A 57,671-nucleotide genomic window follows, 5' to 3' on the forward strand; every position below is an offset into this window, starting at 1 on the left:
TAATCGAGGTTATGCCCCTTTACAAAAGGGATGGTAGTCTTTAGTGATTTCCGCGCTTCTGTGCGATGTTTCACCACTGTTTCTTGTCCCTGTCGTTCAATAGCAAGGTTCTCGTTTACCTTTACATCGGGTGATGCCCACAGTACAAGGCCTACAATAAGGCCGATACTAAGCTGTCCTATGATTTTATATTTTCCTTTTAAGCCTTCTTTATTTCTGCGGAAAATCTTGATAAAATCGTCCATACCGCCGAGAAATCCCAGCCATATGGTTGTAATAATCATCAATATAAGGTAGATATTGCGTAGTCTTCCGAGCAATAGCACCGGTATGAGGATGGCTACAATGATGATGATACCTCCCATTGAAGGTACACCTATTTTATTTACACCGAACGGATCGATGCTTGCATCGCGTTGTGTTTCGGTTATCTGTTTACTCTTCAGATATTTTATAAAGTGCTCTCCGAACCACGCAGATATGGTAAGAGCCAAGATCAGTGCCAGTAATGCGCGGAAAGAAATGTACCCCCATAGGTGAGAACCGCTGATACCATACTGCTCCAAGAACCTGAAAAGATAGTATAACATGCCTGTATATTTTTAATTACCGAAAATGTTGTTTAATATTTCCTTATCATCAAAGTGGTATTTTACCCCTTTGATTTCCTGATAGGTTTCGTGCCCTTTTCCGGCAACGAGTATTACATCGCCTTTTTGGGCCATCATACATGCCGTGCGGATGGCCTCTTTACGGTCTACGATGCTGATAACTTTCTTGAGTTGTTGTGCGTTTAAGCCATCGAGCATATCGTTAATTATGTCTTGTGGTTCTTCAAAACGAGGGTTATCGCTGGTTATAATGACCTTATCACTTTGTTTAACCGCTTCCTGTGCCATCAGCGGGCGTTTGCCTTTATCCCTATTTCCACCGGCCCCACATACAGTGATTAGCTTCCCCTTACCGTTCAATACTTCGTGGATAGCTTTAAGCACATTCTCAAGTGCATCCGGCGTATGAGCATAATCAACGATTGCTGTATAGCCTTCAGGACTATGTATCGGTTCAAGTCTACCGCTTACACTGTGCAGCGTACTCATTACAAGAAGGATATCTTCAGGCTGTTTTCCGAGCATTCGGGCGGCACCATATACGGTGAGCAAGTTACTTACATTGAACTTGCCTATAAACTGTACTCCTACTTCATGGCCGTCTATGTCCAAATACATACCTTCGAAATGGCATTCCAATATACGTGCTTTGAAATCGGCAGCACTTCTTGTGGAATATGTTTTAACGGTGGCCTTGGTATTCTGTACCATTATCATACCGTTCTTATCATCGGCATTCGTGATTGCAAAGGCCCCTTTAGGCAATTCATCGAAGAATGCTTTCTTGGCATTACGATAGTTTTCGAACGTTTTGTGGTAGTCCAAGTGGTCACGGGTGAGGTTGGTAAATAAGCCACCTGTAAATTTCAAGCCGCTAATACGTTTCTGTGCAATGGCATGTGAAGAGCATTCCATGAATGCATACTCACAACCTGTGTTGACCATCCTGCCGAGCAGCTCGTTCAATTCTATGGGGTCAGGGGTGGTATGATCGGCAGGTATGGCTTCATCTTCTATATAATTACATACTGTAGATAGCAATCCGCACTTATATCCCATCTTTCGAAACATATTATATAATAAGGTGGCGACCGTCGTTTTACCGTTAGTTCCCGTTACCCCTACGAGTTTAAGTTTCTTAGAAGGATCACCGTAAAAGAGAGTTGCCACCTTGCCGGCGGCATCTTCTGTAGATTCTACTTTAACATATGTTACGCCTTCAACCTTCATTTCGGGCATATCTTCGCATAATATGGCTTTGGCGCCCTGTTCGATGGCTTTCGGTATGAACCGATGACCGTCTACCTGCGTTCCTTTCATGGCAATGAAAAGATGTCCTTCTGCTATCTTTCGGGAATCGATATTCACTCCTTTTATGTCAATACTCTGTTCGCCGATAACGGCAACAGGTTTGATATTTTTCAACAACTCATTTAGTTTCATATTCTTTGTTGTTTTATTATTCCAATATAATTTGGCACTTTTCGCCTCTTATTATCCTATGCCCGGGCTCGAGACTTTGCTTTACAACCTTGCCTCTTCCCGTGATTCTCACTTTCAGTTTATGACTCTCAAGCATAAAAACGGCATCTCTTGCTCCCATACCGATAACATTCGGCACATATCTGCTACCATAGTTCTTGCTGCGTTTTAGCAATAATGTTTTGTTGTTGCGCCTTTCTACCCGTCCCCAAACAGGATTACCGTCGGCATACGAACCGTTCCAGTCGGCATTGGAGTTAATGCCTAAGTGGTTGAGAACATAGTCTGCTGCAAGTATATTGCCGTTTTTTACTTCCGGAACGAGTATCGATGATGAGTCGCGAGCATCTTTCACATCGAGTTTCAAGTCTTGTGCCATGATACCTTCAGCAATATGATGAAATACTACACCGCTCATTCCACCTCCCGAAGCTGGGAGTCCTGATTTCTGTATACATACGATGCAACTGTAACGGGGAGCGTTTGCAGGGAAAAAACCGGCAAAGCTGAGAAGGTAATTCGTCTGTCCTATTTTGTATCCGCCAACCCCCTGTGATATTTGTGCCGTACCTGTTTTTCCGGCAACCTTGAATGATGGAGAGCCTGCTTTCTTGCCCAATCCCTGACTAACCACATGTTCTAAGATGGTTTGCATTTCGTGTACGGTCTTATCTTTACAGATGTGAGCGCGCATTACCTGCGGAGGAAAATTCATAATCACCTCTCCGTTTTTTATTACTTCTTTTACAAAGCGCGGGCGCATCATTCGTCCGTTATTGGCAATGGCATTGTAGAAAGTAAGTGTAGATAGCGGCGGAACCTGTGTTTCATACCCTATACTCATCCAAGGCAGGGCGGTTTTGCTCCAATTTACGTATTGTCCTCGTGCATTCTTCTTAGGCATACGTATGTGAGCAGGGGAAGATCCTACCAACGGAATACGCAGATTGTCGGCAAGACCGGTACGGTAAATGCCACGAACGAACCTTTCCGGATCGTTTCGATAGTGGTCGTCTATGATGCGGCTTATACCTACATTCGAACTATACATCAGTGTTTGTGGCAGCGTAAGCAGTCCGTATCCGCCACGTCTCCAATTATGATCTTTCATGTCTCTGCCGTACATCGGCCATACTCCGCTGCCTGTCTCCACACGATAGGTGGTATCGACTACACCATCATCTAAAGCCACCATGATCGAAGCGGTTTTGAAAACCGATCCGGGTTCAAGCAAATCGCTGATAGCATGGTTCTTTATTTCGCGATATTCGCCATCTAAGCACTTTTCCATGTTGACGATAGCTTTTACATCGCCCGTAGATACTTCCATTACAATGGCCACGCCGACATTTCCGTTGATCTCTCTAAGTTCGTTAAGAAGTGAACGTTCCGCAAGATCTTGCATGCTCACGTCGATGGTTGTTACTATATCAGCACCGTCGATAGGTGGTGTATCCATGATGTTAAGGTACTTGTTGAGCGTTTTGCGACGGTGTACGATGCCGTTCTTTCCGCGCAGTATGGAATCGTATGACAGCTCAAGACCGCAACGTGCCGTATCTTTTGCACCGAACATCTCGCCTACCGTGCGCCCTGCCAGTGAGCCGTATGGGCGTTGGCGAGCATTATATTCTTCCACATGGAAGCCGCTTTTATAAGGTGCCAAGTTAAAAACGGGCAGTTTTTTAACCTCCGTATAGGTGTTATAATCTACGCGTTTATCCCATATAGCCCAATGACGGCTCATCTTGCGGTGCCCTTCTTCGAGTTTAGACTTGAAAGCCGATACCGACCTATCAGGGAAAATCTGGTGCAAGCATAGGCATATAGAGTCTATTTTCGTACTCCATAGCGAATCGTTCTCGGCGTTATGTAAGGCTTGAAAGTCCATAAACATCTTGAATTCAGGTAAAGAGCTTGCCATTAGCTGCCCGTCGCAGCTCAGAATATTGCCTCGTGTAGGTTTCACGCTCACACTGTCTTTCTTCACGCGATTGGCCACCTGCAGCCAGTAAGAGCGCTTGGCAGTCATCACATAAGCAGCTTTTACTACCACGGCAACGGCAATCAGCGTCATCATAATGGCGATGGCACTGTAGCGAGGCATTATTTTTTTATGATCGAACTTGCTCATTTATCAGGTACGTTTATGATGTATGGCGGCTGATTGGCTATTTTAAGTACACTGTCTTTGTTGCTTTTGAGCAATTCAAGTACATGGCTTTCGCGGCTTTTTTCCGTCAGTTGACTATTACTCGACAAAGCTCTATATTTGGCATCTTGCAGTTCTTTCTGCAGATTGTCTATCTCTATCAGGTCTTGCTGACAGCTGTAACGGTTCGAAATATAAACAATCATAAAGAATGTAATCAGCATGAACACCCATATTTGGCGGCGTATGGTAGAGGTAGTCAGTATATCTCCGCCCAATATCTTGCGCAAAGTGAAGTTCTTCGACAGCGGAAGTTCGTCTTCAGTGGCCTGTTCTCTGATGATTTCTTTTAGTGTCGGCGCCTCTTCTTCGGGCTTTCTTTGTTCCGTAGTTTCTGCCTCTTGCTCGGTTCTTTCGGCATCCGGAGCATTCTCGATGGTTAGTTTGGGCCGGTTGTTTTCTATATCTTTATCTTTACTCATTTCTTTTCGGCAATTCTAAGTTTGGCACTTCGGCTTCGTGGATTTTGTTCCTGTTCCTCGTGAGAAGGAGTGATAACCTTGCTGTTAATAAGAACGAACGGTGTTTCTATGTGCCCATAGAAGTCTTGATGCAGTTTTCCTTCAACGTTACCTGTCCTCATCATGTTCTTTACCATACGGTCTTCGAGCGAATGATAAGTAATGATAGACAGCCTGCCACCCGTTCCGAGGCATTTGGATGCGCCTTCCAGCATTTCTTTAAGTGCCCTCATCTCGTGATTTACCTCTATTCTGAGAGCCTGAAACAGCTTTGCCATGTCTTTTTTTTCGCGTTCTCGTTTGAATAGAGGCTCTATGGCATCGATAAATGCGCGGGTGGTACCTATTTCATACGTGGCTCTTGCTTTTACGATAGCGGCTGCAATGCGGCGCGAGTTTTTCAGTTCACCGTAAAGATAGAATACGTTTGCAAGCGTTTCTTCGTCGTATTTGTTCACGATATCGGCAGCTGTGGTGCCGGCACGTTTATTCATTCGCATGTCTAAAGGGGCATTGAAACGGAACGAGAACCCACGGCTTTCGTCGTCGAAGTGATGACTTGACACTCCTAAATCGGCAAGTAACCCGTCTATATGGTCTATTTTGTAGTAACGCATCCAGTTTTTCAGGTAACGGAAGTTGCTTCTTACAAACGTAAAACGACTGTCGGCCACTATATTTTGTTCTGCATCGGCATCTTGATCGAAGCTATATAGCCGTCCGTTTTTACCTAATCTGCGTAATATCTCGCGCGAATGTCCGCCGCCACCGAATGTTACGTCTACGTAAACGCCTTCGGGTTGTATGTTCAGACCGTCAATACTCTCTTTCAAAAGTACGGGTATGTGGTAGGTATCTATAACTTTTATCATCGGCATTCGGTCTTGTTGGGGATATCGCTGCTCGGTGTGTTCATGATATCCTGTAGGGCTTTACCGAACACATCGGGTTCCATAAAGGGTTCGTCGCCCTTGTCGTTACTCCATATTTCGATGGTATCGCCCATACCTATCAGTTTGATTGCTTGCGAGATGTGCGCCATCTTCATATAACGCTTGGGTATAAGAAAGCGCCCGTTACCGTCTAAAGTGAGCAATTCTACATCTGAAACGAATTGGCGGAATATCTGCTGGTGGTCGGCGTTCCATCTTGAAAGGCGAGAGCGTAGGTTATCCATCTGTACATTCCATACATTTTCGGGATAGATGACCAAACAGGGCTGGAATACATCCTTTCTCATAACAAGACTTTCTTCGCCCGATGCTTGTAGAACCTTGCGGAAAGCCGCCGGAAGGAATACTCTTCCTTTCGTATCTGCCTTGGCTTCTATGTGTCCGAGAAATCTCATACGTACATCTTTAATAATGTTATTGATGCCAAAATTACATAATTTTCTCCACATTCCCCCACTTTTCTCCACAAAAATGCGCTATGTATCTCTTTTTTGTTATTTTTAACCTATAAACAGGAGTTCCGAATAGAGGAGACGCAAGTATTTTCTGGAGGTGCAAAGAGCAGGATAAAAGTGGTGCAAAGTATAGCAGAAATGGCCAAAGAAAGTTGCCTTATGGCCGTTGGAAATATTGTAAAATTACCGATGAAATGGCCTGTTTTTGAACTATATATACCATCTGAGCATTATATTTGTACTGTCTGTTGGCGATAGATGCCATATCTATCTCTGTTATATGTCGTGCCTGTTTCCGATGAAGAGCGCAACTTGCGTAATAAAGCTATTCTGTAAAAGCCACTGTCAGTATTGCTTGTCGGTAGCCAAATCGTTATCTATGGTCCGGAAAATATGCCAAATGCATCTTTATTTTATTCATTTTTGAACATTTTTTTATAAAAACGTAGCCGTTTCCAAAAAGTTATGTTATTTTTGCATACTGTTAGTATTATATCAACCATGATTGGTAGAGAAGAGAAAACGATCGATATAGATAAAATATTGCAAAGCAAGATGGGGAATAAGGCGCGTTTCGTGCTCCGTTTTCTTATATCTTGGCTGAAGAAAATCATACATGAAGACGAGGTTAACCTGTATCTTTGGGAGTCTCGTAACAAGACCGGAACGGAATGGCTTGAGGAATGTGTGCGCTATTTGGATATGACCTTACAGGTGGAGGGCATGGAAAATCTTCCCGCAAAGGATGATGGCAAGCTCTATACTTTTGTTTCCAACCATCCTTTGGGAGGTGCAGACGGGGTGGCGCTCGGTTCGATTATCGGGCGTCGTTATGATGGCCGGTTTCGCTATTTGGTCAATGATCTGCTGATGAACCTGCCGGGTTTGGCTCCTGTTTGTATCCCTATTAACAAGACGGGCAAGCAAGGACGCGACTTTCCCGCTATGGTTGAGGCCGGTTTTCGGAGCAATAATCACATGTTGATGTTCCCTGCAGGCTTGTGTAGCCGTAAAATCAATGGCGAAATACACGATATACCTTGGAAGAAAACCTTTATAACGAAAAGCGTAGAGTTTCGGCGTGATGTGGTTCCCATCCATTTCGGAGGGCAGAACTCCGATAGGTTTTACCGTATTGCCAACATGTGCAAGGCGCTTAACCTAAAGTTCAATTTGGCGATGATCTTCCTTGTAGACGAGATGTATCGAAATGTACACAAGACATTCAGGGTGTCTATCGGTAAACCAATACCGTGGCAAACGTTCGACAAGAGTAAAACATCGATGGAATGGGCGAAATTTGTCGAAGACGAGGTGTATAAACTGTAGTTTCCGAAGGTGTTTCGATGAAAAGTAAAGTAAACAAATAATTGAGAGAATATACGGTTTCAGTGAAATTCAGTCCCGTAATCAGTCGAATTTCATCTGATAAATTTTCAGATTAAGAATGGAACAAGAGATTATTCAACCGATAAATAAGGAGTTGCTTAAGAGTGAGCTGACTCCGGAAAAGCAATTGCGTATGACGAACAAAAGTCATAACGAGATTTATATTATTACGGGTAATGACTCTCCAAACGTAATGAAAGAGATCGGTAGATTGCGCGAAATTGCTTTCCGGAATGCCGGTGGAGGAACAGGAAAGGCCATGGATATCGACGAATTCGATGCAGGCGATAATTGCTATAAGCAGCTTATCGTGTGGAATCCCGAGGCAAAAGAGATTATCGGGGGGTATCGCTATATGCTCGGAAGCGACTGGAAACTCGACGAGAAAGGGCAGCCTATGCTCGCTACGAGCCACATGTTTCATTTTTCTAACAAGTTCTTAAAGGAGTATATGCCCTATACAGCGGAGTTAGGCCGTTCGTTTGTTTCGCTCGAATACCAGAACGTGCGCAAGAACAGTAAAAGCATATTTGCTTTGGATAACCTTTGGGACGGCTTGGGAGCACTGACTGTGATCAATCCCGATATCAAATATTTCTTCGGAAAGGTAACTATGTATCCGTCGTATATCCGTCGGGGGCGCGATATGATACTGTATTTTCTCAAGAAACACTTCGATGATAAGGACAATCTGATAGTTCCGATGAAACCGTTAGTAATAGATGCCGATCCTAAAGAGTTGGAAGAGCTTTTTTGTAAGGACGATTTTAAGGAAGATTACCGTATATTGAATGCCGAAATAAGGAAGTTGGGCTACAATATACCGCCCCTTGTAAACGCTTATATGGGCCTTAGTCCGACGATGAAACTCTTCGGTACCGCCATCAACTATGGTTTCGGAGATGTAGAAGAGACGGGTATATTGATAGCAGTAGATGAAATTCTCGAAGAAAAACGGGTGCGGCATATAGACAGTTTTATAGATGAACACCCCGAAGCACTGCATATCACCAGCGGTGTAAATAATGTAATCTACAAGGAAAAGTAAGCACTTGCGGTGCTGCAGATTGCAAATGGGGGGAACGGAACGCCGCTTTCCGCTTGAAACATATAGACTATTAAACTAATAACCAACATAAGAATTATATGGAAAAAGTAAAATTATCTTTGTTATCTGTGTGTTTATCATTGGCTTTTGCCCAGTATTTAAATGCACAGACACCGCGTGAAGAGTATCCGCGTCCGCAGTTTGAGCGTGCTGAATGGGTAAACTTGAACGGAAAGTGGTCGTATTCGTTCGATTTCGGGCGTACCGGAAAGGAGAAAGGATGGCCGAACGCGGCCGGTTTCGATGGCAGCATAACAGTGCCATTCTGTCCGGAGAGCTCCCTTTCGGGGGTGAAAAATACCGATTTCATCAATACGATATGGTATCAACGCAAGCTGGATATCCCTGCCGGATGGAGAAATAAGAGTATTATGCTTAACTTCGGTGCCGTTGATTATGAGGCTCATATTTACATAGACGGTAAAGACGTGGGGACTCATTACGGTAGCGGTTCGTCGTTCAGTTGCGATATAACTAAGTTCGTAGTACCGGGTAAGTCGCATAACCTTGTGGTTTGTGTGAACGATAACTTGAGAGACGGCAAACAGACAGGCGGTAAACAAGCCAAAGAACTTAACTCTAACGGCTGTATGTACACCCGTGTGACGGGTATTTGGCAGACTGTATGGATGGAAGCCGTAACTCCTGAGGGCCTTAAATCGGTTTATGCCGTGCCTGACATAGATCAGAAGCAGCTCGTTATCCATCCTCTGTTCTATCAAGAAAATGCAGGTAACAAGCTCGTCGTAACACTCTACGACGGAAAGAAAGCCGTTGCAAGTGCTTCGGTTCCCTGCAGCAATAACGGTGTGGTGGTGCTTCCGGTGAAGAATATGAAGCTTTGGAGTCCGGAATCTCCATTCCTTTACGATATTACATATAAGGTAATGAAGGGCGGGAAGGCCATCGACGAGGTGAAATCTTATGCCGGAATGCGCAAAGTTCATGTTGCCAACGGTTATTTTTATCTGAACAATAAGCCTTATTACCAGCGTCTTGTTCTCGATCAGGGCTATTATCCCGACGGTATTTGGACTGCCCCGACCGACGAGGCATTAAGAAAAGACATAGAACTTGCTAAGGCTGTCGGCTTTAATGGGGCACGTTTGCACCAGAAGGTGTTCGAAGAGCGCTATTACTATTGGGCTGATAAGCTGGGATACCTAACATGGGGCGAGTCTGCAAGCTGGGGATTGAATGTGAATAATGAGGAGGCAGTGCGCAATTTCATATCGGAATGGGCCGATATAGTGGTGCGCGATCGCAATCACCCATCACTTGTAACTTGGACACCTGTCAATGAAACGTGGGACGCAAACGCTTCTGGCGTATATGTACGTATGATGAACGATGTGTACAATATTACTAAAGCGATAGACGGCACACGACCTGTGAACGACGCAAGCGGCGATTCGCACGTGAAAACCGATATATGGAGCGTGCATAACTATGAGCGCGATCCGCATAAACTGATGGAACAGCTCACATTCGAGCATGGTAAAGAGCCTTATCGCAATATACGCGACAGGCATTTCCTTGCGAACTATGAGGGACAGCCCTATATGGTAGATGAGTTCGGCGGGCTTCCTTGGATCAAAGAATCGGAGCGCAACAGCTCGTGGGGATATGGTGGCAATATCGATAACATGGAGGAATTTTACAAGATATTGCAGGATGAAGTGGACGCATTGAAAGCAAGCAAGCACGTTACAGGTTTCTGCTATACACAGCTTACAGACGTGGAACAGGAGAAGAACGGCATCTATTATTATGACAGAACGCCGAAGTTCGATACGAAGCGTATCAAGGCAATCTTCGAACGTATCCCTTCTTATATAAAAAAGACGGAAGATTTAAGCTATTGAAAAAATAGTTTGTTCCATCAATAAAAGGCGTGTCTTTAAGATACGCCTTTTTGTATGTTTGCTTTCAGGATATATCCTTTCCCGATAACCGTTTCGATGATGACCGACGTATCGCTTTTCAGGGCCCTGCGAAGGTAGGTAATCTGCACGTTGAGTGCCAAGGAATTTGAATAAGAGTCGTCTCCCCAGACCTCTTCCAATATACTCTTTCGAGCCACCATGTTGTTGGCATTATCGACAAGCATGCGCAGTATTTCCGCTTGTCGGCTGGTGATGATCACCGTTTCATGCCCATGAAGCAGCTCGTTTTGCGAATAAAAGAAAGTTATGTTACCGATGTATACCGCGTTGTTCGTTCTCTCATCTTCCGGTAACGGTTGTTTCATTTCGAATATCATATTTTTCATGAACTGACGACGTATCTTGTCGATGCGCTGTTGTATCATGATCGTCTTGATTTGATATACCAAACAGAAAGCGAGAATGAATATGAAAAGAATGCTCAGTGCCAGTTGTGAGGCCATACTTTTGATAATGGAATTGATTGGAACGGTAACTCTGAACTCAATATTTTCATACTTTATAGGGTTAGAGGAATAGCTTACAAGGACTGTTTTTTGCTGGCCTCCCGCAACCAAATAATATGGATTTTTGTAAAAGTGCTTACTTTTAATTACCTTAAAATCATTGATTCCATCATATCCTTTTATTTTAAACAACGAATCTATGATATGTGCTTGGAACGATTTATATTTGCTTATGTTATATAGGTTGGCAATTGTAACTCCGTCTTCGGGCCGTAATCCGGGGATATCGATAATACGCGGTTTTCTCATACCGGTTTCCACAAACTTGAAAGTACATCGTGCAGTTCCTTTCATTGTATTGGAGTCGGTGCTTATTTTTATCGTATTCGAAATGCGTATCAGGCTATCAACCCTTTTCCCGTATTTTTTTGTAAGCTTTCTAACGTCCGTTTTCGCCGGCTTTTGATGATGTTTGTAGCTTCCATCCTGCCGTATTTTTTGTTCTTGTTCTATAATGTCTTCGCAGTCTTTGTACAGACTGTTCAGTTTGTCAGCATAGCTTAATTGATATTGACTGTAAAGCCAATATGCTTGTCCGCATGTGATAAACAGCATGGTGAGTATGCTTAGCGCCCATACTGTTTTAATTCGTTTATCCATGATGATGTATCTTTTTTGTACAGATGTAGCATATTTAAACGCAAAGGTAATTATTTTTCGATGTCCCGGCAGGTTAATAATAAAATAGTAATATAGAATTATGGCTGTTAGAATATTTGTGTAATAGCTTTATAAGTACCGCATAATGCCGATAGGCTATCTTTGTAACAATAATAAACATATAAACTAATTCGATATGAAGAAATCTTTTCTCATTGTGTTGTTAATGTGTATGGCGCTTACTATGCGCGCTCAGTTTACTTTCCGTTCCATAAAAGAACCCGAACAGGGTATGAATTGCGGTAAAATAGCGTTCATGTTCACTTACAATTACCGCTATGTAGAGGATGTGAACCACCGTCCTTATTTCTTTAAAGACGACAAAATGTTGCTCGAAGTGGGCGATCAAAGGTCGCGTTTTTGGAGTTTATCGCAGTTCCAGACCGACTCTATCAATGCCGAACGCAAGAAACAAGGCGAGAACAATTTCCTCGGAAACGGGAAAGTGGTATGGCAATTGTACCGTAACTGCCCTGAGCAAGGCGAATATGTGTATCTCGATGAGCTAGGAATGGATAAGTTTTCGTATGCCGAAAAGGTGGTTTTCCCGCATTGGAATATTGAAGAAGACAGCGTTATCGTATTGCTTGGCTATACTTGTCGTAAGGCAACAACAGATTACTGTGGGCGAAGATGGAGAGCATGGTATACAGACGATATTCCTTTAGATGAGGGGCCGTGGAAATTGAAAGGCCTTCCGGGAATGATATTGAAAGCTTCTGATAGCGAAGGACAGTTCGTTTTTGAGGCAATCGGCATGCAACAAAACGTAACGAAGCGTAATCTTGTTTACATAGGTAACGGATATGAGCGTATCGGAAGGGCCGATTTCTTGAAGACTTGCAGACGTTATTATGCCGATCCCATCGGGTATATTACTACAAAACCTAATGTGAAGGTAACCATAACCGACGGGAATGGCAATCCATTGCCTAATCCTAAGGATCAACCTTATAATCTGTTGGAAAGATGAAACGACTGCTTGTTTTATTTTTTACCTTTATGCAAGTAGGCTCTATGTATGGGCAAGCGGAAATTTACGGTACGGTTGAAGACTCTCTTAGGTACGAACCGCTGGTAGGTGTAACGATTGTATTGTATCGAAATCGTAGGCCTGTTTCTTTTACCTGTTCCGGTGAAATGGGGAATTTTAGATTGCCGGTGCAGATATTGCTGCCTGATGATACGCTTCAGGCATCGTTCCTCGGCTATAAGAAAAAGCGAATGGCGATTGCAGGGACTAAGGATGGGATAAAAATAAAGTTGGCACAAGAGACTTTCTCATTGAAAGAAGTGCAGGTGAATGCCGGGCGTATAACTGGTCTTCAGGATACGATTACATACGACTTGACGCGCTTTGCCGATGCACGTGATAACTCTTTGAAAGACGTTTTGAAGAAATTGCCTGGTGTAGAGGTAAATAAAGAGGGACAGATCAGCTATAATGGAAAGACAATCAGTAGGTTTACCGTTGAAGGACTGGACCTTTCGGGCGGACGATATAATCAGATAAGCGATGCATTACGAGGAAAAGATGTAGAAAAAGCCCAATTCATCGAGCATGATCAGCCCATTAAAGCATTGCAGGGAAAGGTTCTTACAAACGATATTGCCCTGAATATCGGACTTAGAGAGTCTGCTCGAAACAAATTTTTGCCTACCTTGAAGCCTTATCTTTGTATAGGAGAACCCACCGGAATGGGCGGCGAAGCTAATATTTTGCAGATCGGAAAGAAAAAACAGATGATGTATAACCTTGTTTACGACCGTACCGGAGCTGATATTTTTGCACCTGCACGACTGTTGGCTGCATCGAATATCGAAGTTGCGTCTGCCGATTTGCCACAGTGGTTGGCCGTTCCAACGCTCATGGCCCCGATAGATGCGGGGCGTGTTCGGTTCAACACTTCACAGAAATACCAAATAAATAGAACTTCGAAAGTAAGGAATGGGACTGAATGGCGTATCTCTTCAGGATATTATCGCGAAGTTGTAAGGCAGACAACAACGGACTTTTCCAACTATTATTTAGAAGGTGCATCTCCGGTAAAAACCGATGAAATGGAGGATTTATTGCTAAAAACAGACCGTTTGAATGTAGAGTTGGAATATAAAGTGAATACGGATAAGGTTTATGGGAACGATATTTTTCAGGCGAATATGAATAAGTCGGATGCGTTATCATGGCTGCAAAGTATCGTAAACGGTATGTTGCAGCAACACATGAAAGTACCGTCGATCAACGTATCTAATCGGCTTTACCGCATGATTGTTGGCGAAAAAACCTCTCTTTCCATACAATCGGTTTTGGATTATCATCATTCTGTTTCGCGTCTTTTTATTGATGATTTCTCACAGAAATTTAATACGAACTTGTGGCATACGGATAATAATGTCGCTTGGTTATTCAGGCATCGCTTTATTACCCACCGATATATGGCGGGATTTGCGGCAGAGAACCTTTTCGTAGTGGCCAATTATCCCCGATATGCAGTTTATTTTACGCCCTTGTGGCAGTATCGTAGGGAAAACGTTACAGTGTCTTTGCAGTCGCGTATGGCGTATGAAAGTTTGACATGGCAGCGCTATTCCGCCTTTCTTTTCCGTCCCCACCTTTCTTTGAATGTTAAGAAAGGGTATCATGGTGAGTGGTTTATTTCTGCATATTATAATGAAAATATCGATGAAACGGGCAATTTTGCCTTATCGGAATACCGGTCCGACTACCGTACAACATACGGAAACGAGGGTTTTGTTCCTCAAATGCGCCAATTAGGTTCTTATGTTGCCTACTATTACAAGCGTCCTGTGCATGAACTTTTTGGTAATGTAAGTGTGTCGGCATCACGCTCTTGGTGCAATACCTTGACCGATTTGCAAATACGGAACGGCTTCTATCGGTATAATATGTACCGATTGAACAACCGGTTTTCTACATTTAGCGCAAAAGGCGTTATATCCAAAGGGTTCTTCAGATTACATGCGAAAATGAAATTAGGTGTGTCTTACGATTATAGCAGTGGGAACCAATCGTCTTCGAGGGCTTTATTGCGTTATTATTCCCATGTTGTAAGCCTGCAACCCGATATGGAGTTTTCACCAAAATGGTGTGCATTGAGTTATTCGGGTAGCTTTACATGGAGCCGTTCTCAAATAGATAATGCCGATATGTCTGCACTTTTAAATTGTCGTCAAAGCATTGTACTTACGAAAACTTTGTCGAATATCGATATTAGTTTGTCGGCAGTTCATTATTATAACGAGCTGCAAGAGAGTAATAATATAAACACTATGTTGGCCGATGTGTCGGTTGTATGGAGATTGAAGAAAGTAAGATTGTCGATGGAATGGCGGAATATCTTCAATAAAACCCATTATGCAGTTACCTATTACAATGCCGTAAGTTCATCGACGAGCCGGTATGTACTTCGTCCGAGGGAGCTCTTGGCGTCTTGTCAAATTACACTATAGGCAACGAAATGCCATTGATTTTTTGGTAGATGTCGAGTGCGTAGATATCTGTCATGCCACTTATGTAGTCTATAACCGCCATTATGCGGGTTTCCAAGTCATTGCTTATTCATATTTAGAGAATAAAGATATTCTTTAAACAACGGGATTTCTTCGGTAATTTAGTAAATATCTATATGGATATCGCATAATGTTTTTATTAAATATATATAATTTTCCGATAAAAAAGGCTTTAAAAATTGGCAGTATTATTCTTTTTTCTATAATATTCGCAACAAATCTACCAATATGGGAACTAAGTTGTTTATCCAACAAAACAAAGAGTGGAAAGAACTGTTTTGGCCTTTCATGTCATCTGTGTGCTTGTATTTTATATCATTATATATTGAATTATCTAAAATTTTTACCGATAATTTTTACCTTTCAAACTATTATACGGACTCAAAGGAGCAACTTTTATCTCTCATTGAAAGTGAACGTTCTAACGATTGGCTGAATTTTGTCTATGTTCCTATATATGTTATATTATTGGCGGGCGTTATTTCTATTTTATTATATATTCTATTAGTAGTTCTTAATAGACCACAAAAATATCTTGTATGTTTGAAAATCGGATTACTAGCTCAATCTGTGTATGCCGTGAATTATTTTATTACTGTAATATTAAAATGGTTACATTTCTTGTCTTTTGATGCAACAAATGTTAATGATGTATATACATACCAGTCATTACTGGCATTGACTGGCTATCGTAAAATACCGGAGTGGGCATGGTATTTCGTTGCAAAAGGTAATATAACAGAATTAATTTTTTTGATAGTCTTGATTTTACTTATCCACTATATATTAAACCTAACTTGGATGAAATCTATATTTTTATCGACACTTATTCAGGGAATAATCCTATTAGGAGGAGGTCTTATTTATATCTATTCTTTATTTTAAAGCGTATGAAAAATAGATTTTTAGTGCTTTTTTTAAGTTTGTTATGGATTATGCAGATGCATTCACAATATCTTTATCTATTGGATAAAGATACAAAGTCGCCTGTTTCTTATGTTACTATAGAGTTACCAAATGGAGATAGATATTATTCTGATGAAAATGGGAAATTAGGGATACCAAACGGAATAGCATTTTTAAAGTGCTCGCATATTTGCTATAAGGATACTATCATATACATAAAGCAACTCAAAGGCAACAAAGTGTACTTAACACAATATGCACATAAGTTAGGAAACATAACTATTAGTGCCAAGAATAAAAAGATAAAAACTAAGGAATTAGGTTATACGAATGGTAAAAGCCTGCATAGCCATGGAGGAAAAAATGGCTTTATGATGGCTGTTTATATTCCTGCAGATGCCAATAAGAATAAGAACGAGTATATACAGGCTATAACGGCAGATATTGTTTATGACGATAAAATGAAATTAAAGGGAGGAAATGTCTATACCGGAGAAGTGAGATTTGACTTACGCAAGCCAGACACAGCACAAGGCATTATGCCCGGCAACATCTCACTTATTGGTGGTGGAAAGATTTACAATGGTAAAAAGAAGACGGGAAAAAAGATAATAAAGTTAGACTATCCTATCATCTTTCCAAAGGAGGGCTTATTTGTTATTATAGAATGGATTTATCCCTATAAAATGAACGATAAAGACCTACTTGATCCACATATTCGTACAACAGCTTCTTCGAATAAGGACAATACATGGATATTGTGGAAAAGTAATAATTGGAAATGGACACCAGAATGTCAAGATAAAGGTATTCTACATATTAGAAATACTTATTTAAAAGGGAAAATTTTGAATGCAAAACTTGGAGTAATTATTAGTGAATGAAACCTACCATAGTGGTAGCAATATTTAATAAAAATCAACTATTATGAAAAAATTAAGCTTTGAAGAGATGTCACGTATCAGTGGTGGCAAGTTTATTGGTACAAAAGTTAGGCGTGGACCTTGTTTTGAAGGCTCACGATACGTTGAGAGAGAGTTCTATTTCCTCTGGATTAAGTTCCACCAATCATTGCAGACAGAACCTTGTTAAGGATTAATAGGAGGGCTGTTATACACGGCCCTCCTTTTTATTCAAAAATAAAATGGAAAAAAAGTATGCAATTATAATTCTTACCGTATTATCTATTTCTATTTTTATTATAGGAATGATGTTGGTAAAAAGTAAAAAAACGGAAGAGCGTAAAATGTCCGAAATTCTAAAAAGAATATGCCTTTCATATAAAATCGACGATAACATAAAAGACTATTTGTTATTATTCGTAAATCCAGAATGTGAAGAATGTCAAAAAGAAATGGCATTTTTAAGTTTGAATAAGGAAAAAATTATAAACCGATACCATGTATTTATCTTTTCAGATGTATCGGAAAAAGAATTATATAAGTTTTCTGACAAATATCAACTTAATATTTCTGAGTTCAGATTCATTGCAGATGAAAAGCTTGATTTCTACATTCAATTTGATATAATCAAGCAACCTACATGCCTTATTTTCAATAATGAAAGAAGATTTATTCAAAGACTTACAGGTAGATTAATGAATATTAAGCAACTATTTATTAAAAAATGGAAATACATCAAATTAAAAAGATATTTGTTCGTCAACAGGATGAAACAGACTGTGGGGCCGCGTGTCTTTTGATGATTGTAAGATATTTTGGAGGATATTGTAGTATAGATCATATTAGAAGGCGTTGTGGTACTAGTATCTATGGTACAACTTTACTCGGTATATATCAGGCTGCACAAGAATTTGGATTTGATGTAGAAGGACAACAGATAGATATAGAAATATTAAAAAAGAAAAGAAATCCAACAATACTACATGTAAATATTCATTCAGTTGAACACTTTGTCGTCTTTTTCGGTTATGATGGAAATAAATTTATTATAGCAGACCCAGCGATAGGAGTCGACCGCTATTCTTGCTCTGATTTAGAAAAAATATGGAAAACACATACATGTTTAGATGTTAATAAAGGTACTACATACATATTTAATACAAATTTAAATAATCGTCCACTGATTTTCTTTTATAATTTACTTAAAGACGATTTTAGCTTTATTTCTATTGCGGTACTATTAGGATTTCTTATCTCTACACTGAGTATTGCCGTTGCTGTATTTTCACAAAAGCTAATAGATGATATTATTCCAAAATCTGATTTTTCTTTTGCCATACTTGGATTGTCTACTTTCCTATTTATTCTTTTATTTAGGGTTGCTTTTGATTCTATAAGACAATACATTATAACTTTGCAAGGAATAAATTTTTCCAAACGTCTCATAGAAAAATTCTATAATCATTTACTGAAACTTCCTAAAATATTTTACGCCACGAGAAGTATTGGAGATATGACCACGCGGCTAAATGATACATTACGAATACAGTCTGTTATAAAAGAAATTATTAATAATGTTATCAGTGATGTGCTAATAAGTATTGTCGCATTAATTACTTTATTCTATTATTCGAAATTAATAGGTTGGCTTATGCTGGTAATTTTACCGCTTCTCTTTTTCCTCCTTTTAATTTATAAAAAGAAAATTGTAAAGAGACAAAGGAGCGTAATGGTGGAAAGGGCAAACTACAATACTAATTTTATACATAGTTTAACAGGTTTAGATACAATAAAGGTTTTATCTGGAGAAGATCATTTTGCTTCTTTAAACAAACGACTATTCAGTAATTATCAAAAGTCTATTTTATTATTGAATACTGTTCAGATAAAATTATCGGCAAAAATGGGGACGCTCAATTCTTTCATATTCGTTATTCTAATAGGAATTGGAGTAAAACTTATACTAAACGATACATTGAAGATAGGTATGTTATTTGCCATAATGATGCTTATTGAAAATGCAATGCAGTCTACTATAAATCTTGCTATGTATGCAATTCCGATACAAGAAGCTAAAATTGCATTTGAACGTATGTATGAATTTATATCAATAGAAAAAGAGAAAGAGAATAATAAAAATGAACTCTTCTCAATTGAAAATATACATTTTGCCAATGTCTCATTTGCATTTCCGGGAGGACCTGCCATTTTTAAAAAAATATCTATTACTTTCTATAAAGGAAGTTTAAATTACATTACGGGTGATAATGGATGTGGTAAATCAACTTTATGTAGTTTGTTAGCAAAGTTTTATTTTCCAAATTCCGGAGAAATTATAATCAATAATAAAACTGATATAAGAGATATTTCATTGAAAAAATGGAGGGAATGTATAGGAATATTACCACAAGAGTCTTTTATCTTTAACGGAACTTTAATGGATAATCTGTTATTAGGTAATAGTAATATAAAACAAGAAGAAGTTATTACTTTTTGTAAAGATATGAAAGTAAGTGATTTTTTCTATAATTTTCCACAGGGTTTCAATACTTTTGTAGGGGAAGGTGGCATAAAATTATCTGGAGGACAAAAACAATTAGTATCCTTAATACGTCTATTATTGAGGAAAAGTTATGCCTATATATTGGACGAACCTACCTCTGCAATGGATACAAAAATGAAAAATAAAACAATGGAATTTCTTTTACAAATAAAAGAACATAAACTTATAATAGTTATTTCCCATGAACAGAAATATCTTTCTAATTATTTTGATCATTTTTATTTAATACAAAATGGATATATAAAAGAAATTTCTATTTCCGACTTAGAGTTTAGATATAGTAATAATTAGTATTTGGAAATATACATAAAATAAAGAGAATTGCAGTAAATAACACCGTTTTTAAATGGAAAAACATAGAATGTATATTGTTTGTCATTTTGTCATTATTCTTTTAAAAATCAGGTTGTTATTTAAATACAAATTTCTTAGATGTGGTAGTTTGGTATTAATATAATTAAAATTCCATATATCAAGTATTCTGAAAATATTGTTCTTTCTTCATACTATAATGGTATACGCCTTATATATCTAAATTGTATCTTCTATATAAAATATGTTTATGCTAATTAAAGAGTAGGTATAAAGCCGATAGAAATCATGTCTGTGCAATATTACTATCATTCTTTTTGTTTCAATATTTATCATATTGATTCTGTATTCTATAAGATTTCCTTCGTTATCACTATATGAAAGGAGAAAAAAGAATGTATGATAATGTGTACATCCAGAGGAGGTGTTTTTGGCCAATGTGCAATCGTATCGCGATTGAAGAAAGTAAGATTGTCGATGGAATGGTGGAATATCTTCAATACCCCCCCATTATTCGGTGAGTTATTATAGTGCCGTAAGTTCATCGACGAGCCGGTATGTACTTCGTCCGAGGGAGCTCTTAGCGTCTTGTCAAATTACACTATAGGCAACGAAATGCCATTGATTTTTTGGTAGATGTCGAGTGCATAGATGTCTGTCATGCCGCTTATGTAGTCTATAACCGCCATTATGCGGGTTTCTAAGTCATTGCTTTTGATGTCGTATTGACTGCTAAAGCGGTTTATCAACTGTTTGGAGTGAAACCTTTCGGGCATTATAGCTGCCTCGACAAGAGTATCCATCAACGTTTCCATAATCTTGTAACCGCTTAATTCCACATCGAGAACCGGTTTGCTTTGGTAAATCTTTTGTTTTGAGACCTCGATGCAGTGCTTGTAGGCATCGTGCTGTAACGGCGATATATGCTTGATTAGACTGTCTTCGAAGGTGCCGTTAAGAATTTCATTCTCGTGGTTTACGAATACTTTTACGCATTCATTTTCGAGCTTTCCGATAACACAGGCACGCATATATACCACCTTTTCATTTTCGTCACTTACGCCCTCTTCCTTTATTCTCTTAAGGATACCTTCCTTGGTTTGGTCGTCGAAGAAAGCAAGAAGCAAGTCCTCCGTTTCTTGGAACGACAGAATTTTCAGCTTATGCGAGTCTTCTATATCCATGATTTCGTAGCATATATCGTCGGCAGCTTCTACCAAAAAGACCAGCGGGTGGCGGGCATAGCGCAAAGGTTCGTTAGGTTTGGACTTGCAAATTATGCCCAATTCATCGGCTATTTTGCGATATGTGTCTCTTTCTGTGGCAAAGAAGCCGAACTTTCCATGGCTTCCGGCAAGTATGGATTCAAAGGGATATTTGACTATACTGGCAAGAGTGGCGTACGTCATGACAAATCCACCGGTTCTTCTGCCTATGAATTGATGCGTAAGAAGACGGAAAGCGTTGGCATTTCCTTCAAAATGAGTGATGTCGTTCCAAAGGTCTTCGCTCACTTTCTCTTTGAGGTAAGCGCCGCGTCCCTCGCTAAAGTAGGTTTGGATGGCCTTTTCACCGCTGTGACCGAACGGGGGATTTCCCATGTCGTGTGCCAAACATGCTGCGCTGACGATAGTTCCGATCTCCTCGAACCGTGTGTTTTTTAACTCCGGATATTTCGTTTTTATCAGTTTTTGGGCCACATCATTGCCTAAAGACATGCCCACAGAGGCCACCTCAAGGCTATGGGTGAGGCGGTTGTGTACAAAGACTGAGCCCGGAAGAGGGAACACCTGCGTCTTGTTTTGCATTCGTCTGAAAGGCGCAGAGAAGATTAATCGGTCGTAATCCCGTTTGAATTCGGAGCGATCATCGTGCCTTTCAGCGTGACGTATTTCCTGTCCAAGGCGCTTATTCGATATAAGTAACTGCCAATTCATATCGCAAAAGTAATGTAATTTTAGATAAATAGTTTCATTTCTATAGTAAAAATTGAGTTATATGCCGATAATTCGTTATTTTTGCACCATATTTATTTTATTATGGTGAGAATAAAATTGATCAACAAGGGGCACCATCCGCTGCCGGAGTATGCCACCTCTCTGAGTGCCGGAATGGACCTGCGTGCCAATATCGAAGCACCGATAATTCTCCGGCCCATGGAGCGCAGGCTCATTCCGACAGGCCTTTACATGGCTCTTCCCGCAGGTTTCGAGGCTCAAGTGCGGCCTCGTAGCGGTCTTGCCCTTAAGCATGGTATCACCGTTTTGAATACTCCGGGGACGATAGATGCCGATTATCGTGGTGAAATCATGGTACTGCTTATCAATTTTTCGCAGGATGATTTTGTGATAAACGATGGCGAACGTATCGCTCAAATGATTATTTCTCGCCATGAGCAAGCAGACTTAGAAGTAGTAAAAGAACTTGATGAGACAGAACGAGGTGCCGGTGGCTACGGCCATACAGGAGTGAAATAGAAATAAAACCCGATTATAACGTTGAACATTTTTTCCAAATATACTGCATTCTTTACGGTCGCATTTGTGTTAACAATGGCGATTGTTCCTTCTTTTGCTTTTGAGAACGGCAGATATGCCGATAAAAAATCGGATGTAAATCGTCTTTCTCCGAATGACAGGAAACGTTACGATTACTTCTTTCTTGAGGCTATGCGACAACAAAATGCCGGTCATTTCGATGCCGCATACGATCTTCTCAACCATTGTCTTGAGATTGATTCTACTGCAGCCGAGGCATATTATATGCTTGCCATGTATCTTACCGAGCTGAAGAAAGATACTCTTGCCCTGCAGAATATAGAGAGAGCCGCCGCTTTAGACTCGACTAACGAGACTTATCAGGAACGTGTAGCTCAATATTATATCAGTATGGGCGATTACGACCGTGCCATTTTATCTTATGAGAGGCTTTATGCAGCGAACCATGAACGTACCGATGTGCTCAATATCCTTGTACAATTGTATCAACAAAAGAAATCTTATTCGGATATGTTGAATACAATCAATCGGATCGAACAGGCCGAAGGAACCAGCGAGGAGATCACCCTGTCGAAGATGAGAGTGTACGAAATGATGGGTGACAGCAAGGCGGCGTACAAGACTTTGAAGAACTTATCGGACACACATCCTAATGATTTGAACTATAGGATTATGCTTGGTAATTGGCTCATGCAGAATAAAAGGGAGAAAGAGGCTTATAAGATATTTATAAGTGCTTTGAAGGAAGAGCCCGATAACTCGTATGCACAGACATCGCTTTACGATTATTACAACACTGTAGGTACTAAAGAACAAGCACAGACGTTGCGTGATGCCATACTGTTGAGCAAGAAAACTCCTTCTCAAACTAAGATGTTGCTTTTACAGGAGGTTATTAAAAATAACGAGGATCAGACCGTTAGCGATAGTACACAGATACTGAAACTTTTCGATAGGGTAATGGCAGCCGACGTTCACAATGCGGATATCGCAACTTTAAAGGCTGCTTATATGACGTTGAAGAAGATGCCGCAGGCAATGGTCGACAGCGCTTTGCAGCATGTTCTTGATATCTCTCCCGACAATGCCGGTGCCCGAATGCAACTTATCCGTTCGTATTTGGATAAAAAAGATTGGGATAAGATCATCTATCTGTGCAAACCGGGCATGCAATACAATCCGGAAGAGATGGCTTTCTATTACTTCATGGGGTGGTCTTACTTCCAGAAAGGCGACTCAGATGCCGCACTCGATGCATTCAGGCGGGGGGTAAGTGAGATCAATTCGCAGAGTGATCCCGATATAGCCAGTGATTTTTATGCAATGATGGGCGATATCTTGCACCAGAAGGGTAATCGTGTAGAGGCCTTTGCTGCATATGATAGTTGCCTCCAATGGAAATCTGACAACATTTATTGCTTGAACAACTACGCATATTACCTCAGTGAAGAAGGCGAAAACCTACAGAAAGCCGAACAAATGAGTTATAAAACGATTAAGTCGGAGCCTAAGAATTCGACGTTCCTCGATACGTATGCATGGATTCTTTTTATGGAGCAGCGCTACGCCGAAGCCAAAATATACATCGATCAAGCCATACAAAACGATACCGATTCGGTAAAGAACGCGGTTGTGATAGAGCATGCGGGCGACATATATGCTATGAACGGAGATACCCGACAGGCACTACAGTATTGGCAGGAGGCCGTGAAAGCAGGAGGAGACAGTGCTCTTTTGCAGCGTAAAATCAAACTGAAAAAGTATATTCCCGTAGAGAATAAGAAGAAATAGACTAAAAATAATTGAATTATGAGGATGAAGATAACGAAAATATTATTCTTTTCAGTAATTGCATTGCTGATGGTTTCATGCGTTTCAAAGAGAGTGTTGGTCGATCAGACACCTAAGAGCAGCACGCAAAAAAGTATGCCTTCTGCACAGTCTGCTGCTGTTCAACAGCTCACTTTTGTGCAGAAAGTGTCCGATAATCAGATATATGTCAAGAATATCGTAGGCAATATGTCGTTTAATTTGCAGGCTGCAGGCAAAGATATTACCGTGCCCGGTTCTGTTCACATGCGTAAAGACGAGGTAATTCGTTTGCAGTTATTCATACCATTGCTTGGAAGCGAGATCGGAAGATTGGAGTTTACGCCCGATTATGTACTCGTTATCGATCGTTTGCACAAGGAGTATATCAAGGCAGATTATAATCAATTGGACTTTTTGCGCAATAACGGACTTACCTTCTACAGTCTGCAAGCCCTTTTTTGGAACCAGCTGTTATTGCCCGGAAAGCAAAAGGTATCGGAGTCGGACTTAAAGAGTTTCAGTGCTCAATTGGCCTCCTCGGGGGATAATATACCTGTTACATTGCAGAATGGCAATATGAAATATCAATGGAATGCCGATAGGAATACCGGTCGAATTAATGAGACAACGGTAACATACACCAGTGCCGAGCACGGAAATTCTACGCTCAACTGGGCTTATTCCGACTTCCGAAGCGTGGGAGTAAAGCTCTTTCCCGCAAAACAAGTGTTCCAATTCTCTACCGATGCTACTAAAACAACGCAGAAAGCCCGTATAAGTATCTCTATGAGTGATGTGAGTACGGATGCCAAATGGGATGCTCATTCTGCCGTTTCATATAAATATAAAAGGGTTGAGGCAAAGGATGTGCTTGGTAAAATATTGAACATGTAAATGAGAAGAAGTGTAGTTATAGGGACAATATTGTTGTTTACCTTTACTTTGTCTGCCCAGAAAAGGCATACGACAAAGAGAACCGTTGTGCGTAAAACAGCTGTTGTCCGAAAGAAAACAACGCCTAAAAAAACAAAGTCTGCCGCAGTTTACAGCAATGCATCTATCAGAGGATTGCAAAACCAGCGCTTACAAATACAGAAAAAGATAAGACAACAGGAACAAGCATTGCGTGCCAATCAGGCCGATGTGAAGAAAAGACTGCAAAATCTCATGCTGCTTAATACCGAAATCAGTGAGCGACAGAAGAGTATTGAGGGCATTGAAGAAGAAATACACCATATAAACGGTAATATCAACATACTTAAAACTCAACTTAAAACACTCGAACAACAGCTTGAAGAGCGCAAGGCCAATTACGTGAAATCCATGCGCTACATGGCACGTCATCAGCAGGTACAGGATAAACTGATGTTTGTTTTCTCTGCTAAAGACCTTGCCCAAATGTATCGGAGGTTACGTTTTGTGAAAGAATATGCGGCTTATCAGAAGGTACAGGGCGAGATCGTGAAGAATAAACAGGCGCAAATTACCGACAAACACCGACAATTGCAGGCCGTAAAGGGGCAGAAGAATAATCTGCTTTACCAAGGACGAAAAGAACGGACTGCGCTTCAAGGACAGCAAACCGAACAACAAAACGTGGTAAATACGTTGCAGAAGCAGCAGAAGACGATACAGAAAGTTATTGCAGAGCAACGGAAAAAAGATGCTGCCCTTAATGCTCAAATCGATCGGCTGGTGGCTATAGAAGTGGAAAAAGCCCGTGTCCGTGCCATTGCGGAGGCCAAACGTAAGGCCGAAGCTGCCGCCGCTGCCAAGCGTAAAGCCGAAGAATTGGCCCGCCGTAAGGCTGCTGCAGAGGCCGAAGCCCGTGAAAATGCACGGAAAATAGCTGAGGCCAAAGCACGTGAGGCACGGTTGAAAGAGGAAGCACGTGCGGCAAATGAAGCCAATGATAAGGCTCGTCGTGAGCGTACTGCACAAGCTGCAAGAGAAGCGGAGGCCGCACGTATAGCTGTAGAACGTAAGGCCGCGGCAGAAGATAGCCGTAACAAAAAGGAGATAGCTGCGGCCCGTAAAAACGTAGAAGATGCCCGACGGATGAGTTCGGCAGACCGTATGATGAGCGGAGGTTTTGAGGCTAACCGAGGCAGACTGCCCATGCCGATCACCGGAAGCTACCGTATAGTGAGCCATTATGGGCAATATAACGTAGAAGGATTGAAAAACGTAACGCTTGACAATAAGGGAATTAACATCTTGGGAGGCGCCGGATGCCAAGCACGTTCTATATACGATGGCGAAGTTAGTGCCGTTTTCGGCTACAGCGGATCAATGGTAGTCATGGTACGTCATGGTGCTTACATCTCTGTATACTGCAACTTGCGCTCCGTGAGCGTCAGTCGTGGGCAAAAGGTGTCCACCCGACAGGTGCTTGGTGCCGTGGGTGCCGATAACATCTTGCAGTTTCAGTTGCGCAGAGAAACCGCTAAACTGAATCCTGAAGTATGGCTCGGGCGATGAAGAGCTACTTACTTCTTCTGCCGCTCTTATCCTTTAAGGTAATGGAATAGGGGGGCAACAGGCGGAAGCAGTTTCCTTTTCTTTATTTTTTCTTATGCAATATTCGGGCAATAAAGTTTCTTTTGCACTCTTTTTTGTAAGGGGAATAATATTTAAACAGAGAAAACAAAAAGAGAGGTGATAATTTCCGAGATATGAACTATAAGAATTTGGTTTATTTAAATCCTCCTTATAAAATATTTGTTTGGTTTAAAATACTTCGATAGACCTATGGCTTATGCTACGTAGGCCTATAGCTTGTTGGCGTTAGGTGTACTGTTTATCGAAGCCACTCCTTATAAACGCTATGAACGAGTGGACAAAAAGTGAAAGACAGAAGCGGCAGATAGCTTTACAATTCGGCACCGTCGAGTAGTTTTATATACGTGTCTATCGCCGTCGAAATCTCGCTTATTTTGATATATTCGTCAGCTGAATGTGACCTCGACGACTCGCCCGGACCAAGTTTAAACGATGGGAAGGGCATTAAGGCCTGATCACTGAGGGTGGGAGAGCCGAAAGGTTGCATGCCCATAGATACTGCCTTGCGGATAAGCGGATGATGTGTGTCGATGCAAGACGGACTTAAACGGAGCGAACGTGCACTGACTTCGCTCTTCAGATGGCTCTTTATAATCTCGTACACCTCTCGATTGGTATAACATTCGTTGGTTCTAACGTCTACAACCATAGTGCATGTATCGGGTACTACGTTGTGTTGTGTGCCCGCATTGATCATGGTAACGTTCATCTGCGTGAGCCCTAAGAAGTCGCTAACCTTGCTGAAGCGATAACTGTGCAGCCATTCAAGGTCTTCGAGCGCCTCATAGATGGCATTCACTCCTTCGCCCCGTGCTGCATGGCCGCTCTTGCCGCGGGCGATAATATCGAGCACCATCAGTCCTTTTTCGGCAACTGCCGGTTGCATGCCTGTGGGTTCGCCCACCAAGGCAGTACTTATAAGCGGCACGAAAGGCAATACACGGCTGATACCATTAATTCCTGATACTTCTTCTTCGGCCGAAGCAAGGTAAATAACGTTATATCTTTGGGGCTTGGATGTCAAAAATCTGAACGTCTGAAGTAAAGATACCAGCCCTCCCCCGCAGTCGTTGCTGCCCAAACCATACAGCCTGTCGCCTTCGATCGTGGGGACAAACGGCTCTCGAGTCCACGAATTTACCGGTTTCACCGTATCTATATGTGCATTGAGCAGCAGCGTTGGGCGCATTGTATCGAAGTTCGGATCGGTTATCCATACGTTGTTGCCCTCGCGTTTGTGGCTGAAACCGTAACTACGGATAGCTTCCGCCAGCACTTCTGCCGCCTTTTCTTCCTGCCGGCTGACGGACGGAGTGGCTATAAGAGCCTTGAGCAGTGCCACTGCATCGTCTGTATATTCCTGATATTTCATCATGTTACAAAGATAAGTATATAATCCAATTAAAAGAATACAATTCGTTCTATTTTTATAATTTGGGCTTAAAATAGAACAAAAAGATACTTTTATTGCTGTTTTCCCGTTAAATCGGTATGTGCAGGGCCCCCGTCCGTTCTTCTTTATAAATACGTTTATAAACGCAAGAATAGCGAAAAAAAGAAAGCAGTAATTTTGTGTTTCTGCCAAATTAGCTTATCTTTGCATCAATAAAAGGATAAACTTATGCAGACAAAATGTCATCTTTCGGTGCTCATTCATGAACAGGCAAAGAAATATGGTATGCGTGATGCCATCACGTTCAGGAACTTCGGAAGCCTTAAGTGGAAGACTGTGTCGTGGAATCAGTTCTCTCTTCGGGTGAAACAAGTGTCGAATGCCATGCTCAACCTTGGCGTCAAGCCGCAGGAGAATATTGCCGTGTTTTCGCAAAACTGCATACAGTATCTTTATACAGACTTCGGTGCCTACGGTATAAGGGCCGCCTCGGTGCCTTTCTATGCCACAAGTAGCGAGCAACAAATACAATATGTCTTGAATGATGCTAATGTTCGTTTCCTTTTTGTGGGCGAACAAGAACAGTATGATAAGGCACATCGCATATTTGCACTATGCTCCTCGTTGGAACGTATTATTATTTTCGATCCGAGTGTACGTATCAGTACTCACGATCCCAACGCATTGTATTTCGAAGATTTCATTGCTTTAGGCGAGAATTTTCCACGGCAGGCCGAGGTTGAAAACCTCTATCGTCAGGCTAACGATAAAGATATTTGCAACATACTTTATACGAGTGGCACCACCGGAGAGAGCAAAGGAGTGGTTCTCACCTATGGGCAATACCGCGCAGGGCTCGATGCAAACGATAAATGTGTGCCGGTTAGCGAGAAAGATCGGGTAATCAATTTCTTGCCTTTTACCCATATATTCGAACGGGCTTGGTCGTATCTTGCTCTTTCAGAGGGTGCACAGCTCATCGTGAATACCTATCCAAAGGAGATACAACAGTCTATGCGGGAAACACACCCTACAAGTATGTCGAGTGTACCGCGCTTCTGGGAGAAGGTTTATATTGCTGTAAAAGACCGAATGGACCGTTCCGGCAGCGTTCAACAGAAACTTTTCTACCATGCTTTGGCCGTTGGAAAGCGGCATAATATAGACTATTTGAGTAAAGGAAAGCGTCCTCCGTTGCCTTTGATGCTTGAATATAAGGTGTTGAACAGGTCTATTTTGAGCATTGTCCGTAAACAGCTCGGACTCGAAAAGCCCAATATATTCCCGACCGCCGGTGCTACCGTGTCGCCCGAAATCGAAGAATTCGTGCATTCCATCGGGCTGAATATGATCGTAGGCTATGGCCTTACCGAGAGTTTGGCCACAGTGTCGTGCGATCATGCAGGCAAACCGTTTACGGTAGGCTCTGTGGGTAGGATTATTGAAGGTGTTGAAGTGAAGATATCGGATAACGGAGAAATCTTGCTGAAAGGCCCAACCATCACCCCCGGGTATTATCATCGTGATGCCGTTAACCTAAAAGTATTCGATAAAGACGGCTATTTTCATACGGGAGATGCGGGGTATATCAAGAACGGAGAGTTGTTCTTGAAAGATCGTATTAAAGATTTGTTCAAGACGAGTAACGGAAAATACATCGCTCCGCAGCAGGTGGAAGCCATGCTCTTGGTAGATAAGTTTATTGATCAGGTTGCGGTCGTGGCAGATAGACGTAAGTTCGTGTCGGCATTGGTGGTACCTGAATTTCCGTTACTCGAGGAGTTTGCGCGCGAACATCGTATCCCCTTCGAGACACGTGAAGACCTTTGTGCGAACCAACAAGTTTATGATATGATCAAAACCCGTATCGATACGTTGCAACAGCCGTTGGCTTCTTACGAGCAAATCAAACGCTTTACGCTTCTTGCACACCACTTTTCGATGGAATCGGGGGAGCTTACAAATACGCTAAAGCTCAAACGAACGGTCATATATAAAAATTTTAATAAGGAAATAGAGAAAATGTATGAAGAGTAGGCTGCCGCTCTCTCAGGAAAACAGATAAGGAATGATAACAGCAGATCAGCTGAAAGACGTGTTAGAACGTGCAGATGCCCTGCACAGATATCTCGATATAGACCGAAAGATGGTAGAGTTCGAAGAGGAACAGTTGCGAACTCAGGCTCCTGATTTTTGGGAAGATCCGCAACGTGCGCAAGAACAAATGAAACTGGTCAAGGGTATTGAGAAGTGGATCAAGGGCTATAAAGAGGTACGTCAGTATGCTGATGAGCTGCAACTTGCCTTTGATTTCTATCATGATGATATGGTCAGTGAGGAAGAGGTGGATGCTGATTATGCGAAAGCTATTAAAGCTATCGAAGATTTAGAGCTGAAGAACATGCTCCGTCAGCAGGAAGATCCGATGGAATGCGTACTGAAAATCAACAGTGGAGCAGGCGGGACGGAGAGTCAGGACTGGGCTCAAATGCTTATGCGTATGTATATGCGTTGGGCTGAAGCTCACGGCTATAAGGTTTCCATCAGCAATCTGCAGGAGGGAGATGAGGCAGGTATCAAGAGCGTTACTATGGAAATAGAGGGCGGAGAGTATGCCTATGGCTTCCTTAAAAGCGAGAATGGCGTGCATCGTTTGGTACGTGTGTCGCCATTCAATGCGCAAGGTAAGCGCATGACAAGCTTTGCCAGTGTGTTCGTTTCGCCGCTTGTAGACGATTCGATAGAGGTTTTCGTTGATCCGGCCCGTGTGTCTTGGGACACTTTCAGGTCGGGTGGAGCCGGCGGACAGAACGTTAATAAGGTGGAATCCGGTGTGCGTTTGCGCTATATGTATCAGGACCCGGACACGGGGGAGGAAGAAGAAATACTGATAGAGAATACCGAAACCCGCGATCAACCCAAGAACCGTGCCAAGGCAATGTTACTTCTAAAGTCGCAACTTTACGATCGTGCCATGAAAAAACGCTTGGAAGAGCAGGCTAAAATAGAGGCCGGAAAGAAGAAGATTGAATGGGGAAGCCAGATAAGAAGTTATGTTTTTGATGACAGGCGCGTGAAAGATCATCGCACGAATTACCAGACATCGGACGTAGATGGTGTAATGGACGGTAAAATAGACGACTTTATCAAGGCTTATCTTATGGAGTTTCCCGTTAATGACGAGCAATAAATCAATAAAACCTTTATAATTTTAAAATCATAGAGCTATGAGTGAAAAGAGCAAAATCAATCGTGCAGCCCGTCAAGCCAAGCAAGAACGGCAGGCCAAGAAAGTGATTCATTGGATTTTTGGCGTATTGGTAATTCTTGCAGTTGTATTTATGATCTGTTTTATGTTGACGTAAATGAGCGGATGGGAGATAGAGCGAAAGTTCTTGGTGCGTAAGGGCGATGCATATAAATATGCAGCCTTTTCGAGCAGTCATATCCGTCAGGGCTATATAGCTGCCGATGGTGCCACGGTTAGAGTGCGCACGCGTGACGATAAGGCCTATCTGACGATTAAGGGAAAATCCGTAAACGGCGGTATAACGCGTTACGAATTCGAAAAAGAAATTACGCCCGAAGAAGCCTTACACTTATTGGAATTATGTAAAGGAGGCGTCATCGACAAGCGACGTTATTTGGTGAAAAGCGGCGAACATGTATTCGAAGTCGATGAATTTTACGGCGACAACGAGGGACTTGTCATAGCGGAAGTAGAATTAGAGCGTGAGGATGAGTCTTACGAAAAGCCCGATTTCATCGGTAGAGAAGTCACCGGCGACCGACGTTTTTATAATTCTCACCTGCTTCGTTATCCTTTCAATCTTTGGAAAGGTACCTTACCGGAAGAATATCGGTAAGGAAAAACTGCGATTTCGATATCATTTGGTTCTTGTTTAGTACTATAACTGCGTATTTAGTTGTGGTATGTATATAAAATAGAATTATTTTTTATACTTTTGCACCCGATATTCTATTGACATATTATCATGCAAACAGAAAGAGGAAGCTTCGGGACTAAGCTCGGTATCATACTTGCCACGGCGGGTTCGGCAGTAGGTTTAGGCAACGTATGGCGCTTTCCTTACATGACAGGACAGAATGGCGGCGCCGTTTTCATACTCTTATATATAGGCTGCGTGTTGCTTTTGGGCATTCCGTGCATGGTGTCCGAGTTTATTATCGGGCGCCACGGAGCCTCGAACACGGCACGTGCTTACGCTAAATTAGCCAATGGTACGCCGTGGAAATGGGTGGGCTATATGGGCGTGCTTACCGGTTTTCTCATTACAGGCTATTATGCCGTGGTTGCCGGTTGGTGCCTGCAATATATTTATGCTTCGGTAATGGGTGAGCTGAAAGGCAATCCTGATTTCATTACACATTATTTCCAAAGTTTTTCAGAGAACCCTTTACGTCCGATATTTTGGACTGTAGCGATGTTGCTGCTTACTCATTATGTTATTATTCATGGTGTGCGCGGCGGCATAGAGCGGGCTTCGAAGCTGCTGATGCCTACGCTTTTCGTACTTTTATTGGTCATTGTAGTTGCTTCGTGCCTGCTCCCGGAGGCAGAAAAAGGTATCTCTTTCTTGTTTAAACCGCAATTTTCCAAGGTCGACAGTAATGTGTTCCTCGGCGCACTGGGGCAATCGTTCTATTCGCTCAGCATTGGCATGGGCTGTATATGTACTTATGCTTCCTATTACAGCCGACAGACGAATTTGCTGAAGTCGGCTGTTCAGGTTGCTGTCATCGATACCTTGGTGGCCATTCTTGCCGGTCTGATGATATTCCCTGCTGCGTTTTCCGTGGGTATAAATCCGGATAGCGGGCCTTCTCTTATCTTTATCACACTGCCCAACGTATTCAATCAGGCGTTTGCAGGTATGCCTGCCGTTGGTTGGGTGGTTGCCTTGATGTTTTACTCCTTGCTTTCGTTGGCGGCGCTTACCTCTTTGATATCGCTACACGAGGTAAGTACGGCGTTTTTTTATGAGGAATTCCACATCACAAGGAAGAAAGGAGCCCTCTTGGTTACTGTGTTTACCTGCATTATAGGTATTTTCTGTTCCCTTTCTCTCGGCAAACTGAACTGCTTGCAGATAGGAGGAAAACCGCTGTTCGAACTGTTCGACTTTGTTACGGGGCAGATATTTCTTCCCGTTGGCGGACTGCTGACCTGCATATTCCTTGGGTGGTTCGTGCCTAAACAGGTGGTAAAAGACGAGTTCACCAATTGGCAAACGCTTCGAAGCACACTGTTCGGCGTTTATTTGTTTGCCGTGCGCTTTATCTGCCCCATTGCCATTTTGGCGATATTCCTGCATCAGTTCGGGGTTATCTGAGCAGTGTTGCAGGAACAGATGTGTTTGCCATACTGGTTAGATGCTGTCTGCTATCCTCTTACACCTTAATTATATATAGCCATGTTACTAAAAGAATTTTTCTATTTTACCAAGTCCGACCGTAAAGTTATTCTATTCTTGTTGGTATCGGTAACAGTAGTTTCCGGCTTATTCTTTTATGTCGGAGGCGATAACCGTACCACCGAACTCACTTGTGAAGACAGTCTGGCGGTGGCACATCTCCCTCTGTCTTCGGGAGAATATGAGCATGATCACATTACCTATCGTATCGATGGCGGACAGAAGGCAGAACTATTCCCCTTCGATCCCAATACAGCCGACAGTACGGCACTGCTCAAGCTGGGATTAAGACCGTGGCAGGTACGCAATATTTATAAATATCGTGCGGCAGGTGGGGTGTATCGTCGCCCTACAGACTTTGCCCGTCTTTACGGTCTTACGCAAAAACAGTACAAAGCCATGGAGCCTTATATCCATATCGGTGCCGATTATCTGCCTGCTGCATTGCTTGCAGCCAAAGAACGGGTACCGGAACGCGATACCATACAGTATCCCGTAAAGCTGAAGGCCAATGAAAAATTGCCGTTGAACACGGCAGATACCGCTGCTCTTCGCAAGGTTCCGGGCATAGGAAGATACTATGCACGCGAGATAGCATGGTATCGCGACCGGCTCGGAGGCTTCTATCGTGTGGATCAACTGAAAGAGATAGAGGGCTTTCCCGAAGAGGCGTTGGCTTATTTTACAGTGTCTGGCGGCGCTATCCATAAGCTGAATGTGAACAAACTTACGCTTAATCAATTGAAACGTCACCCGTATATCAGTTTTTATCAGGCCAAAGCAATCGCCGATTACCGCCGTTTGAAGGGCCCGCTTACGAGTCTTAACGATCTTAAACTGCTCAAAGATTTCACACAGACAGACATCGAACGCCTATCGCACTATGTGGAGTATTGAGGAAAAGCGTAATTTTACAGTCTTTCTGTGCGGGGAGAAAAAGGTTTGTCGATAAACGGTAATTTTGTAAGTAGGGCGATATAGGATAGACAGGTGTGCCATTTAACCGTGTTAGATAAATCATTTACAGCGGTTAAACAGACGGTTTAAGATAAATACTTGTAATATGCTTGTGACTGATAGGTTATAAATGTCGTGCCGTCGACGTACTCCTATCTTCTTCGAGGCGGGGTTATGAATAGAGTTGTTTGTTTAAATTCTCCTTTTGCCCGATGCTTACAGCAGTTCCGGAAGCTGCGAAAGATGAAGACCGTTGCTGCCTTTAATCAGTATGTAGCAGCCTTTAGGCTTATTGGTTTGTAGGGCTGTTTTCACTTCTTCTATGTTGTGGAACTTTCGGAAGCCAGACTTCGTGTTGTAAAACTCTTCGCCTACGAGCCATACATTGTCGAAATCGGCAGTTTTCAGCTCGTCTGCAATGCGCTGATGTTCCTCTTTGCTTGCGTTACCCAGTTCGCGCATGTCGCCCAAAATGGCTATCTTTGGCGAAACATGCATGGCTTTGAAGTTCTCGATGGCGGCATGCATGCTTGTCGGATTGGCGTTGTAGGCGTCTACAATCAGTTTATTGTCGTTTGTAACGGTCAGTTGCGAACGGTTGTTGCTCGGGGTATATTTGCTTAAAGCCTCATCTATGTCTGCTTCTGATATTCCGAAATGCAGTCCTATACAGGCCGCTGCGAGCATGTTGTCGATATTGTAAGCGCCGATCATACGGGTATGCACCTCGTTCCAATGGCCGGCCTGTGTGTTGTACCAACGGAAGTCGAGGAACGGAGAACAGCCGGTTACCTCGCCTTTTACTGACAGTTCGCAGTCGTCTCTCTTACCATATTTAATTAAAGTGAGCCCTTGCGAGATGTTCATCAGGTAAGGATTGTCGGCATTGATGAAGACCTTATTACCCCCTTGTTTGGCACGTAAATAGTCGTAAAGTTCTCCTTTAGTACGGATAACTCCCTCGAATGAGCCGAATCCCTGCAAGTGTGCCTTGCCCACATTGGTAATGATACCGTAATCAGGTTCTACGATTTCTACCAATGTCTTGATATCCCCCCTGTGACTGGCACCCATTTCAATGACGGCAATCTGATGTTTTTCTGACAGTCGGAACAACGTCTTTGGCACGCCCACATCGTTGTTAAAGTTGCCATCTGTATGGAGTACGCTGTATTTTTTGCCAAGTACGGCCGATACAAGTTCCTTTGTCGTGGTCTTCCCGTTGGTTCCGGTGATGCCGATAATAGGGATGTGGAAGCGTCGCCTGTGTTCCCGTGCAAGTTGCTGATATGTTTTTAGGCAGTTATCTACTAAAATATAGCGGCTGTCATCGGGCTTTTGGTACTTCTGCTCATCCACAATAGCGTATGCACATCCCTTTTCTAATGCCGTTTCGGCAAATTTGTTGCCGTCGAAATTCTCACCTCTCAGTGCGATAAATATGGAGTCTTTGGGACATATACGCGAGTCTGTTGTTATTTGGGGATGCTTCAGATAGAGTTCGTACAACTTGGAAATTTCCATCATTCAGTCTTTTTGTTTTGGTTAAAATATTGACTTATGTGTGCAAAAGTAATCATTTTCCGGATAAACGAAATGAATTTATTTTCTTTTTATACTATAAATTAAATAATGTTGCATCATTTTTAAAGAAACCAAAATATATGTCTTGAGAAGAAAGAATTTAAGTCTTGATAACATAAGCGTAAATCTTATTTTTATTGCATATTTTTATCAAAAATGATACTTATTGTGGAAAAATAATATTAAATTAGAAGATTTTTATACTATTTCTTGCATTTTTGATAAATAATACTTATCTTTGAACCCGTTAAATTTTATGATTTTAAGTGAAAATATTAAGAGAGAGATTTTATGGTAAGGAAATTAACAATGCTTTTTGTCTGCCTCTTTACGTATTTCGGAGCGGTAATGGCGCAAACACAAGTTACAGGTACCGTTGTATCTCAAGAGGATGGAGCGCCCGTTGTAGGGGCTTCAGTTCAAATTGTCGGTACGAAGACCGGTACGGCAACGAATGTCGACGGACGTTTTTCACTCCTTGTTCCGCAAGGAGCCACTAAACTTCGCATTTCTTATTTGGGCATGGTGCCCAAAGAGGTGGCCGTGGCACCAAATCTGAAAGTTGTTCTTAAGCCGGATAATCAGTCGCTGAATGAAGTCGTTGTTACGGCTTTAGGCATCAAACGTTCCGAGAAAGCCATCGGTTATTCGGCCACAACGGTGTCGAGTGATAAGCTTACAGCGGTGCGATCTGCAGATGTTGTCAGCAGTATATCCGGTCAGGTAGCCGGCGTACAGGTAAATGCAGCGGCGGGAGATCCGGGTGCTTCTCAGTCTATAGTAGTGCGTGGTTTCACATCTTTATCGGGTTCTAACCAGCCATTGTTCGTGGTTGATGGCGTTCCTATGGACAACCGATCCGTTACAAGTACGGATGGACTTAACACAGGATACGATTTCGGTAATGGTGCCAGTGCCGTCAATCCTGACGATGTGGCAAGTATGACTATTTTGAAAGGTGCTGCCGCGACAGCTCTTTATGGTAGTCGTGCCGCCAATGGAGTTGTTATGATTACGACTAAGAGCGGACGAAGACACGAAAAGGGGCTTGGTATTGAGTATAACGGTGGTGTACAATGGTCTGTGGTCGGTCGTCTTCCGGAGATGCAGAATGATTTCGGTATGGGTTGGAATGCGGAAAAGACCGAGATAGAGAACGGTTCATGGGGCCCAGCTTTCGATGGATCGCAGCAATTGTATGGACAAATCTATAATAATTCGCAGAAGTTAAAGTCGTATAGGGCTATTAAAAATAATGTACGCGATTTCTTTGATACCGGTGTGCGTTATAACAACAGCCTTTCGCTCAATAATGCAAATGAGATGGGCGAGTATTTTCTCTCTTTATCTCAGACGAGTGAAGACGGCATTCTCCCTACGAATGCAGACATTTATGATAAGTACACGTTTTCTTTCCGTGGTACTCGTAAGGTGAAGGACCTTACTTTCGGAGCTTCGGTCAACTATTCTTCGCAGAATAACAAGTTCTCTACCACCGGTCAGGGATTGAGTATGATTAACGATATTTACCAGTTGCCGCGCGATATAAGTATTGTGGAATTGGCCGATCTGGCCGATCCGTTTAATCAGCCCGGGTATTATTTCACTCCTTATGGCGTGACTAATCCTTATTATGTATTGAAGAATTATCAGTCTACTTATAAAGCTGAGAAGATTTTCGGTAAGTTCCAATTAGATTACGAATTCCTGAAATACTTCAAAGCTACCTATCGTATCGGTCTTGATGCTACCAACAGCGAGCGTCATTATGCCACCCCGAATATGAAAGTTCTATTCTCTGGAACTCCTAATGATGTGTTGGGAGTGTTCAATAAGGCTACAGGCGAGGTGAATGAAACGATTGCCCGTCGCCGCGAGATTAACCAAGATTTTATGGTAAACTATAATCAGAACATTACAAAAGATATCAATCTCACGGCTTTGATAGGTCTTAATTATTCGGAACGCAAGTATCATCACCTCTATTCACAGGTAACTAATCTCACGATACCTACTTGGTATAACCTCAGTAATTCGGCAGATACGCCGACTACAAATACCTATTCAACCCGTCAGCGTAGCTATGGACTTTACGGAGAAGTCGATTTTGCGTGGAAAGATATGGTATTTATTACCGGTATGGCACGTAACGATTGGTCTTCTACATTACCTAAAGCCAACCGATCTTTCTTCTATCCGGGCGTTACAGGCAGCTGGTTATTCTCTCAACTGTTCGATGAAAGTACGAAATCTTGGTTCAGTTTCGGAAAAGTTCGTTTGGCATGGGGCCAGACAGGTAATGATGCAGACGTCTATATGGTAGATCCTTATTACTCTTTAGCAACGGCCAATGCCACCGGATGGGGCGAAGTAAAGTTCCCGTTGAATGGAGTTAATGCGTATTCTGTAGGCAATGTCTTGGGAAGTAACACCCTGCAACCGGAGATAACCACCGAGTTCGAGGTCGGTTTAAATATCGCCTTTTTGAATAATCGTATTAATCTTGATGTGGATTACTATAATCGTAATTCCGATAAACAGATATTCCAATTGGCTTCCGATCCCGCAACAGGGTACACATATCAGAATATGAACTTAGGTAAGATACGTAACCAAGGCATCGAGGCACTGCTGACTGTTAAGCCTATTGTTACGAAAGATTTCGATTGGACGACAAGTTTTAACTTTACAAAGAATAAAAGTAAGGTAATCAGTTTGCCTGAAAGCCTTGGCGGTAAGTCCTCTATAGAAGGAATTAGCGGTGGAGCCAGCTTGTATGCAATTACCGGAATGGAGCTTGGGCAGTTCCTTGCACAGGTGCCAGAACGCGATCCAGAAGGGCATATCGTGGTGGATGCGAATACCGGATTGCCTGTTGCGAAGTCGTCGCAGGAGGTTATAGGTTCTATGAATAATAAGTACACCTTAGGTATTTCTACAAATCTTCGTTATAAGAATGTATCGCTCGGCTTCGTGTTCGATATCCGTCAGGGCGGTTTGATGTACTCTCGTACGAAGAGTATCAACTACTTTGTGGGCAATGCCATACAGACTACGTACAATCAACGTCACACATTCATCGTGCCGAACTCGGTAAATGCGTCGACAGATGCCAGCGGGAATGTAACCTATGTTGAGAATACGACGCCGATATCACAAGCTGATATGGATGATTATTGGAATGCCGGCGGCGATCAGATGAACAGTGCATGGCTGATCAGCAAATCGTTTGTCAAACTTCGTAATGTGTCTTTGTCGTGGGATATTCCCAGAAGTTGGCTTGCAAACACATTCCTTACCAGTGTAAGGCTGTCGCTGTTCGGTTCAAATCTTCTTTGCTGGACACCGTCGGACAATACCTTTATCGATCCTGAAACCAGTTCTTTCGGTAACGATATTAGGGGTAATTTCGGCGAATTCTCTGCAAATCCGTCTTCAAGGAAGTTCGGTTTCAATGTTCAGGTTAAATTTTAATTAGCGTCATTTTGAAGATATGAAAAAGATATTATTATATGCGATGGTTGTCGTAATGGCAGCATTCACCAGTTGCAGTTTGGATATAAATGATGATCCGAACCATCCTTTGTCAGCAACACCTGCGTTAGTCATGCCATCGGCACAGAATGCGATTGCAACTGTTATTGGTGACGGCATGTATAATCCTGCCGGTTTCTTTGTGCAATATTATGACCAAATGCCGGAATCCGAACAATATAAAGATTTAGTTCGTTATATGTTCACGCAGTCTTCGGCTGTTCTTGACCGCAGTTATGCCATGTTATATGCCGTAGCATTAGAGGATTTGGAAGATATATTGAAGTCGAATGCCACTACAGGTGCCGATAAATTTATGGCAACCACGTTGCGTGCTTTGTGTTTTCAGCTTGCTGTAGACAATTGGGATCAGGCTCCATACACGGAAGCTCTAAAGGGTAATGGAAATACAGCGCCCAAATGGGATGACGGACAAAGCGTTTATGAGGGTATACTCAACGAGATGGACTCGGTAGAAAGCCTGATAACCGACGAGACCATTACATGTACCGACATGATTGCGGCCAAGAACCTTACTCAGTGGAAGGGTTTTGCCAACGCATTGCGACTTCGGATGTACTTACGTTTTATAGATGCTGGTATTAATGCTTCCGAATATACTACCAAGGCTAAGGCTTTAGTAGCACAGAATGAGTTTTTTACAGGTGATTTCAAGTTCGATAACTATAAAGATGAGGCCGACCGTCGCAATCCTTGGTACTCTACAAATAAGGTAAATCTCAATACAACCAACCATTGTGCCGGCTATGCCATCGTTAGCTATCTTACCAAGACCGGCGATACCCAGCGTATGGCTTACGGATTTGCCAAGGCTACCGCTTCCGGATCGTATGCCGGTGCGCTTCCTGCTACCAAATATGCGTTCAATGACATTAAAAATAAAGATGTCAGTGAGTTGAACTATTATGCCACGAAGCCCGTTTATTTCTTCACGCAAGCCGAACTTCAGTTTCTTATTGCCGAGGTGCAGCTACGTTTCAACAGCAATGATGCGGCGGCAAAGCAGGCTTATGAGGACGCTATAAAGGCCGATTTCGAGGCCAGAGGGTTAACAGGAGCTTCCGATTTGTATAATGGAGCAGTGGCATGGTCTACTGCCGGTACCGTTACCGACAAGCTCAATCTGATATATATGCAGAAATGGGCGGCATTGTTCTACATGGATCACATGGAAGCATGGAGCGAACAGCGCCGTACGGACGTACCGAAAGTTTCTACAGCTACGGCAGCCGAGATTAAAACAGATCCCTCTGTTTATACCGCAGGCGAACTTATTTCGCCCGCAGTCAATGCCCTTGGCGCAGGTGTTTTGGTAAAACGTATGTATTTCCCCTACAATGCATCGCAGTACAATCCCAATACTCCGGCAGCAATATCGGCCGATAAGCCAGTATGGTGGGATGTGAAGTAACGAACATAATAACAAGAAAGCAATATGAAAAAGATATTATATAGCATGCTTGCAGCCTTGGTGCTGCTTTCTGCCGGTGCGTGTGGCGACGATGAATACACCGACTCTCGTATCACCAACTATGTAACGATAAACCTGAAAGGAGGAAGTGTCTATACCGTATCTGTAGGAAGCAGCTACACTGATCCCGGTTTTACGGCTTTAGAAGGTACGACGGATGTCACTGACAAAGTGAAAGTGGAGGGCGAGGTAGATGCTACGAAGGTCGGAGTTTATCCGGTTACCTATTCTGCAGCCAATACAGACGGCTTCAGCAAGTCGGTAACACGTACGGTAATTGTGTATAATTCCACCATTACTACCGATCTTTCGGGCACTTATGTGTTACAAGAAGGCTCGTATCGTCTGCGTAGGGGCACACAAACTCCATATAGCGGTTACAAGATAGAGATAAGTAAAGCCGCCGATGGTGTATTCCATATCAGCGATTTCCTTGGCGGGTACTACGATCAGCGATCGGGATATGGTGCGGCATACGCCCTTACCGGCTACTTTAGTCTGAATGCCGATAACTCGCTTACGGCGCTTTCGAGTTTCTTAAGCGGCTGGGGCGACTCGCTCGACGACGGCTTCAGTGGAACCTATACTCCGCAAACAGGCGTCATATCTTACATGGCTCCTTATGCCGGAATGGAATTTCATGTAATACTTAAAAAATAGATAAATCATGAACAAGAAATATTTAATGACGTTTTTCGCAGCTTTTGTATTCTCTCTTTGTATTGTTAGTTGCGATAATTCCGATACTGATCCGGGAGCAACTCAACTTGTCGACATGGCCGGACAGTGGGATGTGGCGGCCTATTCCATAGATGCAAGCGGAACAGTGTTGGCAAAAGAGGCCGATACCTTTACTTTAATTACCTATAATACGGCTGCCAATAACACCACGGAGATGTGGATAAACGACAAAGGGAACTTTTGGAACTTTAAAATGAAGGTCAATGTAGACCTGCAGAACATGGCTTTTTCCTGCGTAGACACTGATTATAACGCCTCTGATAATTCGGATGCTACTGCCGTTATTACGAACGGAAAGGTCTTAAAAGGAGCTGCGACCAATCTGCATGGAGCTCCCAACGACAGCATAGTGTTCGAAGTGAAGTTCAGCGACGATACTTCAAACAAGACATACCGCATAGCCGGACAGCGTTATACGGGCTTCTTGCGCTGACAAACGTTGTGAACACAGGTAGATAAAACTCTGATAATCCTGCATTTTGTAAATATATAAAATCAAGACATCAGTTATTTATTTTAAATCTCTCTCGTCTGAAGGGTGTTTGCGTGTGAATGCCGTCACCCTTTTTTGGCGAGAGGATTTCTTTTTATAGTCCTGATTGCTCTGCCGATATGCCGCCTTTTCGTGTGGTATGTCGGCATTTTTTCATTACAGAACATTTCTTTTTCTTGGCATAGGTATAATGTCTATGCACGATATCTTGTGTGTATAACACCGACAGATGTACCATGTACGAGTATCGGATAGACGACCTGTTGCTGACTGGTGCAGCGGGTGTCTTTTACGTAAGATAAACCTCGCGCAGGAGAGTGCAACCTGTTTTTAGGTTATTTAATCCGAAAGACCGGCATATACTGTTTTTTTTTCGTATCTTTGCCTATCGAAGAAACGCGGAAAAGTGATATGACGAACTACACAATTAATGTGCGCGGCCGGCTTATAAGTTTTGAAAAGCCGTTGGTGATGGGTATTCTGAACGTAACGCCCGACTCGTTTTATGCGGGTAGTCGCAAGCAGACGGAGCGGGAGATTGCCGACAGAGCGAACCAAATTGTTGCCGATGGCGGTGCTATGATCGATGTGGGAGCCTTTTCCACACGCCCGGGAGCGGTCGAAGTTTCCGAGACCGAGGAAAGCGAAAGGTTACGCGAGGCGCTTCGTATCGTGCGTAGGGAGCAACCCGATGCCGTAATTTCCGTAGACACTTACCGCCCATGTGTGGCACGCCGGTGCGTAGAAGAGTGGGGAGCCGATATCATCAACGATGTTTCGGAGGGTGGCTTGACGGGTATTGTGAATACTCCGATCCACGAAGATGGTAATATGTTCGAAACTGTAGCCCGCTTGCAGGTGCCTTATATCTTGATGTCGGTGAAGCCAACACTCGAAACAATGATGATATCCTTTGCGGATGAAGTTCAAAGATTACGCGATTTAGGTGTTAAGGATATCATTCTTGATCCCGGATTCGGTTTCGGCAAAACGCTCGAACAGAATTACCGATTGCTTCGGCAGATAGACCGACTGCAGATATTCGGGTTGCCCGTGCTTGTTGGGATATCGCGCAAAAGCATGATTTATAGACTTCTTGGCGGCGATCCTGCAACGTCTCTTAACGGTACATCCGTGCTTAATGCCATATCTTTGATGAAAGGGGCCGGCATTTTGCGTGTACACGATGTGAAAGAAGCTGTAGAATCGGTGAATTTATATTATAAAATGTCGACGGCAGATATGTAGGCCGGCAGCACTGCCTCTAAAACTTTACAACGATTAAAAATAGAACGATATGCCTTTTGATTTTGGAATAAAAGATGTTATCGATATTTTTCTTGTAGCTTTAATGCTCTATTACATCTATCGTCTGATGAAAGAGAGCCGCTCGCTCAACGTCTTTATCGGTATTATGGTATTCGTATTGGTGTGGCTCTTCGTAAGTCAGATACTCGAAATGCGCCTTTTAGGATCGATAATGGATAAACTTGTGAGCGTTGGAGTAATCGGACTCATCATTCTCTTCCAAGAAGAAATACGGAAGTTTCTCTATCAACTGGGCGCACATCAACGTTTTAAGGCGTTAACTCGGTTCTTTTCTTCCGAAACAAAGGAGGAATTAGAGGACAAGGAGACCATTATGCCCATCGTAATGGCCTGTATGAGCATGGCAAAGAATAAGGTTGGGGCGCTTATAGTGATAGAACGTGGCGCTCCGCTCGAGGATATTGTCGACACAGGCGACCTGATCGACGCCAAAATAAACCAGCGCCTCATCGAGAATATATTCTTTAAAAACTCACCGCTTCACGATGGTGCCATAATTATAGCCAAAAAACGTATCGAGGCGGCGGGATGTATTCTGCCCGTATCTCATAACCTCGATATTCCTAAAGAACTCGGTTTGCGGCATCGTGCGGCCATGGGAATATCGCAAAGTTCTGATGCTATCGCTATCGTGGTGTCTGAAGAGACCGGACGCATCAGCGTTGCAATTAAGGGAGAGTTCCGTTTACGCCTGTCGGCCGAGGAACTTGAGAGCATTCTTACTAAGGAGATGTATGCTTAGTTGAGCATCAGGTTCATTTCGGCATGCTCGTCTTTGAAGATGAAAGATGCCAATTGGCGAATATCCATCTTCGTGGCAAGTTCGTCGGGCTCATCGGTTTTCGTTACTTTACCTTCTGCCAATCGGTAATAGGCATTGTTCATCGGGATGTCGTCATCATCTTGTATGCGGATAGAACATGCCGCCTGCGGGTGCTGCAGAGCATAAAGAGCCAATGCTTTCTCGGCATTTATCACTCTGATCATGGCTTCTATGGACATTGTGGCGGGCTTGTAATCGGCACCGGCGATGCGGATATCTTCTTGAACCGTCTGCCATTGCTCTTCTGTATGGAGAAGTATGCAGTCTTTTTGGCGTTGCCATCGGTCGTATTGGGCAAACGGCATGCCTTTAACGTCGTCGATAGGCGGCGTACATGTAATCTCTTGCGCATATCCGCACTTGCCGTACCAGTCGTAGAGCCATTTCTCAGCAGGGATGAGCGAGGCAAATACCACGCCTTTATGGAAAATGTCGAAGTGCATTTGGTGCATCAGACTGTTACCGACATCCTGTTTTCTGTGTGCTGGTTCTACACTTACGCCGCTTATATAGGCTGTCTTTACCTCGTGCCCGTGGTAAAGTAGCGTGTAAGGCAGTGTTTGTAGGGCTGCCACCACACGGCCTTCTATCTGACAAGTGGTGTTGTATTCACTCTTGAACACCCGTTCGAAGTACATATCCATAAACTCTTCCGAGTCGTTGAATACCGTCTTCCACAGTTGTTTTGTCTCTTTCTTTATCCTTTGCTGGTCTTCGAACTGTGCCAAAGGATATTTTTCGGTGACGTTGTTCTTCTCTAAAAGAATGTCGGGTTTGTAGGATAGCTTGGCATAACGCAGTCCCTCTTCGCCCATATCCTCCTCTCTGTTGATGTAAAAATACTGCTCCGGCAGGTGTTTAACAAACTCTTGATTGATGATGGCGAAGGCTCCTTCGTAGGTTGTGTCGGCCTTTTCTACGCATACATCGAAAGTTGATTGGTTGATGGGGCACCCGAAAGTGAAAGCAATCAATTGCCCTTCCACCCATATTGTGCCTCCTGTCAGGTCTAATCTGTCCCATCTGTGGAAAGCGCGTGTCATCGATCGCAGCTCCGAGTCTATGCTCTGATCGTAACTCCTGTCGTCTTGAGCCTTGTTGCGCCATTGCTGTTCGAGCCTTATACATTCCGGAATCATCTCTTGAGTAAGGGCTCTATATTCGTAATTAGGGTATAATGTCTTGAATTTATTGATATGGTTGCGCTTACTTTGCAGCTTCTTACCCGATAAATTCGTCAGTTTATCGCGGGTATATATATAGTCTGCATAATCTCTGTCGGGCTTTATCTCGAAGGTATCGGGGAATGCATCTTCGATAAGGTCTGTCATATAGTTGCATACACCCATCATCAGGAACGGATGCCCCATGGCAATAGAGTCGTTGCGTATGGCTTTGATAACGTTTACAGAGCACTCGTCGCAGGGCACAACCCTAAGTGTGCCGTCTTCGGCCCGTGTGGGTTTCGGTATTGGCATCATGTAGGCAAGATGATGACCGGTATAAAAGCGGAAGACAAGATAATTGTCTACGATGGCGAACTGGGTACTGTAGAGGAATTTCCAGCTGATGAGATTTGCGAAAGAAAGGTCGCAATTTTGCCTTTCGCCGTACAAAGTATAACTTTGTATGGTATCTTTATCCGCCGTAGATAGGTCTTTAAACTTTATCATATAGTATGTATAACCTTGATAGATGGGCAAAATTATAAATTTTTATCGGATAAACAATTACGATGTCGATTTAATTTGTTACTTTTGCAAAGTACGAATTACAATTGTCTTCTTTATAGATAATTATACAATAATATAACAAACGATGGATTTATTACAGCAAATAGTTGCACGGGCCAAGGCAGATAAGCAACGCATTATACTCCCCGAAGCAACAGAAGAACGCACTTTGAAGGCTGCCGACCGTGCATTGGCCGACGATATAGCAGACATTATTCTTATCGGGAACCCCAATGAAATTCATAAACTTGCCGAGGCTTGGGACCTTAAAAATATCGGTAAGGCGACTATTATCGATCCTTTGAACAATCCCAAGAGCGAGGATTACGCCGCTTTGTTGGCTGAGTTGCGCAAGAAGAAGGGCATGACGATCGAACAAGCTCGTGAACTTGTGAAAAATCCTTTGTACCTTGGGTGCATGATTATCAAGACTGAAGGGGCTGATGGACAGATATCCGGTGCGCTTAGCACTACGGGTGAGACGCTGCGCCCTGCCCTTCAGATCATCAAATGCGCACCGGGTATCACCTGTGTAAGCGGTGCTATGTTGCTGATAACCGAGGCAAAACAGTACGGTGAAGACGGCATCATTGTCATGGGAGACGTAGCTGTAACACCGATGCCCGATGCGGATCAGCTTTCTCAGATAGCTATCTGTACGGCACATACGGCACAGTGCGTGGCGGGATTTGCCGAGCCTCGCGTGGCTATGTTGAGTTTCTCGACCAAAGGGAGTGCCAGTCATGAGGTGGTAGATAAGGTGGTTGAAGCCACCAGACTGACCAAACAACGGGCACCGGAACTGAAAATAGACGGTGAATTGCAGGCCGATGCCGCTCTTGTTCCGTCGGTAGGGCAGAAGAAGGCCCCGGGAAGTGCCATCGCAGGCAATGCCAATGTGCTGGTTGTTCCTAACCTTGAGGTGGGCAATATCGGTTATAAATTGGTGCAACGTCTTGGTAATGCCATTGCCATCGGGCCAATTCTTCAGGGAATAGCGCGCCCCGTAAACGATTTGAGTCGCGGGTGTTCTGTCGACGATATATATTATATGGTGGCAATTACAGCCTGTCAAGCGCAAGAAGCAAAGAAGTAATCATTCCTTATTTCAAAGAAACAGATATGAAGATATTAGTATTGAACTGTGGTAGCTCTTCCATCAAATACAAATTGTATGATATGGAAGACGAATCAGTGTTGGCACAAGGCGGCGTTGAACGTATCGGACTCGACGAGGCTTTTATCAAAATAACGTTGCCGAGCGGTGAGAAAAAGGTCATTATGCACGACATGCCCGACCATAAGGAGGGCGTAAATTTCGTGTTCAAATGCCTGCTCGATCCCGAAATAGGCGCCATTAAAGACCTTGAGGAGATTGATGCAGTGGGCCATCGTGTAGTGCAAGGCGGCGATTTATATGAGAAGAGTGTCATCGTGGATAAGCAAGTAGAGGCGGGAATAGAAAGCCTTTGCGACCTTGCTCCCGTACACAATGCGGGACATCTGCGCGGTATTCGTGCGGTAGATGCCCTGATGCCCGGCACTCCACAGGTGTGCGTGTTCGACAATGCGTTCCATGCAACCATGCCAGACTATGCGTATCTCTACGCTATACCCTATGAATTGTACGAGAATTTCCACGTTCGTCGTTACGGTTTCCACGGTACAAGTCACCGATATGTATCGCATCGTGTATGTGAAATGCTTGGTCGAGACATCAAGACGCAACGCATAATTACCTGTCATATCGGTAACGGCGCTTCTGTTTCTGCCGTTAAGTTCGGCAAGTGCGTAGATACGTCGATGGGACTTACCCCGCTTGCCGGTCTTATGATGGGCTCTCGTTCGGGCGACATCGATCCTTCAGCGGTGACATACCTGATGGAAAAGCTCGGCAAACAGCCGCAAGAAATGGCCGAATACCTAAATAAAGAGAGCGGAGTTCTGGGAATTACCCATATTTCTTCGGATATGCGTGAGATCGAAGATGCCGCTAAAGAGGGCAATGAGCGTGCAATTCTGGCGCTTAATATGTATAACTATCGCATCAAGAAATACATCGGAGCTTATGCAGCTGCCATGGGTGGCGTGGATATAATAGTATGGACGGCTGGCGTAGGAGAAAACCAAATCGGCACACGTCTTGCGGCTTGCTCCGATTTAGAGTTCATCGGAGTGAAGATGGATGCCCATGCAAACGAAGTACGTGGCAAAGAAGCGATCATATCTGCACCTGATTCCAAGGTTACAGTATGCGTGGTGCCCACCGACGAGGAGATTGTAATTGCCCGAGATACCATGGCTTTGGTTAAGAAATAGTCCACCTTATTCAAAAAAAGAGGCGGTCCGTGTTCCGGATCGCCTCTTTTTATTTCCTTTGTTCAGAGGATATTTTTAATTTATTTTCCCTCTTTTCTTGCTCAATACACTGTTTCTTCCGCTTTCGTTAAGGAGTGGAAAACAGATTAGGGCTTGCTTTCACCCTCGATATATTGCTCTAAGAACATGTGTTCTCCGTCGAATACCGCGTATGTGAACTGCCAAATCCAGTCGCCGAGTATCAGTATACGGCTCTTACGGCTTAGCATCAAGTCGAGTTCTATGTGGCGGTGTCCGTAGATAAAGAAGTCTATATCGCGATGAGTCTTCATGTATTCCTTCGTATAACGCACCAGATATTCCCTGTCTTCGCCCAAATACGGCACTTCTTTGCCGTCGGCACGCTTCAATCTGCTGTGCTTTGCCCAATTCAGACCGAGCCACATGCCCCAACGGGGATGTATGGCATTGAACATACGCTGGCAGGTTCGGTTATGAAAAACCTTACGCAAGAACTTGAATTTATTATCCGGATCGCCCAAACCATCACCATGTGCAAGATAGAAAACCTTATCGTAAATCTCCACAGTGACGGGTTTACGGTGGAGTATCACCCCGCATTCCTCCTCCAGATAGCCGTAAGTCCACAGATCATGATTGCCTGTAAAGAAATGAACCTCTACCCCCATATCGGTTATTTCGCTGATCTTGCCTAAAAACCGCGTAAACCCTTTCGGCACAACATACCTGTATTCGTTCCAAAAATCGAACATATCGCCGAGCAGATAGATAGCTGCAGCTTTCCCCTTTATACTGTCCAAGAAGCGTACCAAGCGTCTTTCCTGCGTGCGCCTGTGCTCTACGGCCCAAGAACCTAAGTGGGCATCCGAAAGAAAATAAATATTCTTCATAATTTTGAGTTAGGAGTTAGGAGGATTAGGGAGTAAGAGTTATGAATATTGAAAAGCAGCTTTGCGATCGTTAAATTATGAACAATGAATTGTGAATTACGAATTAATCTGTCGCGAGACGATAACTTATGGCTCCTAAGTCGGCATTCAAAATCAGCAATGTCTACGCGAAACCGAGTTCCACCCGCGCTTCTTCGCTCATCATGCTCTGGTCCCATTCCGGTTCGAATACAAGATTAACGTTGGCAGACGTAACACCTTCCACGCTTTCAACTTTCGAACGCACGTCTTCGAGTATGAAGTCAGCCGCAGGACAACTCGGGGATGTGAACGTCATATCCAAATCCACGTTGCCGTTTTCCTGCACGTCAACCTTGTAAATCATACCGAGATCGTAGATATTTACCGGTATCTCGGGATCATAAACCGTATGCAGAACGTCTACGATACGCTCTTCTATTGCTGTTTTTTCTTCTTGTGTCATTTGAATTTGTCTTGTATTTATGGGATAGCTCCTTTCTACAAAGATAACATATTTATGCTGTTCTCCAAAGAAAACGGCGTTTTATTTTAGCTCAACACCACATCGAGCACCATCATCACTACGAAGCCGATGGCAAAACCGATGGTGCTGAGGTTGCTATGCTTGCCTTCCGATGCTTCAGGAATGAGTTCTTCCACCACTACATAGAACATCGCACCGGCTGCGAACGACAGCATGTAAGGCAGAGTAGGCGTCATTATGGCCGCAAGAACAATCACCAAGCCGCCGCCGATAGGCTCTACGGCACCGCTCAACGAACCGATGATGAACGATTTCATCCTGCTGTTGCCCGCCGCCCTCATAGGCATAGAGATGATAGCTCCCTCCGGTACGTTCTGTATGGCTATGCCCAGCGACATCGCCATGGCCGCTGCGGCAGAGATACCCAGCCCGCTTTGCATGGCTCCGGCTATCACCACGCCCACCGCCATACCCTCCGGAATGTTGTGAATTGTTACGGCAAGCATCAACATAGTGGTACGCGAGAGGTGCGTCTTTGGCCCTTCAGGGGTGGCATTCCCAAGGTGTAAGTGCGGTGTAACGAAGTCTATGAGCAGCAAGAAGCCTATGCCGAGCATGAAACCCAGTGTGGCCGGCAGCACTCGAGCCCTGCCCATGGGTGAACACATATCCATGCTTGGTATGAGAAGCGACCACACCGAGGCTGCTACCATGATGCCCGAAGCAAATCCGAGCAAGGTTTTTTGAAGCCTGTCGGGCATCTGTTTCTTCATAAAGAATACGAATGCCGAGCCCAATGTGGTGCCGATAAAAGGAATAAGCAGTGCGAGTATTACTCCATCCATTTATTTATTGTATTTTTATTATTGCGACAAAGATACGAAATTAATCTTGTGCAAAGTCTACAGAGGTGGATAATTTTACCGAAGTATATAGGAAAGAAATAGTTTCTTCGGTGCTTTACTCCATTCCAATTCTCCCCTGTAGAGCGAGAATAGGTATTGGAAAGGAGGTTTGTTTGGATGGAGGAATAATAATTAGTGGTGAGTGATTAATAACTATAGCGTAGGCATTCGGCCTGTCTGAATCCTCGTTGTCGGAGGCGGAACGACGAAGTAGTAAAAAAACTGAACAGGTGTTTCAATGTTCCTTTAAGGGGTTATCTGAAATAGAGGTGTTGACTGTTTCTGGCAGATATGAGATTTATATTCGTTAGGGTGCCCGTTTAAACCTCTTAAACATATCGTCTAAGGCTGTTAAGTGTGCAGTCTGGGGGAAATGGCTGTAGTGCGTTTATAGGCAATAGGTTGCAAACAGCACTCCGAACTGTGCTTCTGTTTTCAATAGTTTGAGGCGGATATGCTTTTACAACCGTTGGTATTGTGCCGGTGTCATGCCCGTCAAGCGCTTGAAATACTTACAGAAAAAGCTGTCGTTCGCAAACCTCATACGGTCTGCAATCTGTTTTATCGACAGATTACTATGCTTTAACAGCACCTTGATGTTGGCTATAGCGGCGCGGTCTATCCATTCTTTTGCCGTTACATCGCTCACTTTATTGATAATAGTGCCCAGATAACGCTGCGAAAGGTACAGTTTATCGGCGTAATATGCCAGTTTTCGCTCCTCTCCGGCGGTAATGTTGACGAGCGAAATGAACCGGTCGAATACCTCGCGCTCGCGCGATTTCTCCGTTGCCCCGTAGTGCTGGCAACTCTTGTATATGTGTTCGTACAGATGAAACAGGGCGCTTAGCAAGTCTAATGCTATAGCCGACTCTTCTTGATAGCTGTTGCTGATGTCGGAGGCAAGGTGCAACAGCCGGTCGAAGTGGCGCAGCTGTTGTTCATCGGGGCGGAAAGTATATGCCTGAATGCGTTGGTCTAATGGTGCCGGAATGCTGCCGTGCATGATTACTTTCAGCAGATCGTCGGTGATGGCGATGCCTTCGAGATTGAAATCATCTGTCTTCCGCTTCACTTGGAGGATGGTCTCGCTGCCGATAAACACGAGTGTCCCCACCGATACATGGTGCGGTATCAGGTTCAAAATAACGTCGGCCTCTCCGCTTGTAATAATGCCTATGCGCATGTCGTCTATCCTCATCGGTTCTCCGTTTTGGGAGATATTGGCCACGGCACGTACCATGTCGAGCGCAATGGCGTAGTCTTTACCGAAATACAGTCGCGAGGGTGTCTTGTCGGTTGCTTGGTGTACAATCTCTCGAAATAGCTCGAAAGTCATTCGTTTGGGGGCTGTTTTATCCATAAAATACTTGGTTTTAGGTTGTAAAGATAATGAAAACTTTCATATTTCGGTGTATTTTTCGCATTTGCCGTACAAAAAGAACATAAACGGCTACTTAAAGATAATGCTTTGTTTGGTATTTCGGTCTATCTTTGCAGCATGATAAAATGGAGACAAATGTATATGAAAAGATCGATGATGATTGCGGTTTTCGTGGTTACAGCCGCCGGATTGCAGGCGCAGACCTCGCTCGACGACTGTCAGAAGGCAGCTATAGCCAACTATCCGCTAATAAAGAAGTACGATATGATTGCCCGCTCTGTAGACTATTCGGTGAGCAATCTTGGTAAAGGGTGGCTGCCTCAGGTGTCTGCCACGGCGCAGGTAACGCTGCAGAACCGTGTTGCAGCCCTGCCGGATGCCCTTGCCGGCATGATGAGACAGAACGGTTACACCGTTGAGGGACTGAAGAAAGATCAATATAAGATAGGTATAGACGTAAATCAGATGCTGTTCGATGGCGGTACCATACGCAACCAAAAGAGTGTGGCGCGCCTCCAAGGCGAAGTACAAGGCGCCCAGACAGACGTAGATATGTATGCTGTGCGCGGTAGGGTGAACGAACTCTACTTCGGGGTGTTGCTTTTAGACGAACAACTTAGGCTGAACGCCGACCTTCAAACGGTGCTCTCGTCGTCTGAGAAGAAGCTTTCGGCCATGTATAACCGCGGTGTAGCGGCCGAAAGCGACCTGAACAACGTGCGTGCCGAGCAGCTCAATGCCCGTCAGCAGCAAACCTCGTTGCAGTCGTTGCGCCGCAGTTATCTGCTCATGTTGTCTTCGTTTTGCGGGAAAGATATCGACGGAGTGGTGAAACCTGCCAGCACCGTGATGCCCGAAGGCAACGATCGTCCCGAATTGAAGTTGGTGGAAACGCAGTTGCGCCTTGCCTCTTCGCAGGAAAAACTGCTTGTTTCGAACCTTTTGCCCAAGCTGAGTGTGTTCGCATCCGGCTATTACGGTTATCCCGGGTACAATATGTTTCACGACATGATGAGCCGTGAATTTACGCTGAACGGACTTATAGGGGCGCGTCTTACATGGAATATCGGCAGTCTTTATACACATCGTAACGATAAGGCAAAGGTTCGGTTGCAGCGAGAGCAGGCAGAAAACAACCGCGACATATTTCTCTTCAACAATCGTCTGGAGCAGATACGCGGACAGGAGACCATTTCCCGATACCGCAAACTCATGACCGACGACGAGCAGATTATCTCTTTGCGTTCGCAGATACGTAAGTCTGCCGAGGCTAAACTGGCTCACGGTATCATCGATGTGAACGACCTTGTGAAAGAAATCAATGCGGAGAATGCGGCCAAGATACAATGCTCGTCGCACGAGATAGAGATGCTGAAGGCCTTGTACGATCTGAAATATACAGTCAACAAATAATTATAAGATATGAAACTGAAAAGTATAGCATGGCTCGCAGCTGCGTTTGTGCTCGGTGCATGCGGAAATAATGAGAATAAGTATGATGCCACGGGCACCTTTGAGGCCACTGAAACGACAGTATATGCAGAACAGAGCGGTCGTCTGTTGCGCTTCGATGTGACCGAGGGTGCCGATCTTGTTGCGGGAAACGAGGTGGGCGTGATAGATACAGTGCCGATTGCGCTGCGTATCAGGCAGCTCGGAGCCGCTAAGGAGGTATATGCAAGTCAGAAACCCGATATGCGTAAACAGGTCGCAGCTATGCGCCAACAGTTGGAAAAGGCACGGCTCGAGCAGCGTAGATATACCGAATTGGTGCGCGATGGAGCCGCTCCGCGCAAGACACTCGATGATGCCGTGAGCAGTGTAAATGTGTTGGAACGGCAGCTGGAGGCACAAATATCGACCTTGCAGACCACCGATAAGAGCCTCGACCGGCAGATGCATGCCACCGATACGCAGGTGAGCGAGCTGGCAGACCAGCTCCGTAAGTGTCATATCTCGTCGCCCGTTACGGGTTGCGTGCTCGAGAAATACGTGGAAGATGGCGAATTTGTAACAATAGGTAAACCGCTTTTCAAGGTTGCAGATACCAAACAGATGTTCCTCCGCGCCTATGTTACGTCGGAACAGTTGCAGAACGTGAAGATCGGACAGCACGTAAAGGTGATGAGCGACTATGGTAAAGGCCTGACGAAGACCTACGACGGCACCGTTACATGGATATCCTCGCAGTCGGAATTTACCCCGAAAACCATCCTTACAGATGATGAACGTGCCGATTTGGTGTACGCTGTAAAAATATCGGTTCGCAACGACGGCTATCTGAAGATAGGCATGTATGGCGAAGTAAAGCTATGATCGATATGGACGGGAACGCTATAGAAGTAAATCATGTATCGAAACATTACGGTTCGCTTGCCGCACTCGACGATGTTTCTTTCGGCGTAAAGCGGGGCGAAGTGTTCGGTCTGATCGGCCCGGACGGTGCCGGCAAAACCACGATGTTCCGCATTTTGGCCACTTTGCTGCTGCCCGAAGTAGGGACGGCAAGCGTAGACGGCTTCGATACAGTGACCGGAATGGAGGGCATCCGCAGGCGTGTAGGCTACATGCCCGGCCGCTTTTCGCTCTATCAAGACCTCTCTGTGCAGGAGAATTTGGTATTCTTCGCCACGCTGTTCGGCACTACGGTGGAAGAAGGTTATGATTCTATCAAGGCTATTTACTCGCAGATAGAGCCTTTCAAAGACCGTAAAGCGGGAGCGCTTTCGGGAGGTATGAAGCAGAAACTCGCCCTTTCGTGCGCTTTGGTACACCGTCCGAGCGTGCTGTTTCTCGATGAACCGACGACAGGTGTCGATCCTGTGTCGCGTAAAGAGTTCTGGGAAATGCTCTCCATGCTGAAAGAACGCGGCATAACCATCATGGCTTCCACGCCTTACCTTGATGAAATACGCCGATGCGAGCGCGTTGCGTACCTCGATCATGGCCATATACGGGGCATAGACACGGCAGATAACGTGCTCGACCGCTTTGCCGACGTATTTAATCCGCCGCCTTTGGCGCACGAAGAACATCGGAATAAGACAGAAAACGTTATAGAAGTGGAGCATTTGGTGAAGGCTTTCGGCACGTTCCATGCCGTGGATGACATCTCTTTCTCGGTAAAACAAGGCGAGATTTTCGGCTTCCTCGGGGCGAATGGTGCCGGTAAAACCACCGCAATGCATATGCTTACGGGCCTTAACCAGCCCACAGAAGGGCGCGGAACCGTAGCGGGGTTCGACATTGCAACGCAATATGAGCAGATTAAAAGGCATATCGGTTACATGAGCCAGCGCTTCTCGTTGTACGAAGATCTTACGGTGAGCGAAAACATACGCCTTTTCGGCGGCATTTACGGCATGAAGGAAAAGGTGATAAAACGCCGTACGGAAGAGCTGTTGGCACGACTTGACTTCGCTGAACATAAGGACACGGTGGTAAAGAGCCTGCCTTTGGGCTGGAAACAGAAGCTGGCTTTCTCGGTCAGCATATTCCATCGTCCCGATGTGGTGTTCCTCGATGAGCCGACAGGCGGTGTGGATCCCGCCACGAGACGGCAGTTCTGGGAGTTGATTTACGATGCCGCAAGGCAGGGAATTACGGTGTTTGTGACTACGCATTATATGGATGAAGCCGAATATTGCGACCGCATATCGATTATGGTCGACGGAAAAATCCGGGCTATGGGCACGCCCCAAGAGCTGAAAACGGAGTTCCGCCAGCCCGATATGGATCATGTGTTTACCTTTCTGGCACGACAATCCACCCGAAAAAGCGATTAACGATGAAAACATTTATAGCATTTATCATTAAAGAATCGAGACATATCCTGCGCGACAGGCGCACGATGTTGATACTGTTCGGCATGCCTGTCGTGATGATGTTGCTCTTCGGTTTCGCTATCAGCACCGATGTAAGGAACGTAAGAACGGTGATTGTAACGGCTACGATGGACCACTTTACGCAACGTGTGGCGGATGAGCTGGGGGCAGCCGAATACTTCAACATCGTTGCAACGGCAGGCACGGCGGCACAGGCAGAGCAGATGATACGCAATCAGCATGCGGATATGGCGATTGTATTTAGAAACGGTTTCGCTGACAACCGCTTTCGTGGCGGTTCGGGCGTGCAGATAATCGTCGATGCTGCCGATCCTAACATGGCTCAACAGTATGCCAACTACGCACGGATGATTGTCATGCAGGCGATGGGAGGCGGTTCTGCGGCGGCTTCCGTTAGCACGAAAATGCTTTATAACCCGCAGATGAAGAGCGCATACAACTTTGTTCCCGGCATTATGGGCATGCTTTTGATGCTCATTTGTGCCATGATGACGTCGATAAGCATTGTGCGCGAAAAAGAAAGAGGCACAATGGAGGTGCTGCTGGTGAGCCCTGTAAGACCGTTCATGATTGTGGTTGCTAAGACCGTACCCTATCTGTTGCTGGCGATCGTGGTGCTCATATCGATACTGCTGCTGTCGTTTTTCGTTCTCGGCGTGCCGCTCGAAGGCAGTTTGTTCTACATATTTCTCGTCTCGTTCATTTATATTATGCTGGCTTTATCGTTGGGATTGCTCATCAGTTCCATTGCTTCTACGCAATTGGTTGCACTGCTCATGTCGGCTATGGGGTTGCTGTTGCCCATCGTTTTGTTATCAGGAATGCTCTTTCCCATAGAGAGTATGCCCGAAATATTGCAATACGTCTCGCTCATCATTCCCGCCCGATGGTATATTTCAGCCTTGCGAAAACTGATGATTATGGGAGTCGGCGTGAACGAATTGTGGAAAGAACTGTGCGTGTTGACGGGTATGGCGGTGATACTTCTTACCGTTTCGGTTGTTAAATTCAAAAAACGTTTGGAATAGATGATACTGAAATATCTCATACAGAAAGAGTTTATACAGTTCAGGCGCAATGCCTTTCTGCCGAAACTCGTACTCATATATCCGATAGTAATCATGTGTGTGATGCCTTGGGTGATGAATATGGAGGTGAAGAATATCCGCGTAACGGTGGTAGACAATGATCATTCCACCTTTTCGAGGCGCCTTTTGCACGATATAGAATACAGCAATTACTTCCTTTTCAACGGGCAGAAAGGGACGTACGACGAAGGTTTGGAAGACATAGAAAGCGGCGATGCCGACATCGTTACCGTGATACCGAAAGATTATGAGCGCAATATTGTTGCCAAGCGTAGTGCACCTGTGCTCATTGCAGCTAACGCCGTGAACGGAACCAAGGGCGCCATAGGTG

The 57,671-nt window shown here is 43.8% G+C and carries 48 protein-coding genes and 1 pseudogene (2 of these 49 only partly in view); 33 read left to right on the forward strand and 16 right to left on the reverse strand.

Annotated features, from left to right (window positions below; genetic code table 11):
* The 6 genes in view from HMPREF0663_RS05720 to mraZ are tightly spaced (at most 16 nt apart) and all read right to left on the reverse strand, a layout consistent with a single transcriptional unit that may run on beyond the window.
* Positions 1 to 590, reverse strand: partial view of a phospho-N-acetylmuramoyl-pentapeptide-transferase gene (locus tag HMPREF0663_RS05720; protein ID WP_004369345.1) — the 5' portion only. 679 nt of this gene lie to the left of the window's left edge; only the first 590 of its 1,269 coding nucleotides appear in the window; it begins with the start codon at positions 588 to 590; the stop codon falls past the left edge of the window.
* A 12-nt stretch (positions 591 to 602) separates the two neighbouring features.
* Positions 603 to 2,054: a UDP-N-acetylmuramoyl-L-alanyl-D-glutamate--2,6-diaminopimelate ligase gene (locus HMPREF0663_RS05725; RefSeq protein ID WP_004369346.1), complete on the reverse strand. Its 1,452-nt coding sequence runs from the start codon at positions 2,052 to 2,054 to the stop codon at positions 603 to 605.
* A gap of 16 nt (positions 2,055 to 2,070) precedes the next feature.
* Positions 2,071 to 4,227 carry a PASTA domain-containing penicillin-binding protein gene (locus tag HMPREF0663_RS05730; protein ID WP_004369347.1) on the reverse strand — a complete coding sequence of 719 codons (2,157 nt, stop codon included), beginning with the start codon at positions 4,225 to 4,227 and terminating at the stop codon, positions 2,071 to 2,073.
* On the reverse strand, positions 4,224 to 4,727 hold the full coding sequence (locus tag HMPREF0663_RS05735; protein ID WP_004369348.1) for an FtsL-like putative cell division protein: 504 nt from the start codon (positions 4,725 to 4,727) through the stop codon (positions 4,224 to 4,226). Before HMPREF0663_RS05735 ends, HMPREF0663_RS05730 begins: the two co-directional genes overlap by 4 nt.
* Complete coding sequence (gene rsmH / locus HMPREF0663_RS05740; RefSeq protein ID WP_004369349.1) at positions 4,724 to 5,638, reverse strand: 16S rRNA (cytosine(1402)-N(4))-methyltransferase RsmH; 915 nt, start codon at positions 5,636 to 5,638, stop codon at positions 4,724 to 4,726. The genes HMPREF0663_RS05735 and rsmH overlap by 4 nt, the downstream gene beginning before the upstream one ends.
* Positions 5,635 to 6,114 carry a division/cell wall cluster transcriptional repressor MraZ gene (gene mraZ, locus HMPREF0663_RS05745; protein ID WP_016665479.1) on the reverse strand — a complete coding sequence of 160 codons (480 nt, stop codon included), beginning with the start codon at positions 6,112 to 6,114 and terminating at the stop codon, positions 5,635 to 5,637. The genes rsmH and mraZ overlap by 4 nt, the downstream gene beginning before the upstream one ends.
* A 561-nt stretch (positions 6,115 to 6,675) precedes the next feature.
* Between mraZ and glsA the strand changes: the two genes are divergently transcribed.
* The 3 genes from glsA to HMPREF0663_RS05765 all read left to right on the forward strand — a co-directional run bounded on the left by glsA (position 6,676) and on the right by HMPREF0663_RS05765 (position 10,536).
* Complete coding sequence (gene glsA / locus HMPREF0663_RS05755) at positions 6,676 to 7,503, forward strand: lyso-glycine lipid O-acyltransferase GlsA (RefSeq protein WP_004369352.1); 828 nt, start codon at positions 6,676 to 6,678, stop codon at positions 7,501 to 7,503.
* 118 nt (positions 7,504 to 7,621) lie between these two features.
* Positions 7,622 to 8,611, forward strand: a complete 990-nt coding sequence (glsB, locus tag HMPREF0663_RS05760; RefSeq protein WP_004369353.1) for a glycine N(alpha)-acyltransferase GlsB — start codon at positions 7,622 to 7,624, stop codon at positions 8,609 to 8,611.
* A gap of 98 nt (positions 8,612 to 8,709) precedes the next feature.
* Complete coding sequence (locus HMPREF0663_RS05765; RefSeq protein WP_004369354.1) at positions 8,710 to 10,536, forward strand: glycoside hydrolase family 2 protein; 1,827 nt, start codon at positions 8,710 to 8,712, stop codon at positions 10,534 to 10,536.
* A gap of 35 nt (positions 10,537 to 10,571) precedes the next feature.
* Here HMPREF0663_RS05765 and HMPREF0663_RS05770 read toward each other — a convergent pair whose 3' ends face one another.
* Positions 10,572 to 11,723, reverse strand: coding sequence for a winged helix-turn-helix domain-containing protein (locus HMPREF0663_RS05770; RefSeq protein ID WP_004369355.1), 1,152 nt, complete (start codon positions 11,721 to 11,723; stop codon positions 10,572 to 10,574).
* Between the two features lie 196 nt (positions 11,724 to 11,919).
* On the opposite strand from HMPREF0663_RS05770, the gene HMPREF0663_RS05775 reads away from it, so the two are divergent.
* Both HMPREF0663_RS05775 and HMPREF0663_RS05780 read left to right on the forward strand, forming a co-directional pair.
* Positions 11,920 to 12,756, forward strand: coding sequence for a GLPGLI family protein (locus tag HMPREF0663_RS05775; protein ID WP_004369356.1), 837 nt, complete (start codon positions 11,920 to 11,922; stop codon positions 12,754 to 12,756).
* A complete protein-coding gene (locus tag HMPREF0663_RS05780) occupies positions 12,753 to 15,254 on the forward strand; it encodes a peptidase associated/transthyretin-like domain-containing protein (protein WP_004369357.1) in 2,502 nt (833 codons plus the stop codon). Before HMPREF0663_RS05775 ends, HMPREF0663_RS05780 begins: the two co-directional genes overlap by 4 nt.
* On the opposite strand, the pseudogene HMPREF0663_RS12340 reads toward HMPREF0663_RS05780, so the two are convergent.
* A pseudogene (locus tag HMPREF0663_RS12340) lies at positions 15,244 to 15,360 on the reverse strand (hypothetical protein); the annotation flags it as partial. The gene HMPREF0663_RS05780 and the pseudogene HMPREF0663_RS12340 sit on opposite strands and share 11 nt — an antisense overlap.
* A gap of 182 nt (positions 15,361 to 15,542) precedes the next feature.
* On the opposite strand from HMPREF0663_RS12340, the gene HMPREF0663_RS05785 reads away from it, so the two are divergent.
* From HMPREF0663_RS05785 to HMPREF0663_RS05800, 5 genes are read left to right on the forward strand one after another with little or no spacing between them, the layout of a single operon-like run.
* On the forward strand, positions 15,543 to 16,199 hold the full coding sequence (locus HMPREF0663_RS05785; RefSeq protein WP_004369358.1) for a hypothetical protein: 657 nt from the start codon (positions 15,543 to 15,545) through the stop codon (positions 16,197 to 16,199).
* A gap of 5 nt (positions 16,200 to 16,204) precedes the next feature.
* Entirely contained in the window at positions 16,205 to 17,104 is a 900-nt protein-coding gene (locus HMPREF0663_RS05790) for a hypothetical protein (protein ID WP_004369360.1), read from the forward strand.
* A gap of 43 nt (positions 17,105 to 17,147) precedes the next feature.
* The gene (locus tag HMPREF0663_RS11915) at positions 17,148 to 17,312 is read left to right on the forward strand and encodes a hypothetical protein (protein ID WP_016665484.1); all 165 of its coding nucleotides are present in this window, start codon (positions 17,148 to 17,150) and stop codon (positions 17,310 to 17,312) included.
* Between the two features lie 52 nt (positions 17,313 to 17,364).
* Entirely contained in the window at positions 17,365 to 17,922 is a 558-nt protein-coding gene (locus tag HMPREF0663_RS05795; protein WP_004369362.1) for a hypothetical protein, read from the forward strand.
* Positions 17,847 to 19,976: a peptidase domain-containing ABC transporter gene (locus tag HMPREF0663_RS05800; RefSeq protein WP_004369365.1), complete on the forward strand. Its 2,130-nt coding sequence runs from the start codon at positions 17,847 to 17,849 to the stop codon at positions 19,974 to 19,976. Before HMPREF0663_RS05795 ends, HMPREF0663_RS05800 begins: the two co-directional genes overlap by 76 nt.
* 617 nt (positions 19,977 to 20,593) lie before the next feature.
* On the opposite strand, the gene dgt is transcribed toward HMPREF0663_RS05800, so the two are convergent.
* Complete coding sequence (dgt, locus tag HMPREF0663_RS05805) at positions 20,594 to 21,934, reverse strand: dGTP triphosphohydrolase (RefSeq protein ID WP_004369366.1); 1,341 nt, start codon at positions 21,932 to 21,934, stop codon at positions 20,594 to 20,596.
* A gap of 102 nt (positions 21,935 to 22,036) precedes the next feature.
* On the opposite strand from dgt, the gene dut reads away from it, so the two are divergent.
* The 4 genes from dut to HMPREF0663_RS05825 all read left to right on the forward strand — a co-directional run bounded on the left by dut (position 22,037) and on the right by HMPREF0663_RS05825 (position 26,788).
* Complete coding sequence (dut, locus tag HMPREF0663_RS05810) at positions 22,037 to 22,474, forward strand: dUTP diphosphatase (protein WP_004369368.1); 438 nt, start codon at positions 22,037 to 22,039, stop codon at positions 22,472 to 22,474.
* A gap of 75 nt (positions 22,475 to 22,549) precedes the next feature.
* On the forward strand, positions 22,550 to 24,286 hold the full coding sequence (locus HMPREF0663_RS05815; protein ID WP_004369370.1) for a tetratricopeptide repeat protein: 1,737 nt from the start codon (positions 22,550 to 22,552) through the stop codon (positions 24,284 to 24,286).
* 18 nt (positions 24,287 to 24,304) lie between these two features.
* Positions 24,305 to 25,201 carry a lipoprotein insertase outer membrane protein LolB1 gene (lolB1, locus tag HMPREF0663_RS05820; RefSeq protein ID WP_004369372.1) on the forward strand — a complete coding sequence of 299 codons (897 nt, stop codon included), beginning with the start codon at positions 24,305 to 24,307 and terminating at the stop codon, positions 25,199 to 25,201.
* Entirely contained in the window at positions 25,202 to 26,788 is a 1,587-nt protein-coding gene (locus HMPREF0663_RS05825) for a peptidoglycan DD-metalloendopeptidase family protein (protein ID WP_004369374.1), read from the forward strand. It begins immediately after the preceding gene.
* 391 nt (positions 26,789 to 27,179) lie between these two features.
* On the opposite strand, the gene HMPREF0663_RS05830 is transcribed toward HMPREF0663_RS05825, so the two are convergent.
* Positions 27,180 to 28,244 carry a M20 family metallo-hydrolase gene (locus HMPREF0663_RS05830; RefSeq protein WP_004369375.1) on the reverse strand — a complete coding sequence of 355 codons (1,065 nt, stop codon included), beginning with the start codon at positions 28,242 to 28,244 and terminating at the stop codon, positions 27,180 to 27,182.
* Positions 28,245 to 28,490: 246 nt separating this feature from the next.
* Between HMPREF0663_RS05830 and HMPREF0663_RS05835 the strand changes: the two genes are divergently transcribed.
* The 6 genes from HMPREF0663_RS05835 (at position 28,491) to HMPREF0663_RS05855 (ending at position 34,594) form a co-directional block, all read left to right on the forward strand.
* Positions 28,491 to 30,299 carry an AMP-dependent synthetase/ligase gene (locus HMPREF0663_RS05835; RefSeq protein ID WP_004369376.1) on the forward strand — a complete coding sequence of 603 codons (1,809 nt, stop codon included), beginning with the start codon at positions 28,491 to 28,493 and terminating at the stop codon, positions 30,297 to 30,299.
* A 31-nt stretch (positions 30,300 to 30,330) separates the two neighbouring features.
* Complete coding sequence (prfB, locus tag HMPREF0663_RS05840) at positions 30,331 to 31,452, forward strand: peptide chain release factor 2 (protein ID WP_004369377.1); 1,122 nt, start codon at positions 30,331 to 30,333, stop codon at positions 31,450 to 31,452.
* Between the two features lie 37 nt (positions 31,453 to 31,489).
* Entirely contained in the window at positions 31,490 to 31,627 is a 138-nt protein-coding gene (locus HMPREF0663_RS12050) for a hypothetical protein (protein ID WP_004369378.1), read from the forward strand.
* On the forward strand, positions 31,628 to 32,128 hold the full coding sequence (locus HMPREF0663_RS05845) for a CYTH domain-containing protein (protein ID WP_004369379.1): 501 nt from the start codon (positions 31,628 to 31,630) through the stop codon (positions 32,126 to 32,128).
* Between the two features lie 129 nt (positions 32,129 to 32,257).
* On the forward strand, positions 32,258 to 33,616 hold the full coding sequence (locus tag HMPREF0663_RS05850) for a sodium-dependent transporter (protein ID WP_004369380.1): 1,359 nt from the start codon (positions 32,258 to 32,260) through the stop codon (positions 33,614 to 33,616).
* An 81-nt stretch (positions 33,617 to 33,697) separates the two neighbouring features.
* Entirely contained in the window at positions 33,698 to 34,594 is an 897-nt protein-coding gene (locus HMPREF0663_RS05855; protein ID WP_004369381.1) for a ComEA family DNA-binding protein, read from the forward strand.
* 276 nt (positions 34,595 to 34,870) lie between these two features.
* On the opposite strand, the gene HMPREF0663_RS05860 is transcribed toward HMPREF0663_RS05855, so the two are convergent.
* Positions 34,871 to 36,178, reverse strand: coding sequence for a UDP-N-acetylmuramoyl-tripeptide--D-alanyl-D-alanine ligase (locus tag HMPREF0663_RS05860; RefSeq protein ID WP_036875646.1), 1,308 nt, complete (start codon positions 36,176 to 36,178; stop codon positions 34,871 to 34,873).
* Positions 36,179 to 36,529: 351 nt separating this feature from the next.
* Between HMPREF0663_RS05860 and HMPREF0663_RS05865 the strand changes: the two genes are divergently transcribed.
* From HMPREF0663_RS05865 to cdaA, 6 genes are all read left to right on the forward strand, one after another.
* On the forward strand, positions 36,530 to 39,712 hold the full coding sequence (locus tag HMPREF0663_RS05865) for a SusC/RagA family TonB-linked outer membrane protein (protein WP_004369383.1): 3,183 nt from the start codon (positions 36,530 to 36,532) through the stop codon (positions 39,710 to 39,712).
* 19 nt (positions 39,713 to 39,731) lie between these two features.
* Positions 39,732 to 41,204, forward strand: coding sequence for a SusD/RagB family nutrient-binding outer membrane lipoprotein (locus HMPREF0663_RS05870; RefSeq protein ID WP_004369384.1), 1,473 nt, complete (start codon positions 39,732 to 39,734; stop codon positions 41,202 to 41,204).
* 24 nt (positions 41,205 to 41,228) lie between these two features.
* A complete protein-coding gene (locus HMPREF0663_RS05875; RefSeq protein ID WP_004369385.1) occupies positions 41,229 to 41,924 on the forward strand; it encodes a BT_2262 family domain-containing protein in 696 nt (231 codons plus the stop codon).
* A 7-nt stretch (positions 41,925 to 41,931) separates the two neighbouring features.
* Positions 41,932 to 42,438, forward strand: a complete 507-nt coding sequence (locus HMPREF0663_RS05880) for a lipid-binding protein (protein ID WP_004369386.1) — start codon at positions 41,932 to 41,934, stop codon at positions 42,436 to 42,438.
* A 471-nt stretch (positions 42,439 to 42,909) separates the two neighbouring features.
* On the forward strand, positions 42,910 to 43,746 hold the full coding sequence (folP, locus tag HMPREF0663_RS05885; protein ID WP_004369388.1) for a dihydropteroate synthase: 837 nt from the start codon (positions 42,910 to 42,912) through the stop codon (positions 43,744 to 43,746).
* Between the two features lie 49 nt (positions 43,747 to 43,795).
* Positions 43,796 to 44,569: a diadenylate cyclase CdaA gene (cdaA, locus tag HMPREF0663_RS05890; protein ID WP_004369389.1), complete on the forward strand. Its 774-nt coding sequence runs from the start codon at positions 43,796 to 43,798 to the stop codon at positions 44,567 to 44,569.
* On the opposite strand, the gene HMPREF0663_RS05895 is transcribed toward cdaA, so the two are convergent.
* Positions 44,566 to 46,323, reverse strand: coding sequence for a GNAT family N-acetyltransferase (locus tag HMPREF0663_RS05895; RefSeq protein WP_004369390.1), 1,758 nt, complete (start codon positions 46,321 to 46,323; stop codon positions 44,566 to 44,568). The genes cdaA and HMPREF0663_RS05895 overlap by 4 nt on opposite strands.
* A gap of 145 nt (positions 46,324 to 46,468) precedes the next feature.
* Here HMPREF0663_RS05895 and pta point away from each other — a divergent pair, with 145 nt between their 5' ends.
* Positions 46,469 to 47,479, forward strand: coding sequence for a phosphate acetyltransferase (pta, locus tag HMPREF0663_RS05900; protein ID WP_004369391.1), 1,011 nt, complete (start codon positions 46,469 to 46,471; stop codon positions 47,477 to 47,479).
* Positions 47,480 to 47,505: 26 nt separating this feature from the next.
* Complete coding sequence (locus tag HMPREF0663_RS05905) at positions 47,506 to 48,702, forward strand: acetate kinase (protein ID WP_016665493.1); 1,197 nt, start codon at positions 47,506 to 47,508, stop codon at positions 48,700 to 48,702.
* 146 nt (positions 48,703 to 48,848) lie between these two features.
* Here the strand turns inward: HMPREF0663_RS05905 and HMPREF0663_RS05910 are convergent, their stop codons facing one another.
* The 4 genes from HMPREF0663_RS05910 to HMPREF0663_RS05925 all read right to left on the reverse strand — a co-directional run bounded on the left by HMPREF0663_RS05910 (position 48,849) and on the right by HMPREF0663_RS05925 (position 52,386).
* Positions 48,849 to 49,613 (reverse strand): UDP-2,3-diacylglucosamine diphosphatase, encoded by a 765-nt coding sequence (locus tag HMPREF0663_RS05910; RefSeq protein ID WP_004369393.1) that lies wholly within the window; start codon positions 49,611 to 49,613, stop codon positions 48,849 to 48,851.
* Positions 49,614 to 49,776: 163 nt separating this feature from the next.
* Positions 49,777 to 50,097 (reverse strand): metal-sulfur cluster assembly factor, encoded by a 321-nt coding sequence (locus tag HMPREF0663_RS05915; protein WP_004369394.1) that lies wholly within the window; start codon positions 50,095 to 50,097, stop codon positions 49,777 to 49,779.
* Positions 50,098 to 50,183: 86 nt separating this feature from the next.
* Positions 50,184 to 50,963, reverse strand: coding sequence for a ZIP family metal transporter (locus HMPREF0663_RS05920; RefSeq protein WP_004369395.1), 780 nt, complete (start codon positions 50,961 to 50,963; stop codon positions 50,184 to 50,186).
* Positions 50,964 to 51,483: 520 nt separating this feature from the next.
* Positions 51,484 to 52,386 carry a helix-turn-helix domain-containing protein gene (locus tag HMPREF0663_RS05925; RefSeq protein ID WP_004369396.1) on the reverse strand — a complete coding sequence of 301 codons (903 nt, stop codon included), beginning with the start codon at positions 52,384 to 52,386 and terminating at the stop codon, positions 51,484 to 51,486.
* Between the two features lie 162 nt (positions 52,387 to 52,548).
* On the opposite strand from HMPREF0663_RS05925, the gene HMPREF0663_RS05930 reads away from it, so the two are divergent.
* The 5 genes in view from HMPREF0663_RS05930 to HMPREF0663_RS05950 are tightly spaced (at most 9 nt apart) and all read left to right on the forward strand, a layout consistent with a single transcriptional unit that may run on beyond the window.
* Entirely contained in the window at positions 52,549 to 53,820 is a 1,272-nt protein-coding gene (locus tag HMPREF0663_RS05930; protein ID WP_016665494.1) for a TolC family protein, read from the forward strand.
* A 9-nt stretch (positions 53,821 to 53,829) separates the two neighbouring features.
* Positions 53,830 to 54,723 carry an HlyD family secretion protein gene (locus HMPREF0663_RS05935; RefSeq protein ID WP_004369398.1) on the forward strand — a complete coding sequence of 298 codons (894 nt, stop codon included), beginning with the start codon at positions 53,830 to 53,832 and terminating at the stop codon, positions 54,721 to 54,723.
* A gap of 5 nt (positions 54,724 to 54,728) precedes the next feature.
* Positions 54,729 to 56,192: an ATP-binding cassette domain-containing protein gene (locus HMPREF0663_RS05940; RefSeq protein ID WP_040560380.1), complete on the forward strand. Its 1,464-nt coding sequence runs from the start codon at positions 54,729 to 54,731 to the stop codon at positions 56,190 to 56,192.
* Positions 56,193 to 56,194: 2 nt separating this feature from the next.
* Positions 56,195 to 57,280 carry an ABC transporter permease gene (locus HMPREF0663_RS05945; RefSeq protein ID WP_004369400.1) on the forward strand — a complete coding sequence of 362 codons (1,086 nt, stop codon included), beginning with the start codon at positions 56,195 to 56,197 and terminating at the stop codon, positions 57,278 to 57,280.
* On the forward strand, positions 57,281 to 57,671 hold the 5' end (the start) of the coding sequence (locus HMPREF0663_RS05950) for an ABC transporter permease (RefSeq protein ID WP_004369401.1). 695 nt of this gene lie beyond the right edge of the window; the window shows 391 of its 1,086 coding nt (coding positions 1-391); it begins with the start codon at positions 57,281 to 57,283; the stop codon falls past the right edge of the window.

Origin of the sequence: Hoylesella oralis ATCC 33269 (assembly GCF_000185145.2) — a bacterium.
Classification (GTDB): Bacteria; Bacteroidota; Bacteroidia; order Bacteroidales; family Bacteroidaceae; genus Prevotella; species Prevotella phocaeensis.

Excerpts from the sequence above, each read along its gene's own strand:
- HMPREF0663_RS05725 (WP_004369346.1), bottom strand. The coding sequence starts at position 2,054 with ATGAAACTAAATGAGTTGTTGAAAAATATCAAACCTGTTGCCGTTATC.
- HMPREF0663_RS05730 (WP_004369347.1), bottom strand. The coding sequence starts at position 4,227 with ATGAGCAAGTTCGATCATAAAAAAATAATGCCTCGCTACAGTGCCATC.
- HMPREF0663_RS05735 (WP_004369348.1), bottom strand. The coding sequence starts at position 4,727 with ATGAGTAAAGATAAAGATATAGAAAACAACCGGCCCAAACTAACCATC.
- rsmH (WP_004369349.1), bottom strand. The coding sequence starts at position 5,638 with ATGATAAAAGTTATAGATACCTACCACATACCCGTACTTTTGAAAGAG.
- mraZ (WP_016665479.1), bottom strand. The coding sequence starts at position 6,114 with ATGAGATTTCTCGGACACATAGAAGCCAAGGCAGATACGAAAGGAAGA.
- glsA (WP_004369352.1), top strand. The coding sequence starts at position 6,676 with ATGATTGGTAGAGAAGAGAAAACGATCGATATAGATAAAATATTGCAA.
- glsB (WP_004369353.1), top strand. The coding sequence starts at position 7,622 with ATGGAACAAGAGATTATTCAACCGATAAATAAGGAGTTGCTTAAGAGT.
- HMPREF0663_RS05765 (WP_004369354.1), top strand. The coding sequence starts at position 8,710 with ATGGAAAAAGTAAAATTATCTTTGTTATCTGTGTGTTTATCATTGGCT.
- HMPREF0663_RS05770 (WP_004369355.1), bottom strand. The coding sequence starts at position 11,723 with ATGGATAAACGAATTAAAACAGTATGGGCGCTAAGCATACTCACCATG.
- HMPREF0663_RS05775 (WP_004369356.1), top strand. The coding sequence starts at position 11,920 with ATGAAGAAATCTTTTCTCATTGTGTTGTTAATGTGTATGGCGCTTACT.
- HMPREF0663_RS05780 (WP_004369357.1), top strand. The coding sequence starts at position 12,753 with ATGAAACGACTGCTTGTTTTATTTTTTACCTTTATGCAAGTAGGCTCT.
- HMPREF0663_RS05785 (WP_004369358.1), top strand. The coding sequence starts at position 15,543 with ATGGGAACTAAGTTGTTTATCCAACAAAACAAAGAGTGGAAAGAACTG.
- HMPREF0663_RS05790 (WP_004369360.1), top strand. The coding sequence starts at position 16,205 with ATGAAAAATAGATTTTTAGTGCTTTTTTTAAGTTTGTTATGGATTATG.
- HMPREF0663_RS11915 (WP_016665484.1), top strand. The coding sequence starts at position 17,148 with ATGAAAAAATTAAGCTTTGAAGAGATGTCACGTATCAGTGGTGGCAAG.
- HMPREF0663_RS05795 (WP_004369362.1), top strand. The coding sequence starts at position 17,365 with ATGGAAAAAAAGTATGCAATTATAATTCTTACCGTATTATCTATTTCT.
- HMPREF0663_RS05800 (WP_004369365.1), top strand. The coding sequence starts at position 17,847 with ATGGAAATACATCAAATTAAAAAGATATTTGTTCGTCAACAGGATGAA.
- dgt (WP_004369366.1), bottom strand. The coding sequence starts at position 21,934 with ATGAATTGGCAGTTACTTATATCGAATAAGCGCCTTGGACAGGAAATA.
- dut (WP_004369368.1), top strand. The coding sequence starts at position 22,037 with ATGGTGAGAATAAAATTGATCAACAAGGGGCACCATCCGCTGCCGGAG.
- HMPREF0663_RS05815 (WP_004369370.1), top strand. The coding sequence starts at position 22,550 with ATGGCGATTGTTCCTTCTTTTGCTTTTGAGAACGGCAGATATGCCGAT.
- lolB1 (WP_004369372.1), top strand. The coding sequence starts at position 24,305 with ATGAGGATGAAGATAACGAAAATATTATTCTTTTCAGTAATTGCATTG.
- HMPREF0663_RS05825 (WP_004369374.1), top strand. The coding sequence starts at position 25,202 with ATGAGAAGAAGTGTAGTTATAGGGACAATATTGTTGTTTACCTTTACT.
- HMPREF0663_RS05830 (WP_004369375.1), bottom strand. The coding sequence starts at position 28,244 with ATGATGAAATATCAGGAATATACAGACGATGCAGTGGCACTGCTCAAG.
- HMPREF0663_RS05835 (WP_004369376.1), top strand. The coding sequence starts at position 28,491 with ATGCAGACAAAATGTCATCTTTCGGTGCTCATTCATGAACAGGCAAAG.
- prfB (WP_004369377.1), top strand. The coding sequence starts at position 30,331 with ATGATAACAGCAGATCAGCTGAAAGACGTGTTAGAACGTGCAGATGCC.
- HMPREF0663_RS12050 (WP_004369378.1), top strand. The coding sequence starts at position 31,490 with ATGAGTGAAAAGAGCAAAATCAATCGTGCAGCCCGTCAAGCCAAGCAA.
- HMPREF0663_RS05845 (WP_004369379.1), top strand. The coding sequence starts at position 31,628 with ATGAGCGGATGGGAGATAGAGCGAAAGTTCTTGGTGCGTAAGGGCGAT.
- HMPREF0663_RS05850 (WP_004369380.1), top strand. The coding sequence starts at position 32,258 with ATGCAAACAGAAAGAGGAAGCTTCGGGACTAAGCTCGGTATCATACTT.
- HMPREF0663_RS05855 (WP_004369381.1), top strand. The coding sequence starts at position 33,698 with ATGTTACTAAAAGAATTTTTCTATTTTACCAAGTCCGACCGTAAAGTT.
- HMPREF0663_RS05860 (WP_036875646.1), bottom strand. The coding sequence starts at position 36,178 with ATGGAAATTTCCAAGTTGTACGAACTCTATCTGAAGCATCCCCAAATA.
- HMPREF0663_RS05865 (WP_004369383.1), top strand. The coding sequence starts at position 36,530 with ATGGTAAGGAAATTAACAATGCTTTTTGTCTGCCTCTTTACGTATTTC.
- HMPREF0663_RS05870 (WP_004369384.1), top strand. The coding sequence starts at position 39,732 with ATGAAAAAGATATTATTATATGCGATGGTTGTCGTAATGGCAGCATTC.
- HMPREF0663_RS05875 (WP_004369385.1), top strand. The coding sequence starts at position 41,229 with ATGAAAAAGATATTATATAGCATGCTTGCAGCCTTGGTGCTGCTTTCT.
- HMPREF0663_RS05880 (WP_004369386.1), top strand. The coding sequence starts at position 41,932 with ATGAACAAGAAATATTTAATGACGTTTTTCGCAGCTTTTGTATTCTCT.
- folP (WP_004369388.1), top strand. The coding sequence starts at position 42,910 with ATGACGAACTACACAATTAATGTGCGCGGCCGGCTTATAAGTTTTGAA.
- cdaA (WP_004369389.1), top strand. The coding sequence starts at position 43,796 with ATGCCTTTTGATTTTGGAATAAAAGATGTTATCGATATTTTTCTTGTA.
- HMPREF0663_RS05895 (WP_004369390.1), bottom strand. The coding sequence starts at position 46,323 with ATGATAAAGTTTAAAGACCTATCTACGGCGGATAAAGATACCATACAA.
- pta (WP_004369391.1), top strand. The coding sequence starts at position 46,469 with ATGGATTTATTACAGCAAATAGTTGCACGGGCCAAGGCAGATAAGCAA.
- HMPREF0663_RS05905 (WP_016665493.1), top strand. The coding sequence starts at position 47,506 with ATGAAGATATTAGTATTGAACTGTGGTAGCTCTTCCATCAAATACAAA.
- HMPREF0663_RS05910 (WP_004369393.1), bottom strand. The coding sequence starts at position 49,613 with ATGAAGAATATTTATTTTCTTTCGGATGCCCACTTAGGTTCTTGGGCC.
- HMPREF0663_RS05915 (WP_004369394.1), bottom strand. The coding sequence starts at position 50,097 with ATGACACAAGAAGAAAAAACAGCAATAGAAGAGCGTATCGTAGACGTT.
- HMPREF0663_RS05920 (WP_004369395.1), bottom strand. The coding sequence starts at position 50,963 with ATGGATGGAGTAATACTCGCACTGCTTATTCCTTTTATCGGCACCACA.
- HMPREF0663_RS05925 (WP_004369396.1), bottom strand. The coding sequence starts at position 52,386 with ATGGATAAAACAGCCCCCAAACGAATGACTTTCGAGCTATTTCGAGAG.
- HMPREF0663_RS05930 (WP_016665494.1), top strand. The coding sequence starts at position 52,549 with ATGAAAAGATCGATGATGATTGCGGTTTTCGTGGTTACAGCCGCCGGA.
- HMPREF0663_RS05935 (WP_004369398.1), top strand. The coding sequence starts at position 53,830 with ATGAAACTGAAAAGTATAGCATGGCTCGCAGCTGCGTTTGTGCTCGGT.
- HMPREF0663_RS05940 (WP_040560380.1), top strand. The coding sequence starts at position 54,729 with ATGGACGGGAACGCTATAGAAGTAAATCATGTATCGAAACATTACGGT.
- HMPREF0663_RS05945 (WP_004369400.1), top strand. The coding sequence starts at position 56,195 with ATGAAAACATTTATAGCATTTATCATTAAAGAATCGAGACATATCCTG.